This is a genomic window from Cupriavidus sp. L7L (assembly GCF_004353535.1).
GTDB lineage: Bacteria > Pseudomonadota > Gammaproteobacteria > Burkholderiales > Burkholderiaceae > Cupriavidus > Cupriavidus oxalaticus_A.
Genome location: NZ_SMNY01000021.1, coordinates 1 through 56,087 on the forward strand (window position 1 = coordinate 1; position 56,087 = coordinate 56,087).

Sequence of the window (56,087 nt, forward strand, 5' to 3'; positions counted from 1 at the left end):
GGCGGGGAGAGGGGCGGACCTCCCGGCGGGCATCCCACGCGCCGCCGGCAGCGCAAGCCGACAGAAAACAAAAAACCCCGCCGAGGCGGGGTTCTTCCGTTGCGTGGCGCGCACGTGGCGCGCCGCGGGCAACGCTTACAGCGGGGTGATGTTCGCTGCCTGCAGGCCCTTCGGGCCGTTCTTGACTTCGAACTGCACACGCTGGTTTTCCTGCAGCGACTTGAAGCCGTCGGCGCGGATTTCCGAGAAGTGGGCGAAGAGGTCGTCACCACCTGCGTCCGGCTTGATGAAGCCAAAACCCTTGGCGTCGTTGAACCACTTGACGATACCGGTTTGCATGATTTGCTTTCCAGAAAAAGGATATAAAACGTCGCATGACGCGCGCGCCATCCGACAGGGGAACTCAAGGAAAGGACACCATGGACAACCGAAGTACCAGACGGTGGCTAACGAATGAACTGTTGCCTCGTCGCTTGAATCTAGCCGGGTTTATACGGGGGATTGGGGCCAGCGTCAAGTTGGGGCCAGCCCCAACCCCGGCCACGCGCGGGCGGGCCCGGCGCCCGCGCGGGCCCTGTGCGCCCGGTATCCGCTGTGGGATCATCACGCTTTTTGCATATCGCTTATTCGTGTGCGCCGTGGCGTATCGGGCCCATGCTGGACCAGAGTACGCATGCCGCATGATGGCGCGCCACGCGGCCATGCCGCGCAGGGATCCCTGCCGCGGACACGATAACGATACTGGAGACTTAGTCATGTCGATGCCGGAACCCGCTTCCAAGCCGGGTACGCCTTCCGTCAACCCCTCGCGCGGCCAGCCGACGCTGCTCGAGCGCCTGTTCAAGCTGCGCGAGCACCAGACCGATGTCCGCACCGAGGTCCTCGCCGGCATCACCACCTTCCTGACGATGGCGTACATCATCTTCGTCAACCCGTCGATCCTGGGCGACGCCGGAATGCCCAAGGAAGCGGTCTTCGTCGCGACCTGCGTGGCCGCAGCGATCGGCACGCTGATCATGGGGTTCTACGCCAACTACCCGATTGCGATGGCGCCGGGCATGGGCCTGAACGCGTACTTTGCGTACACGGTGGTGAAGGGCATGGGCTTTCCGTGGGAGGCGGCGCTGGGCGCGGTCTTTATCTCGGGCTGCCTGTTCCTGCTGGTGACGCTGTTCCGCGTGCGCGAGATGATCGTCAACGGCATCCCGCATTCCATCCGCGTGGCGATCACCGCGGGCATCGGCTTGTTCCTGGCAATCGTCGCGCTGAAGAATGCCGGCATCGTCGCCGCGAGCCCGGCAACGCTGGTTACCCTCGGCGACCTGCACCAACCCCCGGCGGTGCTGGCCATCGTCGGCTTCTTCGTGATCGTCGCGCTGGACCACCTGCGCGTGAAGGGGGCGATCCTGATCGGCATCCTGCTGACCACGCTGCTGAGCTTTGCTTTTGCCGGCAACACCTTCCACGGCGTGTTTTCGGCACCGCCTTCGCTGAGCCCGACGCTGCTGAAGCTCGATATTTCGGCGGCGCTGTCGATCGGCATCATCAATGTCGTGCTGGTGTTCTTCCTGGTCGAGCTGTTCGATGCCACCGGCACGCTGATGGGCGTGGCCAACCGCGCCGGCCTGCTCAAGGCGGGCCGCATGGACCGGCTGAACAAGGCGCTGATGGCTGACAGCACGGCCATCATGGCCGGCTCGTTCCTCGGCACGTCGTCGACGACTGCGTATATCGAAAGCGCTTCCGGCGTGCAGGCCGGCGGGCGTACGGGGCTGACCGCGGTGACGGTGGCGGTGCTGTTCCTGGCGGCGCTGTTCATCGCGCCGCTGGCGGGCACGGTTCCGGCCTACGCCACCGCGCCGGCGCTGCTGTATGTGTCCTGCCTGATGTTGCGCGAACTGCTGGAGATCGACTGGAACGATGTCACCGAAGTCGTGCCGGCGGTCATGACCGCGCTGGGCATGCCCTTCACATACTCGGTGGCGAATGGCGTGGCGTTCGGCTTCATCAGCTACGCGGCACTCAAGCTGCTGACCGGGCGCGCGCGCAGCGTGCCGGTGATGGTCTGGATCATCGCCGCGGTCTTTGTCTTCAAGTTCTACTACCTGCCGGGCCACTGAGCATTCTTGATTGCACGCCCCCGTTGCCCCTTCGCGGCAAGGTCGCAAGGCCGGAGCATCGGAACGCGCGCAAAGCGTACCCGTTTCTGCGGCCCTTCCGCGGGCGCACGAGCGTTCGCAGCGTACCTGTTTCTGCGGGCTGCGTTTCGACATGCCTTGCCGCGAGCCATACCACCTCGCGCATTGGCCACGCGTGCTAACGAGAGCTCTGCCATCACCCGTTCGGGGTGCGAGAGCGTACCCGTTTCTGCGTACCATGCGGGCGTGGAAACGGCGCGCCGGCGGCACGACAGGCGGGCCGCATCCAGTCCGAAATTTAGTCCAAAATTCGGTCCGAAATTTGGTCGCGAATCTGTCACGAACCAGCCCGCAAGCCGCTTCCGGCGGGCCAGATCGACGGTGTGCAGGCCGGCTCATTCCAAAGTATGAGATTGGGTGTAAGTCACCCACTCAGGGCTGGACAAACCGCCCCAAATGCACTGAACTATAGGCGTGGCAAAGAGGGGCGCGGCAAGGCGCCCCTTCTTGACTCCGGTGCATGCGGCTGGATTGCCGGAGCACACCGAGCGCGCGTTGGCGCAGTCCGCTAGTCCGGGGACAGTTCGGATGAGACCGCCAGGCAAGGCGGCACGGCCACGACCAGGGAGCGTGCGGAAACACGTACGCCACGCAGAGACAAATAATTCCAAGACTGACAAGTGGTATCCGCAGACGTGTAGTGCCGGGGGATGTTGTTCAACGGGGATAATCATGACCGCAGGAGAGATTCGGCGACCCGCCATCGGGCCCGTCAGGGAGTCCATAAGCCGATCCAATAGCCGATCCATCCACCAAGCCTGGGCTGCTCTGGGGGAAGCCGCAGGCGAAACACCCGCACACCGCGCCAGCCGCGACGGCGCTGCTGCCGACGTGGCGGCCCTGCTGGCCGAGGACAGTGCGCTCAGCGACAGCGCCCGTGCCGCAGTGGAAAACCTGCTGCGCCGCCATCGCCTGCTGGAGGACGAACTGGCGCGCCAGCGCGCCATGCTGCAGGAATGGATCCTGAGCCAGCTCACCTACAAGTCGCTCTACTACCAGTACTCCGGACAGACCCCGGAGGCACCGCGCGTAGAGTTGATGCGCGAGAAGGAAGCGGTGCGCCGACGCATCCGCGAACAGCTCCAGGGTGGCAGCGGCTATCTCGCCGCGCCCGAGGAGCCGTCCCGCAGTCTGTCCACCTCGTGATACCGACGTTGCCTGCGGGCGCCAAACCGCAGCCAGTCCAGCGCCAGTCCGCGCCACGGCCACAGGCCCCGGCGCCGGGTGCCGGAACCAAGAACAAGCCAAACGTCCGGGAGATCGTGATGGACCGACTGTGCAAGGCGCCACGCACTGCGCAGATCGTAGTCGTGTCGCGTCATGAAGATTTTGGTTTTGACCCGTCCAGCTTCGGCCCCGGATGGGAACTGCGCCGCGTGCAGCAGATCCGTGACGCCGAACGCGTGGTGCGCGCGAGCCCGCCCAGCGCTGGCGTGATCGACCTGCAGGCGGAATACAGCGATGCCGAACTTGGCCAGCTCGAACTTGCGCTGCAGCATCTGCATGTCGCCTGGGTGGCCATCACCTGCGACGCGATGCTTGCCGACGAGCGCGTGCGCGGGCTGATCCGCGACTATTGCGTGGACTACGTGCGCACGCCGTTCTCGGTGCAGGAGCTGATCTACACGCTCAAGCACGCGCATGGCATGGCGTCGCTGCATGGCGTGCGCGTGCAGGAGACGGCGTCGCGCGGCACCATGATCGGCGAGTGCGCGGCCATGCGCGCCATGTTCCGCTCGCTCGCCAAGGTGGCGCACAACGAGGCGCCGGTATTCATCTCCGGCGAATCCGGCACCGGCAAGGAACTCGCCGCGCAGGCGATTCACGATGCCTCGAGCCGGCGCAAGGGGCCGTTCATCGCCATCAACTGCGGCGCCATCCCTTCGCACCTGGTGCAGTCCGAACTGTTCGGCTACGAGAAGGGCGCGTTCACCGGCGCCAACCAGCGCAAGATCGGCTGGATCGAGCAGGCGCAGGGCGGCACGCTGTTTCTCGACGAGATCGGCGACCTGCCGCTGGAGAGCCAGGTGGCGCTGCTGCGCTTCCTGCAACAGGGCACCATCACGCGCCTGGGCGGGCATCAGTCGATCCCGTTGAACCTGCGCATCATCTCGGCCACGCACGTGGACCTGGTCGCCGCGCAGGGCGACGGACGTTTCCGTTCCGACCTGTTCCACCGGCTGTGCGTGCTGACGCTGAGCATTCCGCCGCTGCGCGAGCGCGGCGAGGACATCCTCCAGCTGGCCAACGCCGTGCTGGCCGAGCATGGGCACGAGGCGCACCGGCGTATCCGCGGCTTCTCGGCATGCGCGACCCAGGCCATGATGCAGTACGCGTGGCCGGGCAACGTGCGCGAGCTGATCAACCGCGTGCGCCGCGCCATCGTGATGACCGACAACCGCAAGATCACGGCCGAGGACCTGCAGCTGCACGGCGGTGCGGAACTGCCGCGCAAGACCCTCGACGCGATCCGCGAGGAGGCCGAGCGCGAGGCGATCCGCAACGTGATGGCCAGCCATGGCTTCCACGTCGTGCCGGCTGCGCGCGAACTCAACGTGTCGCGCGTGACCCTGTACCGGCTGATGCACAAGCACAATATCCGCGTGGAGAGCCAGCCCGCCGCGGGCGAGTAGGCTGGCAAGTGCGCAGCGCAAGCGCCGGTCACCGCTGTCCGCAGCTATCGAACTGCAAACAGTCGAGCCTCGGGCAGCGCGCCACAGGAAAGGGGAACCGCCGACGTCCGCTCGCCGGTTCCGCCTTTCCCCGTGCCCGCTGGCACGTCAGCGCACAACCACGCGAGGCTGGCCGGCCGTGCCTCCTCCAATCGTCCCATCCGGCGGGGCGGCCGCGAGATTCATGCTGATCTTGCCGCGCGGCGTGCGCGGCGGGCCGTTGTCATCCCGTTGCAGCCACGGCGGCGCGTCGCGCCGGTCGGGGTAGTCGCGCGCCTGCCGGCGGCCTTGCGGCGCCGCAGGTGCGGCCGCGCCTGGCGAGGTGTCCTGCTGCATATGCAGTTCGCCCCAGGCCCAGCCGAAGCCACGCACGTACACATCATTGCTGACCGCCGCGTGGCTGTTGGCGCTGGCGTCGTCGGGACGATCGAACCAGGCATAGCTGGCTGCCACGGCAGGGGCCGAGAAGACCGCCAAGGCGGCCAGCACGCCTGCGGCAGGGATTGCGGCTTTCATGGCGTCTCCTCCTTGTGGAAAAAAGTGCCCGCCGGGGGACGGAGCACAAATCCGCGCGGGCACGCTGGCCCGCGTGCCCACTCAATATCGCACCAGCTCCCGGTCAGGCGCGCCGCCTTCCGGCCGGGCGCCTGCCGGCTGCGCGCGTGCAGGACGGACCCCGCGCCCGGCGCGCACCGCCGGGGCACGGCGCGCTGGCCGTGTCCAGCTGTGCCGGCTCGACCCGCGCGCGCGGGTAGGGCAGCAGTGGCGGCGAAAGCAGGTCCGTCACCGTAGGCGGGGGGCCCGCCAACCGGTATGAGCGCCGGCGCGCCGTCATGCGTGAAGGCGGATGACGCATGGCTGGTCTCTCTCCGCAGTAGTGGCTGGTTGATGGCCCGGACGCGCACGGCGTCCCTGCGGATGCTGAGCGACAAGTGTGCCAATGGCCGCAAAGGTATATCCCATGCGGGTTTGCGGCTCGTCCGGTCGTGCCGTGCGCGGCCGGGGCGGCGCCACGGGGCCATTCGGTTTCGCCGTTGCAACGCGTGCGGCGAGCGCCACCGCCGGGCGCGCCCGCGCATGTGCGGGCATGGCCGCCTGACATGCACGCCGGGTGCGGGATAGCGTGCCCCGGCAGCGGCGCATTCTTCGCATTGCACCGGGTTGCATCTTTGAAACTGGAGTTACTTCAGCCTTGCATTGGCGTAACAGCGGGGGACACGGTGGAAGACAAAGAAAGGTTCCGGGGACCTGAGGACCGGGCCTTGAACATTGCCGAGCGCGCTGCCCGCCCGGCGCTGCGGCGACGCGCGGCGCAGTACGCAGAAACGGGTACGCAGCGGGCGTCCCTCATGGCAGGGCGCGGCAAGCGGCTAGCGGCCGCCGTGGTCGTCAGCGGGACTGGCCCGGCGGGGCGGGTGCCGCTGGCAGGGCGGGAGCGGCAGCGGAGGACGAGGCCGTGGCAGTGCCTGAGATGGGTTTGGGGCCGGGCTGGCTGCGCTCGCAGCCGGCAACACCCAGCATCCCGATCACAAGCATGGCGGCCACCGGGCGTGCGGAGAGGGAACGGATCACAGATGCCTCCTTGCGCCGGCGCGCTGGCACGGATGCGCCGGCAGGTGTGCCTGGTCTTACTGTAGCAGGTCGCCCCGGGGGTGCTGCTTGGGCAAGCCGCACAATGCGCAGTATGATGAACGCAAGCTACCCTTGCTGCCGGAGCGTGCCGCGGCCGCTCGCGCCAGGCGTTCCGGCTCCGTCCCTGCGTACCAGGGCTCCCGAACCTGGCAAACCCAAGGCCGTGAACGACAACTCCGAACACCGTCCCGCATCGTCCCCTGGCACCGAATCCCCGCAGCCGCGGCCCCGCCGCCCTCACTGGCTGCCGGACCGCCACACCGGTGGGCGCACGCTGCGCGTGGTCACCGCGGCGGTGGCCTCCTGGTTCGATCACCGCGCCGCCAGCAAGGGCGCGGCGCTGTCCTTCTACATGCTGTTCTCGCTGGCGCCGATCCTGGTGCTGGTGATCTCGATCGCCGGCCTGTTCTTCGGCGCCGAGGCGGCGCGCGGCGAGATCTTCACCCAGATCGAAGGGCTGGTCGGCGAACAGGGCGCCACGGCGATCCAGCAGATCCTGGCCGCCACGCACCGCGCCGGCGGCAGCGGCATGGCCGCACTGATCGCCATGGGCATCCTGTTTGTCGGCGCCACCAGCGCCTTTGCCGAGCTCAAGAGCAGCCTCGACGACATCTGGCATGTGCCGGTGCCCAAGACCGCCGGCTGGCAGACGCTGCTGCGCGCGCGGCTGCTGTCGTTCAGCCTGGTGCTGGTGCTGGCCTTCATGCTGCTGGTGTCGCTGATCGTCAACGCCGCGCTGGCGGTGGTCGAGCGCATCTGGGGCCAGCTGTGGACGCAGTCCTGGTTCGCCCCGGTGGCAGACGTGATCTCGACGGCGTTTTCCTTTGCGGTCGTGACCGCGCTGTTCGCCGTGATCTTCAAGATGCTGCCCAACGCGCGCATCGCCTGGCGCGACGTGACCATGGGCGCCGTCATAACCGCGCTGCTGTTCTCGGTGGGCAAGCGGCTGATCGGCCTCTATCTGGGAAATAGTGCCGTGGCCTCTTCATACGGCGCGGCGGGCTCGGTGGTGGCGCTGATGCTGTGGATCTACTACTCGGCGCAGATCTTCTTCTTCGGCGCCGAGCTGACGCGCCAGTACGCGCTTCAGTTCGGCAGCCTGCGCGGCGTGCCGGGCATGGGAGGGGAGGGGGATGGCAAGGGCGAAGGCAAACCCCCGGCCTGGCCCGTGAACCGGTAAAATAGCGCCCCATTCCTTCCGTAAGTCCCGCAGGGCCCGGCGCAATGCCGCCTGCGGCGGCGCCGGTCCGGGTGCCGGCTGATGCCGCACCCTCTGTTCCCTCTACCTATTCCCAGCCAGATTCCGTGAGCTCGCTCGTATCCGAAATTGCGCGTCGACGCACCTTTGCCATCATCTCCCACCCCGACGCGGGCAAGACGACCCTGACCGAAAAGTTGCTGTGGTTCGGCGGCGCCATCCAGGTCGCGGGCGAGGTGCGCGCGCGCAAGGCCGACCGCCATGCCACCTCCGACTGGATGGAACTGGAAAAGCAGCGCGGCATCTCGGTGACCTCGTCGGTGATGCAGTTCCCGTATGGCCGCGGGCATGCCAGCAACAACGCGGACGGCAACGCGCAGGAGAACATCGTCAACCTGCTCGACACGCCTGGCCACGAGGACTTCTCGGAAGACACCTACCGCACGCTGACGGCGGTCGACTCGGCCGTGATGGTGATCGACTCGGTCAACGGCGTGGAAGCGCAGACCATCAAGCTGCTCAATGTCTGCCGCCTGCGCGATACGCCCATCCTCACCTTCATCAACAAGCTCGACCGCGAGGGCCGCTCGCCGATCGAGCTGCTCGATGAAATCGAGGACGTTCTGCAGATCCAGTGCGCGCCGATGACCTGGCCGATCGGCATGGGCAAGCAGTTCCGCGGCGTGTATCACCTGATCGACGACAAGGTGCAGCTGTTCGACCCGAAAGGCGACAAGGGCACCGCGGCGATCCTGGATGGCCTGGACAACCCGGAACTGGACCGCATCCTCGGCAGCCAGGCCGACGAGCTGCGCGTCGAGATCGAACTGGTGCGCGGCGCGTCGCATACCTTCGACAAGGAAGCGTTCCTCGCCGGCAAGCAGACCCCGGTCTACTTCGGCTCGGCGATCAACAACTTCGGCGTGCAGTCGTTGCTGGACGCACTGTGCGAGCTGTCACCGCCGCCGCTGGCGCGCAACACCGACACGCGCGTGGTCGAGCCGAACGAAGGCAAGTTCACCGGCTTCGTCTTCAAGATCCAGGCCAATATGGACCCGCGCCATCGCGACCGCATCGCCTTCGTGCGCGTCTGCTCGGGCCGCTTCGAGCGCGGCATGAAGCTGCTGCACGTCTCCGCCGGCAAGACCGTCGCGATCAACAACGCCATCACCTTCATGGCGCAGGACCGCAACACGACGGAAGAGGCCTACGCCGGCGACATCATCGGCGTGCCCAACCACGGCACCATCCGCCTGGGCGATGTCTTTACCGAAGGCGAGCCGCTCAAGTTCACCGGCATCCCGTCGTTCGCGCCGGAGTTCTTCCGCCGCGCGCGCCTGAATAACCCGCTCAAGGTCAAGCAGTTGCAGAAGGGCCTGCAGCAGCTGGCGGAAGAGGGCGCGACGCAGATGTTCCGTCCGCTCGCCTCCAACGACCTGGTGCTGGGCGCGGTCGGTATCCTGCAGTTCGACGTGGTGGCGCACCGGCTCGAGCATGAGTACGGCGTCGATGCCATCTTTGAGTCGCACGAGTGCGCCACGGCGCGCTGGCTCAAGGGTTCGCCCGCGGAGATCGAGAAGCTGATCGCCAAGGCCGGGCATAACGTGGCGCTGGACGGCGCCGGCGACCATGTGTACCTGGCGCCGAGCATGGTGAACCTGCGGCTGACGCAGGAGCGGTTCCCGGAGCTGCAGTTCCTGGAGACGCGCGAGATCGTTTGACGATCCCGTCGCTGACAATGCAAAACGGCTCGCCTTGGCGAGCCGTTTTGCATTCGGGGGATTTGCTCCCCTCTTCCGCTTGCGGGGTAGGGGCCGGGGGAGAGGGGAGCAAACACGCCGCCTTACTTGCGCCAGCTTAATACGCCAGCGACGCCTGGATATAGAAAGTCCGCGGCATCCCCACATACTTGCCCGCATTGTTGTCCGTCGAGCGCGTGAAATAGCGCTTGTCTAGCAGGTTCTTCACCCCCACCGCCACCTTCAGGTTCTGCGCCGACTTGCCGAAGTCGTAGCCCAGCCGCATGTTCAGCAGTGCATAGCCAGGGATGTCGCCCAGCGCGCCATTGGCGCTCTCCGCGGTCTGGTACGTGGTCGACGTGCTCGGGTCGCCCGGCGAATGCTGCTTCGACTGCGCGTAGCCGTCGATATTGAACGCCCAGCGGTTGCGCGCATAGCGCATGCCCACGGTGGCCACATGGCGCGAATAGAACGGCAGGTCGCGCCCGGCGAAGTTGCCCTGGTTGTAGGTGGCTTCGGTGAAGGTGTAGGTCGCATACGCCGACAGGCCGGCCAGCGACTTGTCGAGCGCGCCGAAGTCATAGCGCAGCGATGATTCCACGCCGCGGTGTGTGGTGGCGCCGAGGTTGGTCCACGCGTCCGGCGCGCCGCCGGTGCCGCCGCGCAGCTGCAGCTCGTCGTCGAAGTCGATATTGAACAGCGTCAGCTCGCCGCCCCAGCCGTTGCTGTTGAAGTGCGTGCCGATTTCGTACGTCTTCGCCTTCTCCGGCGTCAGGCCGTTGGTGGTCTGCGCGATCTGGAAGTACTGCAGCGGCCCAAACGAGACGCCGGCATTGGCGAACAGCTTCCACTGGTCGCTGACGTGGTACATCACCGCCAGCGAGGGCAGCGGCTCGTTGGACGAGACATCGTTGCGCGCGCCGGTGAAGTTGTCGGTCACGTACGACCGTATGAATTCGTAGCGCAGGCCCGGCGTGATGGTCCAGCTGCCGACGTTGATGGTGTCGTCGATATAGACCGCGTTGGCGGTGGTGCCGCCCGTGCGCGACTGGTACACCGGCGACGGCAGCGTGGTCGGATCGATGGTGCCCGGCGTGTAGAACACCGTGCGCGAGGCCTTCTCGTCGCTGGCTTCGCGCAGGAAGCGGTAGCCGACGCTGACCTCATGGCTCATGTTCTCGCCGCGGAACAGCTGCGAGTAGCGCGGCTCGATCGCGAACGTATGGTAGTTGCGCGGCGCCGAGGTCAGGCGCCGCAGGTTGGCCTGTGCGCCCGTGCCTTGCTGCTCGATATTGCTGCCGCGGAAGCTGTCGGTGTAGTACGTCAGCACCTCGAACTTGCGGTTGTTGTCGTTATGGTTGTACTTCAGGCTGAAGTCGTTGCGGCGGCCGTCGAAATTGTCATAGGGCCGCACCGACTGGAACGGGTCGGCCGCGTACTGCGCCGGGGTCAGGCCGCCGGGCATGCCGGCCCTGCCCTCGTAGTAGTGGAAGGCAGCGCTCAGTTCGTCGGTCTTCGAGATCCGGTAGTTGCCCTTGAGCAGCAGGTCGTCGATATTGACGTGGTCGTTGCTCTCGCGATAGCCGTTGCCGTGGATGCCCGAATACAGCAGCGCGCCGCCCAGCCCGTTGTCGTTGGTGCCGCCGATGAACGCGGTCGGGTTGGTCTTGACGTTGCCGCCGTGGCTGTAGATGTCGGTCGAGACCGAGGCGTCGGCCGCGAAGGTCTGCGGGATCGACCGCGTCGCGAAGTTGATGATGCCGCCCACGTTCTGCGGGCCGTAGCGCACCGAACCGGCGCCGCGCACCACGTCGATGCTTTCCAGGTTGCCCAGCGACAGCGGCGCCATCGACAGCTGCGGCTGGCCATAGGGCGCCACAGCCAGCGGCACGCCGTCCATCAGGATGGTCGAGCGCGGCGACAGGCGCGCAGTCAGGCCGCGCACGCCCACGTTCAGCGACACATCGCTGCCGCCGGTGCCGTTGTTCTCCTGCACCTGCACGCCCGGGACGCGGCGCAGCACTTCGCGCACGTTGTTGGCGCCGGCTTCCTGGAAAGTCACGCGGTCGACGATGGTGCGGGCGCCGGGGTGCTCCAGCACCTTGGCTTCATCGGCGTTGTCGAGCCAGTTGCCGACCACGGTGACGGCATTGAGGGTGGTTTCCGCATTGGCGCTGCCGGCTGCGGGAGCCGTGGCTGCGTTCTGGGCATGGACGGGGAGGGCGAACAACAGGGCGGCGCCGATGGCACCGGCGGTGGGACGGAAAGCGGGCTGCAAGATGAAAATCCTGAAAGGGCAGCGCAGTCCACTGGCGGATGCGCCGAATGGGGCCGGATTATAAGTGCGAGTGATTCTCAGACGCGATTAGTCAGATCAAACGGGGGACGTTTGTCGCATCCATGCATCAGCTTGGATACATTTGCACTGTAAAATATGACAAGAGATCCACTTATCTTGACTGCTGGCGCGCAGGGCATGCACGTGTATGCACTAATTCAGCAGCCACCGTAAAATCGTGGCTTTACTCCGCCGCTTGCCGGGCGCCTTTGCAGCACATTGCTGCGCTTTGCCGCGGCGCCTTCGCAGTCCGATCCCGTCCTTCGCATCCATGTCTTCCCCTGCCACCGTCCCGGCCGCCGAGCCGGATAGCGTCTTTGGCGACGCCGCGTTCCGCCGCTACTGGTTCGCCCGCCTGTGCACCACCATCGGCTACCAGATCTTTACCGTGGCGGTGGGCTGGCAGATGTACGACCTGACGCGCGACCCGCTGATGCTGGGCATGGTCGGGCTGGTGCAGTTCCTGCCCTCGGTGGTGCTGATCCTGATGTCCGGCCACGTTGCCGACCGCTTCGACCGGCGCCGCATCGTGCGCACGTGCCAGTCGATCGAAGCGCTGCTGGCCGCCGGCATGGCGGTGGCCAGCCTTACCGGCTGGATCGACAGCCATCACATCTTTATCTTCGTGGCACTGATCGGCGCCACCCGCGCGTTCGAGAACCCCACGCTGCAGGCGCTGCTGCCCAGCGTGGTGGCGCCGCGCCAGCTGCCGCGCGCAGTGGCGCTGGCCAGTTCCGCCGGGCAGACTGCGATCATCATCGGCCCGGCCATCGGCGGCTTTGCCTATGTGGCGGGCCCCGGCGTGGTGTACGCGCTGAGCGCGACGCTGTTCGTCATCGCCGCGGTGCTGGTCAGCGGCATCACGCTGCGCCAGGCCGCGCAGCGGCTGACCGCGCCGGTCAGCGTGAGCACGGTGTTTGCCGGCTTTGCCTATATCCGCAGCCGGCCGGTGCTGCTGGGTGCGATCTCGCTGGACCTGTTCGCGGTGCTGCTGGGCGGCGCGGTGGCGCTGCTGCCGATCTATGCGCGCGACATCCTGCATACCGGGCCGTGGGGCCTGGGGCTGCTGCGCTCGTCGCCGGCGGTCGGTGCGCTGGTCATGGCGCTGTGGCTGGCGCGCCATCCGCTGAACCGGCGCTCCGGGCGCATCATGTTCGGCGCGGTGGCGCTGTTCGGCGTCGCCACCGTGGTGTTTGGGATGTCGACGTGGCTGCCGCTGTCGATGGCCGCGCTGGTGGTGCTTGGCGCCTCGGACATGATCAGCGTGGTGGTGCGCTCGACGCTGGTCCAGCTCGATACGCCCGACGACATGCGCGGGCGTGTCGGCGCGGTCAACTCGGTATTCATCGGTGCCTCCAACCAGCTGGGCGAGTTCGAATCCGGCGTGACCGCCGCGCTGTTCGGGCCAGTGGGCGCGGTGATCCTTGGGGGCGTCGGCACGTTGCTGGTGGTGGCGGTGTGGATGCGGTTGTTCCCGGCGCTGGCCTCGCGCGACCGGCTGCATGAACTCGCCACCTGACAAGCGCAGATTGTTCGCCGCCCAGATCTGTCCAGGCTGTGGCGGGGCCACGAAGCGTACCCGTTTCTGCGTAGCTACTGCTTAGTCCTTGGCTGGCTGCCGCATGAGCATCCACCGCCCGGCTGACGGTATAGTCCAGCTTTGTGCGGCGGCTTTCCGGACCAACTTTCGTCGCTGAAAGTTGCCCAGGGGCGCCCGCCGACGTCGCCCCGCCAGCTCCTGTCAGCCCCCGTCACATGGCCGCTCCGTCCGATCCGCTCCAGCGCCACGCGGTCTTCGCCGCGCTCACCGGCTCGCGCGCGTCGCTGGAGCGCGCGGCCATGCTGGGCGATGGGCTGGGCGTGGCGCTATGGCGCAACCGGGACGACGATACCGCCTACGCCGATCCCGGCCATCACACGGTTTCGGTCTACCTGGAAGGCGGCCTTGGCACCTACCGGCGCGACCAGCCCGGCAACAAGGGCGCGCCCGGGCGGCTCTGCCTGTTGCCGGCGGACCATGAGTCGCGCTGGCACGTGGGCGGCCCGCAGCGCTTCGTTCACCTGTATTTCAGGCCGGAGATGCTGGCCTGGCACTGCGTGCGCCTGCTCGACCGCGAGCCGCGTTCAGTGGCGCTGCGCGACCTGACCTTTGCCGACGATCCGTTCCTGTACGCATTGAGCCAGCGGCTGGCCGCGCTCGACTGGCACCAGCCCGATGCGCGCATGGCCTGCAATGCGCTGGCGCACGAGGCGGTCAGCCACCTGGTGCTGCAGCATGCCGGGCGCGCCGCGCCGGCGGACTGGCGCGGCGGCCTGTCGGCGCAGGCGAGGCGCACGGTGCGCGACTGGATCGAGGCCCATCCGGCGCACAACCCGACCCTGGGCGAGCTGGCCGCTCTGGCGGGCCTGTCGGAGTTCCACTTCGCGCGCATGTTCCGGGTCTCGTTCGGCATGCCGCCGCATGCCTGGATCCTGCGGGCGCGGCTCGAGCGCGCCCGCCAGCTGCTGGCCGAGCCATGGCCTGGCCTGCATGAAGTAGCCGTGCGTGCCGGGTTTGCCTCGGCCAGCCACCTGAGCCACCGCTTCCGTGCCGCGTTCGGGGTCACGCCCGGCACCTGGCGCGCGGGATCGTCGCGCTCCGCGTGACTCGCCGCCAGCCTTGCCGGGCAAGGGCTGGGGAGACGGGGTACGCACTGCTGGCGGATTGTGCGGGAATGCCCTTTCGGTGTGGCGCGCCATGTCTTTGTCTGTGATCGTCTGACATCGCGCGATCAATATTCACTAATTACATAAAAATTTGCGAGTCCGCCGGTTATCGGCGAGGCGCCGCATTCCCGGTGACAGCACGCAGAAACGGGTACGCAGACGCTGCCGCCGAATACCGCCGAACGTGCGCTACTTGCCCTCGTTGGCAAACAGCGTGCAGGCGCCGCTTTCGGCCGTGCTCACATTGCTGCGGAAGGCCGCGAACAGGTCGCGGCCGACGCCGTGCCGGTTGGCACTGAGGTCCGGATGGGCGGCCTCGCGCGCGCGCCATTCGTCTTCCGGCACCAGCACGTCAAGCACGCCCGCGGGCGCATCCACGCGCATCATGTCGCCGGTGCGCACGCGCGCGATCGTGCCGCCGCGCAACGCCTCGGGACAGACATGGATCGCCGCCGGCACCTTGCCAGATGCGCCCGACATGCGCCCGTCGGTGACCAGCGCGACATGGAAGCCGCGATCCTGCAGCACCGTCAGCGTCGGCGTCAGCTTGTGCAGCTCGGGCATGCCGCATGCGGCCGGGCCCTGCCACGGCAGTACCGCGACAAAGTCGCGCTCCAGCTCGCCGCGCTTGAATGCGTGCAGCAGGTCGTCCTGACGCTCGAACACGATCGCCGGCGCCTGAACGACCTGGTGCTCCAATTTGACCGCCGAGGTCTTGATCACCGCGCGGCCCAGCTTGCCGCCCAGCACCTTGATGCCGCCGTCCGGCAAGAACGGCTGGTCGGCGCTGCGCACGATGCTGTCATCGAGCGGCGCCGCCGGGCCGTCGATCCAGCCCAGCTTGCCGTCGCGCAGCACTGGCTCGCGCGTATAGTCCTCCAGCCCGCGGCCGAAGATGGTGGTCACGTCGTCATGCAGCAGTCCCAGCGACAGCAGCCCGCGGATCACCACCGGCAGCCCGCCGGCCGCCTGGAACTGGTTTACGTCCGCCTTGCCGTTGGGGTACACGCGCGCCAGCAGCGGCACCACCGCGGACAGCTCGTCAAAGTCGTCCCACCCCAGCACGATGCCGCCCACGCGCGCCATCGCAATCAGGTGCAGCGTGTGGTTGGTCGAGCCGCCGGTGGCCAGCAGCCCGACGATGCCGTTGACGAAGGCGCGTTCGTCCAGCACCTCGGCCACCGGCGTGTAGCGCTCGCCGCCATGCACCAGCTTGAGCGCCTGGCGCGCGGACTCGCGCGTGAGCGCCTCGCGCAGAGGCGTGCCGGGGTTGACGAAGGCAGTGCCCGGCAGGTGCAGCCCCATCATTTCCATCAGCATCTGGTTGGAATTGGCGGTGCCGTAGAAGGTGCAGGTGCCGGGGCCGTGATAGGAGCGGGTCTCGGCTTCGAGCAGCGCCTCACGCCCGATCTTGCCTTCGGCATAGAGCTGGCGCGTGCGCGCCTTCTCGTCGTTGCTGATACCGGTGGTCATCGGCCCGCCCGGCACGAACACCGCGGGCAGGTGGCCGAACGACAGCGCGCCCATCACCAGGCCGGGCACGATCTTGTCGCACACGCCCAGGTACAGCGCGGCATCGAACATCTGGTGCGACAGCGCCACGGCCGAAGCCAGCGCGATCACGTCGCGCGAGAACAGCGACAGGTCCATGCCGTCCTGGCCCTGCGTCACGCCATCGCACATCGCCGGCGTGCCGCCCGCGAACTGCGCGGTGCCGCCGGACTCCAGCGCGGCTTCCTTGATCCATTGGGGATAGGCCGCCAGCGGCTGGTGCGCCGACAGCATGTCGTTGTAGGCGGAGACGATCGCCAGGTTGGGCCGCTCGTCGGCCTTCAGCCGGATCTTGGCTTCGTCAGGCATCGCGGCCACCGCGTGGGCCAGGTTGGTACAGGAGAGCTGGGCGCGTTCCACTTTCTGCCCGGCCATGGCGCGGGTGCGGTCCAGGTACGCCTGGCGGGTGGCGGCGCTGCGGGAGACGATGCGGGCGGTGACCCGCTCGAGCACTGGATGACGTGGCATGGGGTTCTCCTGCGGGGGAGCTTTCAGCCTAGCGCACTTTGCCGGGCGCTGCACGCCGGAGGCCCGCCCGCGGCCCGGGCGCGCCACGCAGAAATGGGTACGCTTGCCTCGCCAAGCCGTAGCGACTCACGTAAACTTGCCGCAACACGGCCCGCCAGCGCGCGATGGCCGCCACAACTCGAATCCTCCCGAATCCTCAAGGAGCACAGGGTGAGCATGCCTGATTTCGACATGGTGCTGTTCGGCGGCACCGGCGACCTGGCGCGGCGCAAGCTGCTGCCTTCCCTGTTCGACGCGCACCACGCCGGCCTGCTGCATCCGGCTGCACGTATCCTCGCCACCGGCAGCCAGCCGTTGTCGACCGGCGACTACCTCGCGTCGCTGGAGCAGACCGTGCGGCCCGCATTGGCCCATGCGCCGCCGGAGTCATGGGAGAAGTTCTGCGCCCGCATCACCTACGTGCAGGCCGACGCACGCGTGCCCGCGCATTTCGATGCGCTTGCCGACAAGGTGCTGTCGCGCAGGCCGGAAGTGGTGGTGTGCTATCTCGCCACCGCGCCGCACCTGTTCGTGTCGATCTGCGAGCAGCTCGCCCGCACCGGGCTCAATACGCGCACGGCGCCAAACGTACGCATCGTGCTGGAAAAACCGCTGGGCCATGACCTCGACTCGAACGAGGCGATCAATTCGGCGGTAGCCAACTACTTCGCCGAAGAGCAGATCTACCGTATCGACCATTACCTCGGCAAGGAGTCGGTGCAGAATCTGATGGCGATCCGCTTTGGCAATGCCCTGTTCGAGCCGCTGTGGCGGCGCGAGTGGGTCCGGGACGTGCAGATCACCATCGCCGAAGAGCTCGGCGTGGAAACGCGCGGCGATTTCTACGACCAGACCGGCGCGCTGCGCGACATGGTGCAGAACCACCTGCTGCAGCTGCTGTGCATGGTGGCGATGGAGCCGCCCGCCAGCCTTTCGGAGGACGCCATCCGCGACGAGAAGATCAAGATCCTGAAGGCGCTCAAGCCGATCACGCCGCAGGACGTCGCCGAGAAAACCGTGCGCGGCCAGTACCGCGCCGGCGCCATCGGCGGCAAGCCGGTGCCGGGCTACACCGATGAGGCCGGCATCGCCGCGGACAGCCGCACCGAGACCTTTGTCGCGATCAAGGCGGAGATCGCCAACTGGCGCTGGGAAGGCGTGCCGTTCTACCTGCGCACCGGCAAGCGCATGCAGGCACGCGTGGCCGAGATCGTGATCCACTTCCGCGACGTGCCGCACGCGATCTTTCCGCGCCCGCTGACGCTGTCGCCGCAGAACCGGCTGGTGATCCAGCTGCAGCCCGAAGAAAGCATCCGGCTGTATTGCCTGGTCAAGCAGCCCGGCGACACGCTCGAGCTGACGCCGACCTCGCTCGACCTCGACTTCGCCAACTCGTTCAAGGTGCGCCGCGCCGGCGCCTACGAGCGGCTGCTGCTGGACGTGATCCGCGGCCGGCTGGGTCTGTTCGTGCGCCGCGACGAGCAGGTGCAGGCGTGGCGCTGGGTCGAGCCCATCATCGATACATGGGAAGCCAGCACGGTACCGCCCAAGCCCTACACCGCCGGCACCTGGGGCCCGGCCGCGTCGTCGGCGCTGATGTCGCGCGACGGCGGCTTGTGGCACGAAGAAGCCTGAACCAGAGGGAACCACATGCGCATGTTTGAACACCCCACCCCGATGGACCAGGCCGAGGCCCTGGCCATCTCGATCAGCAATGCGCTCGAACTCGCCATCCGCGTCAACGGCTGGGCGGTGCTGGCGGTGTCCGGCGGACGCTCGCCGGTGCCGATGTTCGAGCGGCTGCGCTACCGTCCGCTGCGCTGGGAAGCGGTGACGGTGACGCTGGTCGACGAACGCGTGGTGCCGCCCGACCACCCCGACAGCAATGCCGCGCTGGTGCGCGCGCACCTGCTGCGCGAGGCCGCGGGCAGCGCCGCCTTTATCCCGCTGGTAGCCGATGCGCAGGACGTGGCCGACCCAACCGCGGCGGTGGCGCGCGCGAATCGCGCGTTCCGCCAGCCTGACGTGGTGGTGCTCGGCATGGGCGAGGATGGGCATACCGCGTCGCTGTTCCCGGACGCGCCCGAACTCCAGGACGCGCTGAGCGATCCGCAGCCGGCCTACCTGCTGACGCATCCGGGCACCGCGCCGCATGCGCGGATCACGCTGAACCTGGCCGCGCTGCTGGCGGCCGAACGCGCCTTCCTGTCCGTCACTGGCGAAGCCAAGGCAAAGGTGCTCGAACGCGTGCTGCAGGGGCCGACGCCGGCGCTGCCGGTGAGCCTGGTGGCGTCGCGCCACCGGCATGGATTCGATGTGTTCAAGGCCTGAATTCTGACTGAAGGGGACGTGACCGACGCCATGGCTGACACCGCCTCCACTCCCGCGACCGCCAGCGCCAGCGCCAGCGCCACCTTCCCGCGCCTGCTCGGCGATGTCGGCGGCACCAACGTGCGCTTCGCGATCGAGTCCGCGCCGATGCAGATCGGGCCGGTGACCGCGCTCAAGGTCGCCGACTTTCCCTCGCTCGAAGCCGCAATGCGCCAGTTCCTGGATGGTCTGGCGGCCACCGGGCAGCGCTTGCCGCGCCATGCGGCGGTCGGGCTGGCCAATCCGGTCACCGGCGATCAGGTCAAGCTGACCAACCACAACTGGTCGTTCTCGATCGAGGGCATGCGCCGCGCGCTCGGCCTGCAGACTCTGGTGGCGCTGAACGACTTCACCGCGCTGGCGCTGGCCTTGCCGCACCTGCCGGCGGACGGCCTGGCGCGGGTGCGCAGCGGCACCGTGGTGCCGACCGCGCCGCTGGCGCTGGTGGGGCCGGGCACTGGGCTGGGCGTGTCGGGGCTGGTCCCCGCTCCGGGCGGGCAGATGGTGGCGCTGGCCGGCGAGGGTGGCCATATGGAACTGATGCCGGCCACCGACGATGAATGGGTGGCGTGGCGCGCGGTGCATCGCCAGCTCGGCCGGGTCTCCGCGGAACGGCTTTTATCGGGTGCCGGGCTGTCGCAGATCCATGCCGCGCTGGCCGCAGAAACGGGTACGCTTTTGCTCGCGCCGCTTCAGCCGGAGCAGGTCACCGACGGCGCGTTCCAGCGCAACGACCCGCTATGCCAGCGCACCATGACGGTGTTCTTCGGGCTGCTGGGCTCGGTCGTGGCGGATATCGCGCTGGTGCTGGGCGCCCGCGGCGGCGTCTATCTGGGCGGCGGCATCCTGCCGCGCTTCGTGCCGGCGCTGCAGGCCTCCACCTTCGCCGAGCGCTTTGTCGCCAAGGGCCGCATGCGCGGCTGGCTCGAAGACGTGCCGGTCCATGTCGTCACCGCGCGCCACCCCGCGCTGCCGGGGTTGGCGCGCGCGCTGGCCGAGCGCCTGGACCGCGAAGCGGGGAACGCCTAGCCATGCGCGTGCTGCTGGTGGAAGACGACGCCATGATCGGCGACAGCGTCAGGCAGGCGCTGCGGCAGGAGGGCTTCACCGTCGACTGGGTACGCGACGGCGACGCCGGCCTGGCCGCGGCCACGTCGTCGCAGGACGGCGAGGCCTGCTACGACCTGGTGCTGCTCGACCTCGGCCTGCCGCGCCGCTCGGGGCTGGACGTGCTGCGCACGCTGCGCACGCGCGGCGTGCCAACGCCGGTGCTGATCCTCACCGCGCGCGATGCGGTCGCCGACCGCGTCGCCGGCCTCAATGCCGGCGCCGACGACTACCTGGTCAAGCCCTTCGACCTGCAGGAACTGGCCGCGCGCATGCACGCGCTCGCGCGCCGCGCCGCGGGACGGGCCGAGCCGCTGGTGACCTATGGCGAGATCGTGCTCAATCCGTCCACGCGCGAAGTCACGCAACGCGGCGAGCCGGTGCGGCTGTCGGCGCGCGAGTTCGCGCTGCTGTCGGCGCTGATATCGCGGCCGGGCAAGGTCTGGTCGGTGCCGCAGCTGCAGGAGCGCCTGTACGGCTGGGACGACGAGGTCGGCAGCAATACCGTCGAGGTCTATATCCACGCGCTGCGCAAGAAATTCGGCACCGCGCTGATCCGCAATATCCGCGGCGTGGGCTACGTGGTGCCGCGCCTGGACGGCGAGGGAGAGCCCGGCTGATGCGCTCCATCCAGCGAACGCTGCTGTGGTGGCTGGCAGCGGGACTGCTCGCCGGCATTGCCATCGCCACCGCGCTGATTTACGGCCAGGCGCGCCAGGAAGCGAACGCCCTGTTCGACTACCAGATGAAGCAGATGGCCGCGGCGCTGCCGAGCCAGTTTGCCAACCCCGTGGTGCCGCCCTTCATCGGCTCGCCCGGCGACCTGTCGCATGCCGACGAGGATGTCGTCATCCATATCTGGGACGGCTCCGGGCGCAGCCTGTACCTGTCGCACTCGCACCCGGCGCTGCCCGCGCGCGCCGAGCTGGGCTTCTCCAATGTGACCACGCAGCAGGGCGAATGGCGGCTGTACAGCATGCAGCTCGGGCCCACCGTGGTGCAGATCGCGCAGCCGATGAGCGCGCGCCGCACGCTGGCCGCGCGCATGGCGCTGCGTACCGTGGCGCCGCTGCTGTTGCTGCTGCCGCTGCTGGGCTGGCTGGTGTGGATGGCGGTGGGGCGCGGGCTGCGGCCGCTGCGCGAGATTGCTGCCGAAGTGCGCGCGCGCGACGCCACCACGCTCGCGCCGCTGGCGCTGCGGCAGATGCCGGACGAGATCGCGCCGCTCAGCGCCGCGCTGAACCAGCTGCTGGCGCGGCTCTCGCACGCCATCGACACGCAGCGCGCCTTCGTGGCCGACGCCGCGCACGCGCTGCGCACGCCGTTGGCCGCGCTGCAGCTGCAGGCCCAGCTGGTCGAGCGTGCCGACAGCGGCGCTGCGCGCGACGAGGCGCTCGCAAAGCTGCGCCAGGGGCTGGAGCGGCTGACCCATCTCGTCACGCAGCTGCTCACTCTGGCGCGGCAGGAGCCCGGCGCTGCCACGCCGCCGCACGAGCCGGTCGCGCTGCGCGCGCTGGCCACCGGCGTGGTGGCGGAGCTGGCCCAGGCTGCGCTGGATCGCGATATCGACCTGGGCGTGGATGGCGATGCCGACGCCGACGCGGCGCCTGCCATCGTGCATGGCGATGCCGATGCCTTGCGCATCCTGCTGACCAACCTGCTGGACAACGCGCTGGCCTATATCCCGGCCGGCAGCCGCGTCGACGTGCAGGTCGCGCGCGGCAGCGACGGGCGTTCGGTCGAGCTGGTGGTCAGCGACAACGGCCCCGGCATTCCGGCCGGGGAGCGCGAACGCGTGTTCGACCGCTTCTACCGCGTGCCGGAGGCGCCGACCGGCGGCAGCGGGCTGGGCCTGGCGATCGTGGCGGAGATCGCGCAGTCGCACGGGGCGCGCGTGGCGCTGGAAGACGCGCGGCCGGGGCTGCGTGTCAGGGTTGTATTTCCAGCGGCCTGAGCCCCGGCCAAAGTCACGCAGAAATGGGTACGCTTTGCAGGTGCGACGCAATGCCATGCGGCGCGCCGCTGCAGGTTTGCGATCGCAATTCAGCCCCGCGAGCCATGCACAGGAGTCATTGCCAGTGGCCAGAAACGGGCACGCAGAAACGGGTACGCTCCCTCGCCGCGCGTATCATCGAAGTCCTCTCCTGCTCACATACAAAAGGCTCGCATGCGCGCAATCGGCAACTTCCTCTGGTTCATCCTCGGCGGCGTGGTGATGGGCCTGGCCTGGTGGCTGGCCGGGCTGCTCTGTTTTATCTCGATCGTCGGCATCCCGTGGGGCAAGGCCTGCTTCGTGATCGGCGGCTTCACCTTCTTCCCGTTCGGCAAGCAGGCCATCAGCCGGCGCGAGCTGACCGGGCGCGACGATGTCGGCACCGGCGCGCTGGGGCTGGTGGGCAATGTGCTGTGGTTTGTGTTTGCCGGCGTGTGGCTGGCGATCGGCCACGTGATGGCGGCGGTCGCCAACTTCGTCACCATCATCGGCATCCCGTTCGCGATCCAGCACCTGAAGCTGGCCGGCATCGCGCTGGCGCCGATCGGCCAGACCGTGGTCACCAACGAAGTAGCCGACGCCGCGCGCCGCGACGGTGCGCGCGCGCACGTGGACGGCTTGCGTCGCTAGGCGTCGTCGCTGGTCTTTGCGGCTAGTCCTCGTCGCTGTCCGCCGCGCCGTCCTGCCGGGCAGCGTGCGCGACCAGCCGGTCGAGCAGGCTGCCCAGCAGCACCTGCTCATCCTCGCTCAGGCAGCCGAAGATCTCGTCATTGCGCCGCGCAATCATGGCGATCGCCTGCCGGTACAGCGGCTTGCCCTGCGCGGTTAGCGACAGCACCACGCCACGGCCATCGGCGGCGCTGGTTTCCTTGCTGACCAGCCCCCGTTCCACCAGCGCTTGCGCAGAGCGGCTCGCCTGGCCCTTGGTCAGGTTGGCGCGGTGCGCCAGCGCGTTGACCGACAGCGGCGCGAACGCGCCGATCGCGGCCAGGCAACGGCCTTCGCTCAGCAGCAGGCCGCACTGCTCCAGGTAGGCGGCGGCGCTGTCCTTGTCGCTGAGCTTGTTGACCTGGTGCAGGCGGTAGGTCAGGAACTGGTCCAGGCGTGGCAGTGGTTTCATGGCGATGTCCGGTCGGCGTCGGCATTGTAGTGCCTACGCCTGGCTGCGTGCCTCCGCCTCGTCGATCAATGCCAGCACCGGTGCCAGCGAATCCTGCCGGCTCATCAGCCCCAGGCACATCATCGCCAGCAGCAGCGGCGATCGTGCTTCGCCAACGCGGCCCATGGCCTCGCACAGGCGGGTATAGGCGAGGTCGAGGTCATCAGCTTGCATGGCGGGCTCCGGCGGGTTGGGATTGCGGGGTTTGCATCAGGGGGGCGAGGGTTGCGCCGACCTCGTCCCATGCGGGCGCGCGCCAGCGCGACAGCACGTACCCGTCGGGGCGGATCGCGTAGAGCGTACCCGGCCGGGCACCGTAACGCGCCTGCGCCTGGCCGGCGACATCGGCAAGTGCGCCCTGCGCGGGGCCGGCGTTACCGTTGACGATCACGCGGGCCTGCAGTGTATGCGGATAGGCCTGCACCAGCGCGGCCAGCGGGGCAGGCAGCGTTGGCGAATCACCGAAGTACAGCAGCGTGAAGCGCTGCCCGAAGCATTGCGTCAGGTGGCCGATGCCTTCCGCGCTGGCGACGCGCGCCTCCGGAGCGGGCAACCCGGGCGCGGCGCCGGGGCAGTCGGCGCCGAAGTCGCTGGCGCCGTTCAGCGGCGAACCGGCATAGGCGATCGGTGCCGACTGGCGCGGGTTGATCAGCGACCGCACCGGGCTGCCGCCCTGCGCCAGCCGCAGCGTGGCCTCGCGCATCAGGTGGAAGGCAAAGTCGGGGGGCGCCATGAATTCGGTGCTCTTGGCGCCGTAGGCGATGTTCTGCCGGGTGGCGTGGACGCGTTCGGCCGAATAGGAGTCGAGCAGGCTGTCCGCGGCCTGGCCGCGCACGACCGCTGCCAGCTTCCACGCCAGGTTGCCGGCATCATCCAGCCCGGAGTTGAGCCCGCGCACGCCGAAGATCGGCACCAGGTGCGCGGCGTCGCCGGCGAACAGCACGCGGCCGTGGCGATAGTCCTGCAGCGTCAGGCACTTGGCGTTGTAGATCGAGATCCACAGCGGCTGCCAGGGCTCGGTCTCGCCGATCATGTCGAGGTGGCTCTGCACGCGCGGCAGCACGTTCTCCGGCTTGACCGCTTCCTCGGCATCCTCGTCGTCGCGGATCTGGTAGTCGATGCGCCAGACATCGTCGGGCTGGCGGTGCATCAGGATGGTCGAGCCCGGATTCGACGGCGGGTCGAACCAGGCCAGCCGCTCCACCTCGCGCCGGGTCTTCTGCACGATGTCGACGATGACATAGCGGCCTTCGTACTGGGTGCCTTCCATGCGCAGGCCCAGTTGCTCGCGCACCGTGCTGCGCCCGCCGTCGCAGGCGACCAGCCATTGCGCGTCGACCTGCACCACGCCGTCGGCGCTCTCGATTTCCGCGACCACGCCGCCGTCATGCGGACGCACCGTGCGCACGCGCGCGCCGAAGCGCACCTCGGCCGGCGTGGCGCCCCGCAGCGCGGCCTCGTGCGCGAATGCTTCGAGGTAGTACTGCTGGATATTGACCATCGGCGCAAAGCGCTCGTCCGGCTCGCTCGGCATGCGGAAATGCAGCACCTCGGCGTCGCGGTAGTAGCTGCGGCCGCCTACCCAGGGCAGGCCGGTTTCGACCGTTTGCCGGTCGGCGCCGACCCAGCCCAGGATCTCGAGCGAGCGGCGCGACATGCAGATGGCGCGGCTGCCGGCGCAGTAGCCGTCGTCGGCCTCCACTACCAGCGAGGCGACGCCGTAGCGCGCCAGCAGTGCCGCCAGCGCCAGCCCGACCGGGCCGCCGCCGGCGATCAGCACGGGTACGTGTCGGGGCCAGGGGCGCGGCGTCGCGGGAGGCGGTACCGGTGGCACGGCCGCGCGTGGTGCGGTGGAGTCGGTCATGGCTGGTCTCGCTTGATGTAATTGGTTTCGTACGCAACTATACCCCAGATGGTTGCGCACGAAACCAGTGTTTACCCGGCTGGCTCGGCGGCGCCGCCCTGTAAAGAGAGACAAGTCGCACGTCGCCTACCCGGTACCGTGGCCTATGCTTCGCAGAACGCACCCCGCTACTGCTGCCTGCCAACCTTCGCCATGCCAACCCTGCCCACCGACGCCGTGCACCGCGCCAGCTGGCTGCCCGCTGCCGGCAGCTGGCGCTACCACGCGCTGCTGGGCGCGGCCGGCATGCTGGTGCTCGGTCCACTTGGCGGCATTGCCGCCGCCTACATGAATTTCTCGCTGGGCTTCTTTGTCGGTGGCCAGGTGCTGGCCGGCATACTCGGCTCGGTGGTGACGGCCAGCTACGGCGCCCCGGGCCGGCATGGCGCCAACTACATCCAGACCGCGGCCGCGTCGGTGGCTGGCATGGGCGGCATGGCGGTGGTGCTACAGGCGATGACCTGGCTCGGCCTGGCACAGCCGCCGCTGTGGCAGCTGGTGCTCTACATGCTGTGCATCGGCATGTACGGCGTGGGCATCGGCATGCTGTACACGCCGTTGCTGGTGGACCGGATGCAGCTGACGTTCCCGTCGGGACTGGCGGTTGCCAATATCCTGCGCGCGCTGACCGACCCGGTGCTGCTGCGGCGCTCGGTGGCGCGGCTGGGCGGCGGCATGGCGCTGGGGCTGGCCAGCGGCCTGGGCGCGGCGCGCGTGTCGTGGCTGGCGGCGCTGGACCTGTCGGCGGCGACATTCGGCGCGGGCATGATCGTCGGGGCGCGCATCGGCATAGCCGCGCTGGTGGGCGGCCTTGCCGGCTGGGCGCTGACGCCGTGGTTCGTGTCGGTGGGATGGCTCGCGCCTGGCGAACCATATCGCAAGGCCACCTTCCTGGTGGCGCTGGGGATGATCATGGGGGCGGCCGCGCTGGATGTCGCGCTGCTGCTGGCGCAGGCGTGGCGGCAGTGGCGTAGCCGGGCCCCGCGAAAGGCGCAGGCGCGGCGTGGACCCGGCATGGCCTGGGTGGCCGCGTGGGCGCTGCTGTGGGGCACTGCCACGGTCGCGGCGGGCGTCGCGTGGTTCGGCCAGCCGCCGGTCTTCCAGCTGATGGCGGTGCTGCTGGTGCTGGTGTTCGCGCTGGTCAACGGCATCTCGGTCGGCATGGTCGACCAGAACCCGATCTCGTCCGCCTTCGTGCTGACGGTGATCCTGATGGCCGCGGCCGGCTTGCGCGCGCCGCATGTCGGCCTGATCGCGGCGACGGTGCTGCTGGTGGCGACCGCCGAAGCCAGCGACATGCAGCAGGACCGCTCCACCGGCTGGCGCCTGGGCAGCGACCGCATGGTGCAGTTCGGCTACCAGGTCGCCGGCATCGTGGTAGGCGCGCTTGTGGCCGTGGCGATGGCGCGGCTGTTCATGCAGGCGTATCCGGTGCTGGCGCTTGACCAGACACAACTGCCGGCGGACCAGCAGCCGGCGCGCTGGGCCTCGGCCATGACCTACAAGATCGTCGGCGTGCTGCACGGGCTGGCGCAGCCGCGCGCCGCCCAGCATGCCGCGGTCGCGCTCGGGCTGGCCCTGGGGCTGGCTACGGCGGTGCTGCGCAAGGTCATCCTGGGCGGCCCGGCGTGGCAGCGCTTCGCGCAGTCTGGCCGGCGGGGCAGGGTGGCGGACTTTTTGCTGGATGCGGTGCTGTTGCCGTCACCCTATGCATCGTCCTTCGGCGGCTTCGTCAACCTGGCGGCGGCCGGCTGGATGGCCGCGGGCGGCGTGGCGGCAAGCGTCGGCGGCGCTTTGGCCGGGCGCAGGCCTGGGGCGAGGCGTGAGCGGCAGGCGCTGCCCGAGGACATGAGCACCGCATCGCTGCTGGGTGGCGGCCTGATCGCCGGCGACGCGCTGGCGGCACTGGCCCTCGGCCTGGCCGGGCTGCTCGCAGTGACGTGGCACTGACACCGACAGATTGTCAAATTTCGTTGACGCTTCTGTCCAATCTCCAGTGGATTGTCAAATCTCGCCGCCGGCGTACCATGTCGGCCAGACCGACGTATTGCCTGACCCGGAGAATCCTCATGGCCCTTGACCAAGAATCCTTTGCCCTGCTGCGCGCCTCGGTGCAGCGCTTCATCGACGAACGCCTGAAGCCCGCCGAGGACACGCTGGAAGAGACCGACGACGTCCCCGCCGATATCGTCGCGGACATGAAGGAGATGGGCCTGTTCGGCATCTCCATTCCCGAAAACTACGGCGGCATCGGCCTGTCGATGTCGCAGGAATGCGATGTGGTGTACGACCTCGGCCACACCGCGTTTGCCTTCCGCTCGGTGTTCGGCACCAACGTCGGCATCGGCTCGCAGGGCATCCTGATGGATGGCACCGAGGAGCAGAAGCAGTCTTACCTGCCGCGTATCGCCAGCGGCGACCTGATCATCTCGTTTGCGCTGACCGAACCGAATGCCGGCTCCGACGCAGCCTCGCTGCAGACCAGGGCGGAGCTTGACGGCGACCACTACGTCATCAACGGCACCAAGCGCTTTATCACCAACGCACCGCGCGCCGGCGCCTTCACGCTGATGGCGCGCACCGGCGGTGCGGGTGCCTCGGGCATTTCGTCCTTCATCGTGCCGGCCGACACCCCGGGCATCTCGCTGGGCAAGCCGGACAAGAAGATGGGCCAGCGCGGCACCAAGACCTGCGACGTGGTGCTGGAGAACGTGCGCGTGCCCGCCGCCAACATCATCGGCGGCGTGCCGGGCGTGGGCTTCAAGACCGCCATGAAGGTGCTCGACCGCGGCCGCCTGCATATCTCGGCACTGGCCTGCGGCATGGCGCATCGCCTGATCACCGACGCGGTGGCATATGCCAAGGAGCGCAAGCAGTTCGGCAAGCCCATCGGCGACTTCCAGCTGATCCAGGCGATGCTGGCCGACAGCCAGGCCGAGCTCTACGCCGGCCTGTCGATGGTGCGTGACTGCGCGCAGCGCTACGACGCCAAGCCCGCCGGCAAGAGCGATCCGGAAGTCAGCATGCTGGCCTCCTGCACCAAGATGTTCTGTACCGAGATGGTGGGCCGCGTGGCCGACCGCGCGGTGCAGATCCACGGCGGCGCCGGCTATATCGCCGAGTACAAGGCTGAGCGCTTCTACCGCGACGTGCGCCTGCTGCGCCTGTATGAAGGCACCACGCAGATCCAGCAGCTGATCATCGCCAAGCAGCTGCTGCGCGACTGACCATGCAAACGCCCGGCGCGGCAGGAGTCGACATGGACGATTGGCAGGATCGCGGGCCGGCAGGCCATGACGTTGACACGCCGCACCGCCTGCGCGCGGTGGTGGCGTCCTATCGCACTGCGCTACAGGCGTACACGCTGGCGGTATCGCCCGCGGAGCTGATGGCGCTGGGCGCGGTGCCGGCCAATATGGCGCAGGACAGCGACCCGCGCGCGCACGCGCACCTGGCGCGCTTGCGCGGCAAGGTGCAGGCCAGCGGCATTGCGCTGCCCGGCGCGATCGTGCTGGCGGTAAGCGGCGGCAGCCTGCATTGCGAATGCGATCACCTGTACACGCTGCAGCTGCAGCCATGCCGCGGCGACCGCCTGATCGTGATGGAAGGCTACGAGCGCCTGCTGGCGCTGGCGCATGGCGAACGCCGCCAATGCAAGACGCTGGTGTCGGCAGTCATGTGGCGCACGGCGCTGGACAGCGCCGCGCAGGTGTCGCCGGCCGATGCCGGCGAGCTTGCCGAAGCCGATGATGCGGCCGAGTCAATCGCCGCTGCCGCCACGCAATCGTGCGCGGCGCGATGGGCCAACGCGACGCGGGTCTGGCACTGATCGCGCCGCGTGCAATATAGAAGGTCAAAGGCCGCCGGCATGGCGGCCTTTGCTTTTGGTTGCAGCGCTTATTGCTCGCTTATTGCTCGCTTCTTGGCTGCGGCCACACTCCATCGACATCGCGTAGCAGGTGCCCCGCGAGAATATAGTCCCCGAGCCGCGTGGCCTTGGCCTCGAGGTCGAGCAGTTCATGGTCCGCCAGCGTGCCGAGATCGAACTGGCAATAGAGATTGCGTTGGCGGAACGTGCCCTTGGGTTTGGCAAGCCCTTCGATCAGGGCTTCGCGGGAGCGGACGGCGATGCTTTCCTGTCCGCGATACTGCACCTTGATACCGCGCTTTTCTCCGAGCCTGCCGAGTTCGACCGCATCCTGCCAGCCTGTCTCGTAGTCCAGCTCCAGCGCCAGCACGTTTTCCGAGGCCAGAAGCCGGAGCGCTTCTGCCTTGCTGCCAGCTCGCACGATTGACATCCACACCTCTTGTATCGACTTATACTGTACGAATATACAGTCAACCCGGGGTCGCGGCAAGAGCCTGCACCGCGGCGGTGCCTACATGCCCGGCCTTGCCCGCCCGGCCTTGCGCGCCCCGGCCGTTAGCCTTGCCGCCCGGGCAGCTGCTGCCTGGCCGGTCCTGCGCTTCCCGCCAGTGCAGCCGAACTTTGTTTCCCCGGTATGTCAGGGCTGCGCGGCCGATGTGGCGCCGGCGGCTTCAGTGTTCGCCCCGCCGCCTGCCTGGCTGCCGCTGGCCGCCTCGCGTGCCTGAGTCGGCTGCGCCGCAGGCGCGCCGCTGAAGTCGCCCGCATAGACGCGCGACATGCCACCCGCCTGCATATAGCGCCGGATCGCGGCGTTGACCGATTCCGTCGTGGCCGCGCGCAGCCGCGCCTCGAGTTCCGCGGTGAAGGCCATGGTGCGGCCCAGGTAGAGCTGGTTGGCAAGCGCACCCGCCAGCGCCGCGTCATTGCTGCGGCTGACCGTGCCCTGCTGCAGCAGGCCGCTGACCGCTTCTGCCAGTTCCGGTGCGGTGATGCCGTCACGTGTGAAGCGCTCGAGCTCGTCGGCGACCGCGCGCTGCAAGCGCGCGAGGTTCTGCGGCGCGTATTGCGCCTGCACGCCGAAGCGGCCGGCGCGGTCGAGCGCGCCCACCTGTACCCAGCTGCTGGCGCCATAGCTCAACCCTTCCTGCTGGCGCAGGCGGTCGGCCAGCCGGCTGCGCAGGCTGGCACCACCCAGCACGCGGTTTGCGATCATCATCAGCGCATAGTCCGGCGAGTCGCTGGTCAGGTCGATCGGCGCCGCGGCCACGTAGACGGCATTGGCCTTGCCCGGCGCGGGCAGCGTGAATTCGGCCGGCGCTATCGGCACGAACGGCCGGTCGACGCGTTCAAACGGCTGCGCCGCGGTCCAGTCGCCGAACAGCTGCGCGACCTGCGCCGCCGCGGCCGGCGCATCGAAGTCGCCTACCAGGCTCAGTTGCGCATTGCCCGCGCCGTAGAAACGCGCGTGGAAATCGCGCACCTGCGCCAGCGTGGCCGCGCGCAGGTCGGCGATGTTCTCGGCAAAGCTGCGCGCGTGGCGCGGATCGCCCATGGGATACGGATCGCCGTGACGGCCCAGTGCGTTCGACGCCATCACGCCCGGCTGGCTCTGGATGCTTTCGATATCCGCGATGCTGGTCTTGCGCAGCGTCTCGAACTCCGCTTCGGGAAAGTCCGGCGCGCGCAGGATCTCGCGCAGCAGTGCCAGCAGTTCGGGCAGCTGCGTCCGGCGTGTCTCGAAGCTGACGGTCACGCGCTCCGAACTGCCGCCGATGCCGACGCGCGCGCGCAGCGCCTCGATGCGATCGGCGATCTGCTCGCGGTTCATGCCGGCGGCGCCGCGCCGAAGCATTGACGCGGTCATCGCCCCCACCGTGGTCAGCCCTTGCAGGCTCTGCACGTCGCCCATGCGCAGCACCAGCACGCCATGCACCACCTCGCCGCGCGCGGGCTTGGGCAACAGGGCTAGCTGCATGCCGTTGGCCAGCGTCTGGCGCGTGGTATGTGCGTCGATATTGGCGGGGCTGGGGTCGAACGGCGCGACCGCGGCCAGCGCCGGCTTGCCCTGGTAGCCGTTGACCATCGCGGCGACATCAGGCTTGCCGGGCACCTGCGCGCGGGCTGGCTGCGCGGACGGTACGAACAGGCCCACGGTGCGGTTTGACGACTGCAGGTAGTTCTGTGCCACGCGCTGCACGTCCGCCAGCGTGGTGGTCTCGATGCGATCGCGGTTCAGGAAGAACAGCCGCCAGTCGCCTTTTGCAATGGCCTCCGACAGGGCGATGCCAAGCGCGCCGGGGTCGCTCATGTAGTGGTCGTAGGCATTGCGCATGCGCACGCGTGCGCGTTCCAGCTCGGCTTCGGTCACGGGGGCCTCGGCAAAGCCTTCGACCTGCGTGATCAGGCCCGCGCGCGCGGCTGCCAGCGACTGGTCCCTGGACGTCTCCGCCATGAACAGCAGCGTGCCGGGGTCCTTCATCGCATAGAACGCGCTGCCGATCGAAGCGGCCTGGCCGCGCTCGACCAGCGCCTTGTACAGGCGCCCGCCGGGCGTGTCGCCGAGGATGATCGTCAGCAGCGACAGCGCCGTGGTGTCGGGATGTGCGCCGGGGCTGACGTGGTACTGCGCGGCCACCAGGCTGTTGTCGCCGGGCCGCATGATCAGCAGTTCGCGCGCGCCTTCCTGCGCCGGCTCGACCGTATGCTCGGGCGGCAGCACGCGCGTGGGGCGCGGGATCGGGCCGAAGTAGCGCTCGATGCGTGCCAGCGTGGCGGCGGGATCGAACTTGCCCGCCACCACCAGCACCGCGTTGTCCGGCTGGTAGTAGCGCCGGTAGAACGCGCGCAGGTTGTCGATGCTGACGTTCTCGACGTCGCTGCGCGCGCCGATCGGTGCCTTGCCGTAGTTGTGCCAGCGGTATGCGGCGGACATGGTCTGCTGCATCAGCATGCGCGACGGGCTGTTCTCGCCCATTTCCATCTCGTTGCGCACCACAGTCATCTCGCTGTCGAGGTCGGCCTTGGACAGCACGCTGTTCACCATGCGGTCCGCTTCCATGCGCAGCGCCCAGTCGAGGTTTTCGTCGCTGGCGGCAAAGGTGCCGAAATAATTGGTACGGTCCTGCGTGGTGGTGCCGTTGACGCTCATGCCGCGCCGCGCGAACTCGGTCGGAATGGCCTTGCCCGGCAGCGAAGGCGTGCCCTTGAACAGCAGGTGCTCGAGCAGGTGGGCCATGCCGGTCTCGCCATAGTTCTCGTGGCGGCTGCCCACGAGGTAGGTGATATTGACCGTGGTGGTGGGCTTGGCCGCGTCCGGGGCCATGACGATGCGCAGGCCGTTGGGCAGGCGGTATTCGGTGATGCCCTCCACGGTGGCGACCTGCTGCGCCTGCGCAGGCGATGCCGCCGGCACCGGCTGCACGGGTTGCGCCGGCGCGGGCAGCGGGGCCAGCAAGGCAAGCATCGACAGGTGCAGGGCAAAACGGCGCATGGCATCTCCGGTGTGGGCTGGCTGCCGGGTAATGAGCTGAAGGGGGGCGCGGCAGTGGCGCAAAGCGCAATTCTAGCCGCCGCCCATACCCGGAACTGTGCCGCAGCCCACCTCTGCATGCCAGAGGGAAATGTCCGAATCCAGCCGGTGCCCCGGCGGCCGAAGCGGTAGCATGCCTGCATGAACCTTGATCCCGACACCTGCTACAAGGCCGTGGCATCGCATGACCGCCGCTTCGACGGGCGCTTCTTCGTAGGCGTCTCCTCGACCGGTGTGTACTGCCGGCCGGTGTGCGCAGTACGCACCCCCAAGCGCGAGAACTGCACCTTCTACGAAAGTGCCGCCGCCGCCGAGAAGCACGGCTTCCGGCCCTGCCTGCGCTGCCGCCCGGAACTGGCGCCCGGGCACGGGCTTGCCGATATCTCGGGCCGGCTCGCGCAGGCCGCCGCCACGCTGATCGACGAAGGCTTCATGGCCGAAGGCAGCGTCACCACGCTGGCCGCGCGCATCGGCGTGACCGAGCGGCATTTGCGGCGCCTGTTCGATGCGCAGTTCGGTGTCTCGGTGCTCGAGTACGCGCAGACCCAGCGGCTGCTGCTGGCCAAGCGCCTGCTGGCCGACACCGCGCTGCCGGTGACCGAGGTGGCGCTGGCGGCCGGCTTCGGCAGCGTGCGCCGCTTCAACGATGTGCTGAAGACGCGCTACGGCCTGACACCGCTCGCGCTGCGCCGGCGCGCTGCCGACGGCGTGGCCGACCGGCTCGTGTTCGAGCTTGGCTACCGGCCGCCGCTGGCGTGGGAGGCGCTGCTGCGCTTCCTGGCCGCGCGCGCGGTGGATGGCATCGAAGAGATCCGCGACGGCGCCTATGCGCGCACGCTGCGCGTGGAAGCGGGCGGCACCGTCTATGGCGGTTGGGTCCGCATCGAGCATGTGCCGCGCCGCATGGTGTTGCGCGTGACCTTGTCGGCGTCGCTGGCGCGCGCGATCCCGCAGGCGCTGGGCAAGGTGCGGCGCCTGTGCGACCTGGGCTGCCGCCCCGATGTGGTCGACCGCCATCTCGGCGAGCTCGCGCAGGCCGTGCCTGGCATGCGGTTGCCGGGCAGCGTCGACGGGTTTGAGATTGCCGTGCGTGCGGTGGTGGGTCAGGTCATTTCGGTGGCGCACGCGCGCCGCATCCTGGCCGCACTGGCGCAGCGCGCGGATTCGGCGGCAACGCTGCCCGATGCCCTGCCGGGCAGTCTGCGCTACCTGTTCCCGAGCGCCGCCGCCATCGCCGCCATGCCGCCGCAGGAGCTGCGCGACGCCGGCGTGCCGGCGGGCAAGGCGCACACGTTGCAGGCGCTGGCGCAGCGCGTGGCCGACGGCACACTCGCGCTTGACGCGCACGCGCCGCCTGAAGCGACCGTCGCGGCGCTGCGCGCCATCGACGGCATCGGCGACTGGACCGCGCAGTACGTCGCCATGCGCGCGCTGGGCTGGCCCGATGCCTTCCCTGGCACCGACTATGCGCTGCGCAAGGTGCTGGGCGTCGGCACCGTCAGTGCAATGCACGCGCGCACTGCGCAATGGGCGCCGTGGCGCGCCTATGCGGCGGTCCACCTGTGGCATCGCTATGAGACCATGAAGGACGCGCCCGCCGCGTCCGAACCGGAGACCATGACATGAGCAGCTATCGCCAGATCGACAGCCCGCTGGGCACCATGCTGCTGCGCGCGGAAGGGAAGCACCTGACCGGCGTCTTCTTCGCGGGGCAGAAGTACTATCCCGCCAACGTGGCAGCAAGCAGTGGCGAAGCATCGCCGCAGGAGGCGGCCGTGCTCGAACGCGCCGCGCTGGAGCTGGCCGAATACTTCGCCGGCAAGCGCGACGCCTTTACCGTGCCGGTGCGCTTCGCGGGCAGCCCGTTCCAGCAGCGCGTCTGGCACGCGCTGCTGGCCATTCCATGCGGCGCAACGGCGTCCTACGGCGAACTGGCCGGCGCCCTCGGCCTGCCGCCGACGCACGCGCGCGCGGTCGGCGGCGCGGTGGGGCGCAACCCGCTGTCGGTGATCGTGCCCTGCCATCGCGTGCTCGGCACCGCCGGCGCGCTGACGGGCTACGCCGGCGGCATCGAGCGCAAGCGCGCGCTGCTGCGGCGCGAGGGTGTCGGCCCGGCGGGCGCTTGAGCCGGCGCCATGCCGCGCCTGTTTTTCGCCGTGGAAGTGCCGCCGGCGCGGGCGGAGCGGTTGCTGTCGACCCTGCCGGAGGCGACTGGCCTGCGCCCGGTGCCGGCCACGCAGGTTCACCTGACCCTGCATTTCCTCGGCGAATGCGGCGTGCCCGAGGCGCAGCTGAACGCCGCGCTCGACGGACTCGCAGCGCCCGCCTTCACGCTGCAGGCTGCAGGCACCGGCCGCTTCCGGACCGGCCAGGGCTCGGTGCTGTGGGCCGGCCTTGCGCCGGGTCCCGGGCTTGACGCACTGCGCGCGCTGCATGCCGCGGTGGGGCAGGCGCTGGCGCAGGCCGCCGGCATCGAGCCGGAGCGCCGCCGCTACCACCCACACCTGACGCTGGCACGCTGCCGCCCGACGGTACCCGAGGCCATGTTGCGCGCCTGGCTCGACGCGCAACGCATGCTCGCCAGCGATCCCTGGCCGGTGCAGCGGCTGGTGCTGTTCGAAAGCCGGCTGGGACCGCGGGGCGCGGAGCACCTCGTGCTGCAGGCGTGGCCGCTGGCCCGGCCTGCTGCTACGCCAGGTTGCTGAGCCCCAGCGCGGCCCCGAGCCCGCACAGCGCCGACCCGATGGCGCCGTCCAGCAGACGTTGGCGGCGCAGCATCGCCGCCCGCAACGCCGGCGCGGCGAATACACCGGCCACCAGGCTGAACCACGCCAGGTGCGCCAGCGACATGAACGCACCGTAGCCGAACTGCACCGGCACCGGGGTGTGCGCGTCGACCACCTGCGTATAGGTGCTGACCACGAACAGCGTGCATTTCGGGTTCAGCGCATTGGTCAGGAAGCCCATGCGCAAGGCCGCGGCCGGCCGCAGTGCCGGGGCGCCGTGCAGGTCGACCGCGAGCGGCGCGCGCCGGCGCAGCGTCTGCAGGCCGATCCACACCAGGTAGGCCGCGCCCAGCGCCTTCACCACCGTCAGCACGCTGTGCGCATGCGCCATCAGCAGCGCCACGCCGAACATCGTGTACAGCACATGGACCTGCACCCCCATTGCGATGCCAAGGGCGCTGAGCAGCCCGGCGCGGCGGCCGTACAGGTAGCTGTTGCGGGTCACCATGGCGAAATCCGGGCCGGGGCTGACCACGGCGAGCACGGTCACGGCGGCGACCGCCAGCGGTTCGACGACTGGAAGGGCAACTGGAATCATTTTGTGTGAGGTTACGTTGTGGTTGAGAGCCGATCGCCGCCGCCGGACTGGGCCGGCACGGCAAAGCGTACCCAATTCTGCGTGCCACAAACGAGACCCACAACCGATATATACTCGCGCAAATACGTGAGAAAAACTGACTGAAAATCCCGATGCACTGGCTGGGCTGGATCCGCTTTTTCGAGGCTGCCGCACGCCACGAGAGCTTCGTGCGCGCGGCCGAAGAACTGCACCTGACCCACGGCGCGGTCAGCCGGCAGATCCGCCAGCTGGAAGACACGCTCGGCGTGGCACTGTTCGAGCGGCGCAACCGCGGCGTCTTCCTGACCGATGCGGGGCGCACGCTGTTCGCCGCCGCTTCACAGTCAATGGAGATGCTGGCCGGCGCCGCGGCGCGCATCCGCACCCAGCCGCCTGGCCGGGCGCTGGTGCTGTCGTGCGAGCCGACCGTGGCAATGCGCTGGCTGATCCCGCGCCTGCCGCGCTTTGCCGCGCGCCACCCTGACATCCCGCTGCACCTGATGGCGGCGGGCGGCCCGATCGATTTCGCGCGCAGCGGCGCCGACCTGGCGCTGCGGCGCAATGACTTCGCCTTCGAGCCGCGCTGGCACGCGCGCGAGGTGGCGCAGGAATGGGTCGGGCCGGTGTGCCGCCCGCTGCTGGCCCAGGGTGCCGCCGCTGTTCCGGCACGGCTGCATACGCGCACCCGGCCCGATGCCTGGCAACGCTGGCTGGCTGCCGCCGGCCCTGACGCGCAGGCTGTCCGCTTCGAGGGCGATGCCTGGTACGAGCACTTCTACCTGAGCCTGCAGGCCGCGGCGGCGGGCCTCGGCTGGGCCATGGCTTCGCGGCTGATGGCCGCCGACGAGATCGCCGACGGGCGCCTGGCTGCCCCGTTCGGCTTCACGCCGGACGGGTCGGCTTACCATCTGTTGTCGCCGGCGCCGTTCGAGCACGACACGCGCCGGCTGCTGCTGCTCGCGTGGCTGCGCGACGAGGCGCAGGCAATGCTGGCGCCGGCCGCATCCCCGGCGGGCCCGCCATTGGAGCCGAAGGACGCCTGAAAGCGGCGCAGGCGCTACCCCCCGTAAGTCTGTGCTCAAGTTCTGCCACAGTTTTGCCGAAGGTGTCGCCATGAGTCTTGCCGGACGCGGGGGCACGCGCTTAACATGCGGCGCGCGGCCGGCAGGCCGACTGGCTGCCGCGCCCCCACTACACCCCCAGCCGGCGGCATCCCGCCATACCAGACGTTGCGTGAATCCATGAATCAGCACGAAGCCACCGGGGCCGGCACCGGAACCGAGACCGACACTGCCGCCGCCGACACGCCGGCGGACGATCGTTACCGCCTCACGCACAACTCCCAGATCGGCACCGTGCTGCGCGACCTGTCGTGGCAGAAGTGCATGCTGAGCGTGCGCACCCGTACCGGGCACCAGTTCGTCACCTCGATCCTGCAGGTCGATCCGGTCAACCGGACCTTCGTGTTCGACTGGTGCAATGCCGACGCCGAGCGGCAGTCGCTGATGACCTCGGAAGAGAATGCATTCTCGGGTTTGCTGCGCGGCGTGCCGGTGAACTTTATGGTGGGGCAGCCGGCCGCGACCCGCTTCGAGCAAGGCCCGGCCTTTGTCGTCGAATTTCCGGAGAAGCTCTATCACTTCCAGCGCCGCCGCCATTTCCGCGCGCGCACGCTGGTGACCAAGGGCTACCGCTGCGAAATCCGGGGCGCCGACAATGCGCTGCTGTGCCTGGACATTGCCGACCTGTCGCTGTCCGGCGTCGGGCTGCGCTCCAAGAGCGTCACCGAGGAACAGTTGCCGGTCGGTACCACCGTGGCCAAGTGCCGTCTCGACTTCCGCGAGCTGGGCAAGGTGGAGCTCGACCTGCAGGTGGTTGGCCACTGGCTGGTCGGCCATGACGGCAACGCCATCCACCACTTCGGCTGCGCCTTTATCAATCCGGACGGCCGTATGGAGAACTTCCTGCAGCGGCTGGTATTCGCGCTGGAGCTGGCGCACCGGGGCTGAACATCCCGGCGCGCGAGGCGCGGCCCGTCAGGAGCCGATCAGCCGCCCGATGGCCGCCGCGGCTTCGCGCATCGGCGGCAGCAGCCGCGTGATCATCTCGCTTTCCGGTACGCGCGCGGCGCGCACGCTCACGCTCAGGCCAGCCAGCACGATGCCGGAGGCCGAGCGCACCGGCACGGAAATCGCGCGCAGGCCCGGCTCCAGCTCCTCGTCGACGATCACGTAGTCGACTTCGCGTGCCCGCGCGAAGCATGCCTCCAGCTCCTGCCGCGACACCTTGGTCTGCAGCGTGCGCGGACGCAGCTCGGCATGCTCGAAAAAGCCGTCGAGCACCGAGGCCGGCTGGTGCGCCAGCAGCAGCCGGCCGTTGGAGGTGCAGTAGGCCGGCAGGCGGCTGCCCATGCCCAGCGAGTAGTTCAGGACCCGCTGCACTTCGGAGCGGACCAGGTAGAGGATGTCGGTGCCGTCGAGGATGGCCAGCGCGCAGGTCTCGTGGATGCGCGCGCTCAGGTTGTCCAGGATCGGCTGCGCCAGCGACACCAGCGAGGTCGAAGAGAAATACGCATGCCCCAGGTGCAGCACCCGCGGGCGCAGCGCGAACTGGCCGTCCTGCTGGCTGACATAGCCAAGCTGCTCCAGCGTATAGAGGCAGCGCCGCACCGAGGCGCGCGACAGCTGCGTGCGCTGCGCCACCTGCGAGATGGTCAGCGGACGCTTGCGTTCCGAGAAGGCCTCCAGCACGGTCAGCCCGCGCGCCAGCGACAGCATGAAATTGGGATCGCCGGCAAAGCTGCTCAGCAAATCGGCCTGCGGCCGGGCGACGCGGACGGTGTCGGCCTGTGCATGGCCGAGACCGATGGGGCGGAGGACTTCCATTGGGCTGTGCTTGTCCGGGTTCGTTGTTCGATAATCGCGCAATCTTAAACCGGCTTGGCGCAACGGGCCAGCATTGCGTGCATCCAACTGTGTCCCGGTGGCCACGATGCGCGTTTAGTGATCGATGCGATACCTCCCGAGCAGGTGGCGTTGCACCAGCACCGTCAGGAAGCCCGCCGCCATGAAGGTCAGCGTGGCCACCAGCGAGCGCACCGGACCACGCGACAGGCCGCTGTGAAATGGGTGAAACCGATCTGCATGGAAACCTCCGCGAGTGCGGCCGGCAGCGCGGCCCGAGGCGGGGATAGGAGGTGGGCAACCATGCTCGCGGCCGTTGCCCGAATGCGGCGACCGCCCATAAAAAAGTCGCCGCTGGGGCAGCGGCGACCGGGGAAGGGTCGTCATTCAAGAGGGGGTCTTGCTGACGGGAAAAGTATAGACCTTTGAATTAAGACATTACATACAACTTCGGTGGGGTACGCTCGCATCACACGCGCGGCCCACGTTGCGGTGGACCCGCGTCTCAGAACGGCTTGCCGAGGAAGAGGTAGAAGCTGTATGTCCCGGCCGCGGCCCGGCCATAGGCGAAATACAGTGGCCCGAGCGGGCTGTCCAGCGCCAGGAACAGCGATCCCGACTTGAGCAGCCCGGTCGGGCTTCCCGGCACCAGCGGCGCACCCATGCGGCCTGCCTCCAGCGAGAAGCCGGCGTAGATGCCCTGCAGCAGCGTCTGCCGCGCCAGTTTGTTGTAGTAGACCAGCCGCGCAAACTGCAGGTTGCCGCCCAGCAGTTGCCCGGTCGCATAGCCGGATTGCTGCAGGAAGCCGCCCCACTGGAACAGGTCATAGCGCGGCAGCGGGTTGCCGACATTGGTGCCGGCCTTGAGCCCGAGCGACACGGTATGGTTTCCGATCGAATGGGCATACAACAGGTCGCCCTGCGCCTTGATATAGGAATCGTCGGCACCGAGTCCCGGTTGCGAGGCATAGACCCGCAACGAGCCAGCATAGCCGAAGCGCGGGAAGTCGACGCTGTCGAGCTGGTCGAAGAAGAGCCGGCCGGTAATGGCGCCGCGCTTGATCCTGCCGGGGCCCGGCGACAGCGCCTCCGGGCCGGTGCTCAGCGTGGCGTCCAGCGTGCCGGTCTGCACGCCCAGCCGCAGCTCACCGTACTTGGTGAACTGGCTGCCCACGTCCAGCGCTACGTCAAGGCGGCGCAGGTCATAGGTGGCCAGGCGGGTGCTGCCCTGGAACACGTTGACCGGGCGGCGCTCCAGCTCGATGCGCGGGGCGATGAAGAAGTACTGGCGCGTGTTCAGCGGCTGGTAGAACTCGCTCGTCAGCGAAGTAGTCTGGCCCGCCTGCAGATCGGTGCGCCATTCGGCGCCAAGCGAGTTCAGCCAGGTGCGCCGGTAGCTGCCGATCAGGTTGAAGAACGCATCGCCGCGGAAGTCCGTGCTGAGCCCGAGGCCAAAGCGCAGGTAGTCCGGCCCGTACGATTTCTCGACCGCATTGACCACCAGGATGCGCTTGCCCGGCTCTTCCATGATGCCGTAGTTGACGTGCTCGAAGTCGCCGGTGCCGAACAGCCGCCGCATGTCCTGGTCGAGCGTGGCCTGGTCAAGCGGCTCGCCCGGCTTGGTCTCCATCACCGCCGTCGCAAACTCGGGATTGACGCGGTGCAGCGGCGCCAGCTCGATCGCATCCACCGGCCGCGTGTCGGGCGGCGACACCGCCTGCTGCGCCGCGCGCAGCTGCGCATACTGCGCCGGCGGCAGTGCCAGCGGCGCGAGGCGCTCGGCCACCTTGCGCGCCGCGGCTTCGCCGATGGGGATGGTGGCGGTCAGGTGGTCGAAGTCGGTCGCGGAAAAATCGCCGAGCGCGGGCTCGATCAGCACGTCGGCGGGGCCCAGCGAGGCCAGCGAGGCGCGCACGTTCTGCTCGGTCAGGATGTTGAGCATCTGGCTTGTCACGCCGATGACCGAGGTCAGCTCCTCGCGCTTCATCAGCGGCGTGCCGAGGTTGACGGCGATGATGACATCGGCGCCCATCGCGCGCGCCACGCCGACCGGCAGGTTGTCGGTGAGCCCGCCGTCGACCAGCAGCCTTCCCTGGTATTCCGCCGGCGCCACCGCGCCCGGCACCGACATGCTGGCGCGCATCACGTTGGCCAGCTCGCCGGCGTTGAACACGACCGGCGTGCCGGCGACGAGGTCGGTGGCGACGGCGCGGTAGGGGATCGGCAGCTTGTCGAAGTCGCGGTAGCCGGGCGTGCGCGCCAGCTGGCGCAGTACCGTCTCAAGCTGCACGCCCGAGACCGCGCCCTTGGGCAGCAGCAGCCCTCTCGTTTGCACGCCGATCTCGGGCGTGAACAGGTTGGTGAAATCGTCCTGCTTGCGGCGCACGGTCAGGTCCTTGCGCGGCGGGCGTTCCTTGAACAGCTTTTCGGTGCTCAGCCCGCTGACCAGCCGCTCCATCTCGGCGGGCGACATGCCGGTGGCATAGGCGCCGCCCACCAGCGAGCCCATGCTGGTGCCGGCGATGCAGTCCACCGGCACGCGCAGATCCTCCAGCACCTTGAGCACACCGATATGCGCGGCGCCGCGCGCACCGCCGCCGGACAGCACCAGGCAGATGCGCGGACGCGCGCCGCGGGCCGGCGCGGCGCTCACGGCGGGCGTGTCGATCGCGGCGGGTGCCGGGGGCATGATCGCTGGTGCCGGCGCGAGTGCGGAGTCAGGCGTTGCGTCCGGCGCTGCGTCCGGCGCGGCCCGGGCGCCAACGGCAAGGCAAGCCGCCAGCGCGAGCGCTGCCAGCCGCAGGATCCGCAACCCCCAGGGTGTGGCTGCCTTCATGTCGTCGTCCGTTCAGCAGGCAGCCGCAATGCGGCGCCGGTTGCCCGGTCTGTGCGCGGCCGGGATGGGCGTCGGCTTATCTTCGGGCAAAACGCGGCGCACGGGCCGCCTGGAGTGCGCGCCGCAAAACAATTCATCATGCCGCTCGGAAGCGTGCAGATCGGCATCCGCTGCCGGGAGCGCACTGCACAGGCCGCTTGCAGTGACTAAGATGAACGCAGACCAGGGCGGGCGCAGCCCGCATAGAGGGGGAATCGCCATGACCGCACTGGTGGAGTGGACCCGCGAACATACCTGCCGGCTGTTCCCGATGTCGGCCGAATACCATCGCGCCGGGGGCAGCGAGGTGCAGGTGAGCTGGCAGGCCGAGCCGCCCGGCTCGCCCGGCCGCTGCCGCATCAGCGCGTCGCTGGCATTCGACCAGGACGTGATCGACGCCGTCTACCTGGCCGACCCGGCCGAGCTGGCCCGCATCGGCGCGCGACTGGCAGACGTGGTGGCGCGCTGGCTTGCCGACGACGACATCGCCTGCCTGTCCGGCACCGCGCTGGTGATCCCGGTCGGAAGCGTGCTGCTGAACCACTGAGCGCCACTGGCCCGGCGCTGCAACCACGTGGCGGGTGGCGGGGTGGTGGGCGGCGTGGTTGGCGCCGGCGGCATATACTGGCGGCTGATCCGCCATTTCCGCCCGCAGCGGCGTGCAGTCCGTGTCCCAAGTGTCTCCCGTCAACCCTGTCGCCAACCCCGCGGACGACCCGCGCCCCGTGCCGCCCGAACGGCCCGGCGACGACGAATGCTGCGGCTCCGGTTGCGATCCGTGCATCTTCGATTTCTACTACCAGGAGCTGGACCGCTATCGCGAGGAACTGCGCGCGTGGGAGGCGCGCCACGCGGCGCGGCACGCGGAGGATCCGGCCAGTTGAACGCGCTGCTCGACTTCGTGCGGCGCCATCCGCGCCTGTTCGTGCTGACCGGCGCCGGCATCAGCACGGATTCCGGCATCCCCGGCTATCGCGACGCGCGCGGCCAGTGGCAGCGTTCGCAACCGATCACGCTGCAGGCCTTCCTAGGCTCGCACGCCGGGCGCCAGCGCTACTGGGCGCGCAGCATGCTTGGCTGGCCGGTGGCGTGGCAGGCGCGGCCCAACGGCGCGCACCATGCGCTCGCCCGGCTGGGCGAGCATGGCCGCCTGGGCGCGTTGGTCACGCAGAATGTCGACGGCCTGCACCAGCGCGCCGGCAGCCGCGACGTGATCGAGCTGCACGGCAGCCTGGCCAGCGCCATTTGCCTGGACTGCGGCGCACGCCATGACCGCGCCGGCCTGCAGGACTGGCTGCTGGACCAGAACGCCGCGCTGCGCGACGTGATCGCCGAGCCCGCCGCCGATGGCGACGTGCATTTCGAATCGCCGCTGTTCGCGCAGTTCCGCGTGCCCGAGTGCGGGCGCTGCGGCGGCATCCTCAAGCCTGACGTGGTCTTCTTCGGCGAGTCGGTCCCGCGCGTGCGCGTCGATGCCGCGCGCGCGGCGCTCGAGGCCGCCGACGCGGTGCTGGTGGTGGGCTCGTCGCTGATGGTGTATTCGGGCTACCGCTTCTGTGTCTGGGCCGGGCAGATGGGCAAGCAGGTGGCGGCGCTCAACCTGGGCACCACGCGCGCGGACGATATGCTGGCGCTGAAGGTCGAAGCCGGCTGCGCGCCCACGTTGCAGGCGCTGGTGGCGCAGCTCGAATCGGACACTGCGCGCTGAACCCCGGCGCGACCCGGCACACCACCCGTTGACGCGGCCGCCTTGCAGGCATAGCATCGCCAGATCTTCGAATCCTTTCCCGATTTCGTCATGAACGCAGACCGCCAACGCCCCGTCATCGCCGCGCCACCGTGCGACGCGATGCCGCGCGTGCGTTGCCAGCCTGCGTTCGTCGCTGTCGCACCGCCGCCGTTCTCCGGCGGCGCGCATCCGCCCCCGCCGCCACGCGGCTGACGGGCGCGTATCGCGGCCCGCATCACAGCTCCCCGGTTTTCACGCCTGCGCGTGCCTGACGGCACGGCAGCCGCGCGCCTGTGCGCCGCTGCCGGCTGCCGCAGTTGCTATGCGCGCTTGCGCGCCGGGGTCTGCCAGGCTTTCGACAGATGACATCCATGACCACCGAAAAAGACTGCGCGGCGCAACTGTGCGCCGCGACCCACGCCCGGCATGCGGTATCCGCCGCGTTCTGGGCCACACCCCTGTTCGTGCTGCTGTGGAGCAGCGGCGCTATCGCGGCGCGCCTCGGGCTGGACCATGCCACGCCCTTTGCCTTGCTGACGCTGCGCTTCGCCATCACGCTGGCGGTGCTTGGCGCCATCGGCCTGGCACGCGGCCACCTGCTGCCGCCGCGCGGCGAACGGCTGCATGTGGCGCTGACCGGCCTGCTGCTGATTGGCGGCTACGCCGTGTTCTACTTCCTTGCGCTCGACCATGGCATGACGCCTGGTGTGCTGGCCACCGTGCTGGGCGCGCAACCGATGCTGACCCTGCTGCTGACCGAGCGACGCTACAGCACCACCCGCATCGCGGGCCTGGCGCTCGCGCTCGCCGGGTTGGCACTGGTGGTCGCCGACAGCCTGCTGCTGGCACGGCTTTCTGTGGCGGGCGTGTCGTGCGGGCTGGCAGCGCTGGCCTGCATGACCGTCGGCGCCATCCTGCAGAAGCGCATCGCGCGCGCGCCGGCGCAGGTGTTGCCGCTGCAGTATGGCGCCAGCCTCGCGGCATGCCTGCTGTGCCTGCCGTTCCAGCCCTTTGCCTTCGAGGTATCGCTGGCGTTCGCGCTGCCGCTGCTGTGGCTGACGCTCGGCATCTCGATCGGCGCCACGCTGTTGTTCTACCGCCTGATCCGCGCGCGCAACCTGGTCAATGTGACCAGCCTGTTCTACCTGGTGCCTGCGGGCACCGCGGTGCTGGACTACCTGCTGCTGGGCAACCGGATGGCGCCGCTGGCGCTCGCCGGGATGGCGGCGGTGCTGGCGGGACTGGCGCTGGTGTTCCGCGGCGCGCGCGAAACGGCGCGGCGTTAGCGGTTCTTCACTTCAACCCGCACTTCTTCCTTGCCGACCGTGATGGTCCCCGGCTCGACCTCCTTGCCGCCGAAGTGCAGTTCCTCGGGCTTGAAGGTATAGACCGGATAGTCCTTCAGCAACTGCTGCGCAACGACCGCGCCGATGGCGTTGAGTTGCTCGCGGTACTGGGCCATGCCGGCAACTTCCACCTGTTGCACCGTGGGGTTGTCGAGCAGCACGGCCCGCTTGCCGGAGTCGTAGCGCACGCCGCTGTTGAGCGCCAGCTTGCCGTCGACCGGCGGCGAGGGCAGCAGCGCGTTGGTCAGGCGGGCCTCGACATGGGTGATGAGCCGGTTGCTGGCCTCGTCTAGCACCAGCCGGGGGTGGCTAAGCTGTACGGTCACCACTTCCGCGTAACGCAGCGTGGCGGGAAAACGCTGCTCCAGCGCGGCCTGCAGTTCCTGGCGGGTGAGCGTGTATTCGCCGGTCCAGACGTTGTAGCCGGCCAGCGCGGGCGTAGCCGCGGCGAAGACGGCCGCGGCGGCAAGGAGCAGGGAGGGGCGCAGGCGCATGTGGCGGATGGTGCGCGCCTTGACGGCGCGGCGTGGATGGAGTCAGCCAGTCAGACCGCGCACGCGGGATGGCGTTCCGTCACATAGCCCCGGCGCGCATGCGCGCAGGTCAGTAATGCGGCGGGATTTCCTGCAGGGGATCGGACTCTGCCGCCGTCGACGTGGCGCTGCGCAATTGCTGGTACAGGGCGCGGAACTGCTCCTGCAGCAGGTCGATCTGCTGCTGCTGGCGCGCCACCGTGGTGTTGAGCGTTTCGAGCAGGTCTTCCTGGAAGGCGAGCTTGATTTCGAGTTCGGTGATGCGTTCGTCCATGGCGCGTGGCTGTCGTGGGTTCGCCGGTTTCTCCGGCTGGCGGCGCGCATTGTAATCCCGTATGCCGATGCCGCCGGCGAAACCGCACGCGCCGCGCTTACTTCTGCTCGGTGATCAGCATCCACATGACGCCAAAGCGGTCGCTCACCATGCCAAATTGCTCGGCGAAGAAAGTCTTGTCCAGCGGCATCACCACCTGGCCACCTTCCTTCAGGCCGTTGAAGGCATTTTCCACCCCGGCCTTGTCGGCAAAGCTGATTGTCAGCCCGAAGCCCTCGAACTTGGGCTGGTTCGAGCAGCGGCCGTCGGAAGCCATGATCACGCTGTCGCCGATCTGGAATTCCATGTGCATGACTTTGTCTTCCGTTCCCGGAGGCGCCTGGCAGCCGGGGTCGGCCTTTTGCGGCTCGGGATTCTCCTTGAACGTCATCCGCATATTGACCTTGGCGCCAAGGGTCTTCTTGTAGAACTCGACAGCTTCATCGCAACGGCCTTCAAAAAAGAGATAGGGCTGGACTTGCATGACAACTCCTGTAAAGAGAGCCGCCCGGGCGGGGCAGGCAGGAAGAACCTAGCCGGCGTACGGACGATAGCCTCGGGGATCCGGCAACGGGCGCAACGATTTGTGTACGCCGTCCACAATACCTTAGCAAACCAAGTGGCTGGTGTCCACATCAATGCGGGATCGGCCTCGGCTGGGGCGTGCATGCCGGGCTGTAGAATGCCCGCGAACCGTCACTATCCGGCTCTCGCCTGAACACCTTAGACATCCGGAGCTGCCTTGCGTTACGAATTGACCGACCTGCGCCTGTTCCAGGCGATCGCCGATGCACAAAGTCTTTCCGGCGGCGCTTCGGCCACGCATATCACGGCGTCGGCGGCCAGCTACCGGCTGAAGAACCTCGAGCATGCGATGGGCACGCCGCTGTTTGTGCGCACCGCGCGCGGCATGGAGCTGACGCCGGCCGGCGAGACATTGCTGGTCCATGTGCGCGAGCTGCTGCTCGGCGTCGAGCGCATGCACGGCGAGGTGGGCCGTTTCTCGGCGGGACTGAAGGGCAATATCCGGCTGCTGGCCAACAGCAGCTCGCTCAATGGCTTCATCATCCCGAGCGTGAGCCGCTTCCTGCTGGCCAACCCGGACGTGAACATCGACCTCGAAGAACGCGCCAGCCAGTCGATCCTGACCGCGGTCGCGGCGCACGAAGCCGACGTCGGCATTCTCGCCGGCGACTTCGAGACCACCGGCGTGCGCTCGGTGCGCTATGCGCGCGACGAACTGATCCTGGCGGTCGCGGCGGAGCATCCGCTGGCGCGCGAGCCGGAGGTTCGCTTCGGCGCGGCACTGGCTTTCGACTTTGTGTGCATGAGCCGCACCAGCAGCAACTTCCTGTTCCTGCGCGACATGGCGCAGCGCGCGGGCAAGAGCCCTAACGTGCGCCTGCATGCGCACAGCTTCGACGCGGTGCTGTCGCTGGCCGAGGCGGGGGTCGGGGTGGCACTCGTGCCGCGCAGCGTGGCGGCACAAGCGCTGCGCGATGCGCGCGTGGCGGGGGTGCGGCTGGCCGAGCCCTGGGCACTGCGCGAACTCAACCTGATCGTGCGCGCCGACGGCAAGCTGCCGTCATTTGCCGAGGCGTTCGCGCAGTTCCTGCTCAACGATCCGCGCGTGGTGGCCACGCGCGAGGGCGGCGCCGTGGCCGGCACGGCGCCGTAATAGCGCAACCAGGGCGCGCAGGTCAGCGCTTCCGGTTCAGGAACGTGGCCATATGCTGCTGCGGCTCGCCGGTGTCGAACGCGCTGCCGAATTCCGCCACGCTGTTGTTGATCGAAACATCGACCGGCGCATCTTCCCATTCGCGCAATAAACGCTTCTGCTGACGCACGGCAACGGGACCGAAGCGCGCCAGCAGCGCGGCCACCCGCTCGACCTCCTGGTCCAGCGCATCCAGCGGCACCACGCGGCTGACCAGCCCCCACTGCAGCGCGTCTTCGGCGTTGGCGATCTCGCCCGTGAGCAGCAGCCATGACGCGCGCGCATTGCCGATCAGGCGCGGCATCAGCGCCGCGTGGATCACCGACGGGATGCCGACCTTGACCTCGGGCATGCCGAGCTGCGCATTGTCGGCGGCGATGCGGATGTCGCACGCCAGCGCCAGCTCCAGCCCGCCGCCCAGGCACCAGCCCGGCATGCGCGCGATTACCGGCGCCGGGCAATGGCGCACCGCGTCGCACAGGCGGCGCAGGCCGCTGATGAATGCCTGCGCGCTGGCGCGGTCCAGCGCGGCCATTTCCTTGATATCGGCGCCGCCGATAAAGCCCTTGTCGCCGCTGCCGCGCAGCACCACCACGCGCACCGCGTCGTTGGCGGCCAGCGCCTCGATCGCGCGCGTGACCGAGGCGATCACCGGCGTGCCGAGGATGTTGAGGGAACCCGCGTCGCGGATGGTGACGGTGGCAATGCCGCGCGCGTCGACGTCGACGCCGGCGTATTGTTCCTGGATGGTTTCGCTCATGTCGTTCCTTGCTGGTGGCTGGCTTACTGGAGCCTGGTGAACCGGATATCGTCGACGACCTTCTTCCAGTACGCATTCTGCCCGCGCACCAGGTCGGAGAAGGCCTGGCGCGAGGTGGGCGCGGGGATCGCGCCCTGCTTCTCGATCGCGGCGATCACGTCGGGTTCGGCCAGCACCTTGCGCACGGCCTGGTTCAGCTTGTCGAGGATGGGGGCGGGCGTGCCGGCCGGCGCGCCGAGCCCGAACCACGACGGGTTGTTCATCGCCGGCAGGCCGGCTTCGGCATAGGTCGGCACGTTGGGCAGCACCTTCAGGCGCTGCTTCGCCGCAACCGCCAGCGGCTTCAGCCGGCCACCCTGGATCAGCGCGGACGACGAGGGGATGTTGTCGAACACGACCTGGATCTGGCCCGCGACCGCATCGTTGAGCGCCGGGCCCAGGCCCTTGTAGGGCACATGCAGCATGCGCGTGCCGGTGGCGTTCATGAACAGCTCGCCGTTCATGTGGCTCAGGCCGCCGTTGCCCGACGAGCCAAACGAGTACTTGCCGGGATTGGCTTTCAGCAGCCTGATGAACGCCTGCAGGTCGGTGGCCGGAAACGACGGGTTGACCACCAGCACGTTCGGCACGTCGGCGAGGTTGCTGATCGGTGCGAAGTCCTTCACCGGGTCATACGCGGTCTTGACGTAGACGTTGGGATTGACCGCGTGCGAGCTTTCCACCTCCATCACCAGCGTGTAGCCGTCGGCAGGCTGCTTGGCGGCATAGGCGCTGCCCACCGCGCCGCCGGCGCCCGGGCGGTTCTCGACCACTACCGGCTGGCCCAGCACCGGGCCCAGATGGGTGCCGACGATGCGGGCGATGATGTCGGTGGTGCCGCCCGCGGCGTAGGGCACGACCAGCTTGATCGGCCGGTCGGGGTAGGCGCTGGCCTGCGCGGCGCCGGCAGTGGCGAGCGCTGCGAACAGGGCAACGGTGGAAAGGACTGGCTTCATCGGTTGTCTCCGGAGCAGGGTTTGTGTGTCTTGCAGGGCAATCAATTCGCGGCGCTCTGCTCGCCCAGCAGCGGCGGCGGCATGAGCGGGCCGTCGTGGCCCGCCAGCATCGGGTTGCGCACCATCGGCACGCGGCCCATGACGGGATGCTCCGCTACCCGCAGCAGGCCGCGGTGCTGCACCTGCGGGTGGGCGAAGACTTCGTCCATGGTGTGGATCGGGCCCCAGGGCACGCCGTTGGCGTCGAACGCCTCGGTCCATTCGATGCGCGTGCGCGTGGGGAAAAGCTCGGCCAGCAGCGCGCGCAGCGCCGGCAGGTGCTCGATGCGCGCCGAATTGGTGGCGTAGCGCGGGTCTTGCGCCAGCTCGGGCATGCCCGCCACCGCGCAGAAGCGCGCGAACTGGCCGTCATTGCCGATCGCCAGGATCAGGTGGCCGTCGGCGCAGCGGAACACTTCATACGGCGCGCAGTTGGGATGCGCATTACCGCTGCGCTGCGGGTTCTGGCCAGAGACCAGGTAGTTGGCGGCCTGGTTGGCATTCATCGCCACGGCCACGTCGAGCAGCGCGATATCGAGATGCGCGCCCGCACCGGTCGACTGCCGCTGGTACAGCGCGGCCAGCACCGCCGAGGTCGCATACATGCCGGTGCTCAGGTCCACCACCGCCACGCCGGTGCGCAGCGGCCCCGCGCCCGGGGCGCCGTCGGGCTGGCCGGTATAGCTCATCAAGCCGCCCATGCCCTGGAACACGTAGTCATAGCCGGGCTTGTCGGCCATCGGTCCGTCCTGGCCGAAGCCGGTGATCGACAGGTAGACCAGGCGTGGGTTGATCGCCTTTAGGGCTTCGTAGTCGAGGCCGTAGCGGCGCAGCGTGCCGACCTTGTAGTTCTCGACCAGCACGTCGGCCTCGCGCGCCAGCTCGCGCACCTGCGCGGCGCCTTCCGGCGTGCTGTAGTCGATTGCCACCGAGCGCTTGCCACGGTTGCAGCAGATGAAGTACCCCGACAGGCGCGGACCGCCTTCGGTGCCGGCCGGCGCGTCGAGGTAGGGCGGGCCCCAGCCGCGGGTGTCGTCGCCGCGCCGGGGATGTTCGACCTTGGTCACCTCGGCGCCCAGGTCGGCCAGGTTCTGGGTGCACCAGGGACCGGCGAGGATGCGCGACAGGTCCAGGACCCGGATCCCTTGCAGGGCGCGATGCAGCATGACGACTCCGCTCTCAAAACGACGATGCGGCGCAGTATAGGGAGGGGTCCCGGGAGCTAACCAGTCGAGAGTTTTGAAGGGCGCGTTCGCGGCTTTTCAACGCTCCGCCGGGGTGCGGCCCGCGACCCGGCATTGGCCTGCGTTTGGCGCGTGGGCGCTGCCGTGTCACAATTCGCGTTTGGCACTGACTCGGCCCGTGACTCGGCCGGCCGCGTCGCCGTGCTTCCGCGCGCGCTGGCACCCTTCCGGGCGACGCGGCGGGAGCCCGCCCAAGAGCCGACAAATTCACTTAGATTTCTGGCGATGACTACCATCCTGCAGCACATTCCTACCGGCGAGCGCGTCGGTATCGCCTTCTCCGGCGGCCTTGACACCAGCGCGGCACTCCTCTGGATGCGCCAGAAGGGCGCCGTCCCCTACGCCTACACCGCCAACCTGGGCCAGCCCGACGAGCCCGACTACGACGATATCCCGCGCCGCGCCAAGGCCTACGGCGCCGAGGAAGCCCGCCTGGTCGACTGCCGCACGCAGCTGGTGGCCGAGGGCATCGCCGCCCTGCAGTGCGGTGCGTTCCACATTTCCACCGCCGGCATCACCTACTTCAACACCACCCCGATCGGCCGCGCCGTCACCGGCACCATGCTGGTTGCCGCGATGAAGGAAGATGGCGTCAACATCTGGGGCGATGGCAGCACGTTCAAGGGCAATGACATCGAGCGCTTCTACCGCTACGGCCTGCTGACCAACCCCGGCCTGCAGATCTACAAGCCGTGGCTGGACCAGCAGTTCATCGACGAACTGGGCGGCCGCGCCGAGATGTCCGAGTTCATGCGCCAGAACGGCTTCGACTACAAGATGTCGGCCGAAAAGGCGTACTCGACCGACTCCAACATGCTGGGCGCCACCCACGAGGCCAAGGACCTTGAGCACCTGGATTCGGGCATCCGCATCGTCCAGCCGATCATGGGCGTGCAGTTCTGGCGCGATGACGTCGACGTCAAGCGCGAGGAAGTCACCGTGCGCTTCGAGGAAGGCCAGCCGGTCGCGCTGAACGGCCAGACCTTCGCCAACAGCGTCGACCTGTTCATGGAAGCCAACCGCATCGGCGGCCGCCATGGCCTGGGCATGAGCGACCAGATCGAAAACCGCATCATCGAAGCCAAGAGCCGCGGCATCTACGAAGCCCCGGGCCTGGCGCTGCTGTTCATCGCCTACGAGCGCCTGATCACCGGCATCCACAACGAAGACACCATCGAGCAATACCGCGACAACGGCCGCCGCCTGGGCCGCCTGCTGTACCAGGGCCGCTGGTTCGACCCGCAAGCCATCATGCTGCGCGAAACCGCCCAGCGCTGGGTGGCCGGCGCCATCACCGGCGAAGTCACCATCGAACTGCGCCGCGGCAATGACTACTCGATCCTGAACACCACCTCGCCCAACCTGACCTACAAGCCGGAACGGCTGACGATGGAAAAGGGCGAGTCGATGTTCACGCCGCTGGACCGGATCGGCCAGCTGACCATGCGCACGCTGGATATCGTCGATACGCGCGAGAAGCTGCAGACGTATGCCAAGACCGGCCTGCTGTCGACGCAGGTGAGCGCTTCGCTGCCGAAGCTGGAAGACTGAGTGGGGTCGCGCCGGTTGGCGCGATTTGCCAGGTAAGCAAAACCGGCGCCTTTGGGTGCCGGTTTTTTTTCGCCGTCTCCGGCAACACCGGCTGGACGGCTCAGTGCGTGATGTGTAAAGCTGCGCGGGTGAACATCAGCTTGCCAGAGCGTTGGTCCAGCAAATCGATGATGCTGCCAAAAGCCGGCATATGAGCCGATCGGCATTTCTCGCGCTGGCGGCACAGCACGAGATGGAACAAGGCTGATCGGCGGCTGACGCGATTCCCCATTGCGGCAGCGTACACTGTGGCCTCGAGACCACCGGAGCCACCCCCCCATGCCCTCCCTGCGTACCCTCTACCCCGAAATCGAGCCCTACCACTGCGGCACGCTCGATGTCGGCGACGGCCACGTCCTCTCTTACGAGCGCGTCGGCACGCCGGGAGCCAAGCCGGCGGTGTTCCTGCACGGCGGCCCCGGTGGCGGGATCTCGGCCGACCATCGGCGGCTGTTCGACCCGGCGCGCTATGACGTGCTGCTGTTCGACCAGCGCGGCTGCGGACGATCGACGCCGCATGCCGGGCTGGAGCACAACACCACGTGGCACCTGGTCGACGATATCGAGCGGCTGCGCGAACTTGCCGGCGTGGAGCGCTGGCTGGTCTTCGGCGGCTCCTGGGGCTCGACGCTCGCGCTGGCCTATGCGCAGAAGCATCCGCAACGCGTCAGCGAACTGGTGCTGCGCGGCATCTACACGGTGTCGCAGGCAGAGCTGGACTGGTACTACCAGTATGGCGTGTCCGAGATGTTCCCCGAGAAATGGGAGCGCTTCCAGGCGCCGGTGCCCGAAGCGGAGCGCGGCAACATGATGGCGGCCTATCGCAAGCTGCTGACCGGCGACGACAAGGACAAGCAGGTCGAAGCCGCGCGTGCCTGGAGCGTGTGGGAAGGCGAGACCATCACGCTGCTGCCGGATGCCGGCAACAGCGCCAAGCATGACGACAGCCACTTCGCGCTTGCCTTTGCGCGGCTGGAGAACCATTACTTCACGCACCGCTGCTGGCTGGAGGATGGCCAGCTGCTGCGCGATGCGTACAGGCTGGCAGATATTCCCGGGGTCATCGTGCATGGCCGCTATGACATGCCGTGCCCGGTACGCTATGCGCATGCCCTGCACAAGGCCTGGCCGAAGGCCGATTTTCACCTGATCGAAGGGGCGGGCCATGCGTGGACGGAACCGGGGATCATGGACCAGCTGATCGCCGCCACGGACCGCTTCGCCGCGGCGTAGCGCTGGCGCGCCGACAGGAGACCACGATGCAGCTCTACGCACGCGCCGTCGACGAGGCGCGGCCCTATCGCTCGCTCTTTCCGCCGGGCGCGCCGGACCGGGACTGAAAGCAGCCGGCGATCGCCGGCGGCAAGCGACAGGATGCCATTCGCCCCTCCGGCCGCCGCTCAGCGCAAGCGGCCATGTGTCGCGAGCAAGGTCAGAGGACGCGCCAGCAGTGTACTGGCCAGCGCCATCAGCAGCAGCCCCGAGAATGCCGTCGTGCTGATGACGCGCGCGTCCAGCAGCACGGTCAGCACCACCACCTCGACCAGTCCCTTGGTCTGCAGCAGCGCGCCCAGCGCGAGCGACTTGCGCCAGCCCATGCCCGCGCGCAGCGCCGGCAGCGCAACGCCGGCCATCTTGCCGGCAATGGCGACGACCAGCGACAGTGCGGCGATCCACAGCGTCATCGGTTCCTGCAGCGAAATCTCGGTACGCAGCCCGGCGGCAAGGAAGAAGAACGGCAACAGCACCACCACCGTCATCGGTTCCAGCTGCTGGCGCACGCGCTGTGCCGCCTGCGACGGCCAGGCCAGCCCGGCGACGAAGCCGCCCATCACGTGATGCAGCCCGGCCAGCTCGCCCAGGAATGCCGACGCCAGCACCAGGAAGAAGGCGACCGCCAGCAGCAGTTCCGTCTCCTGCGCGCGGCGCAGCAGCCAGGCGAGCGCGGGGCGCACCACGCCGAACATGAAGGCGAGGTAGGCGCCGGCGCGCACTCCGGTCACCAGCGCGCTGGCGCCTTGCTGGCTGCCCTGCTGCAGCAGCACCAGCGTCAGGAACAGCCACACCCACGCGTCATTGACCGCCGCGCAGCGCAGCGCGAGCTGGCCCAGCGGCGTGCCGGTCAGCCGCATCTCGCGCAGCAGCGCGCCTAGCACGGGCAGCGCGGTGACCGCGGTGCAGATCCCCATCGCGCAGGCGAACCAGTAGGGATCGGCATGCTCGCCCGCCACCGGCCAGCCGGCGCGGATCATCCACCATCCCGTCACGCCGCCGAGCACGAACGGCGCCGCGATGCTGCCCAGCGAGATGCGCAGGGTGTCATGCCAGTGCGTCGTCGCCGCGTCTTCGCGCAAATGCAGGCCGGTCAGGAAGCAGAACAGCGTCACGGCGAGCCATTGCAGGCCGGACAGCATCGGCAGGTGATCGGGGCCGAACAGCGCCGACCAGCCCTGGGGCGCCAGCTGGCCGAACACCGACGGCCCGAGCAGGATGCCGGCCAGCACCTGCACCGCCACCAGCGGAAAGGCGGCCTGCAGGCCCGCGCCGCGCCACAGCAGGTAGGGAAGCGCCACCACCAGCATGGCCTGCAGGAAGAAGATGCTTACCGCGTTCATCGGATCTCCCCGGCCATGCCTTACCCGAACATCCCGCCGTTGACCGAAATCACCTGCCGCGTGATATAGCCGGCATCGGGCGACAGCAGGAAGGCGACGGTGGCGGCAACCTCGTCCGGCGTGCCCATGCGCCGCGCCGGGATCAGGCGCAGCGCTTCCTCGCGCACGTGCGCCTCGACCATGTCGGTGTCGATCAGGCCGGGCGCGACGCAGTTGACCGTGATGGCGCGCTTGGCCAGTTCGATGGCGAGCGCCTTGGTGGCGCCGATGATGCCCGCCTTGGCGGCGCTGTAGTTGGCCTGCCCGCGGTTGCCGACCAGTCCGGAGACCGACGACAGCGTGACGATGCGGCCAGGCTGGCGGCGCTGCACCATCGGCATCACCACCGGGTTGAGCACGTTGTAGAAGGCATCGAGGTTGGTGTGCACCACCTCGTCCCATTCGGCGCCGGTCATGGCCGGGAAGGCCGCGTCGCGGGCCAGCCCGGCATTGCAGACCACGCCGTAGTAGCAGCCGTGCGTGGCGATGTCGGCCAGCAGCGTGGCCGCTGCCTCGTCGCGGCGGCTGACGTCGAAGCACAGCACGCGCGACCTGCTGCCATGGGCGCGCACCGCGTCGGCCACGGCTTCGGCCTCGTCGCGGCGTGCGCGGCAATGGACCACCACGTCATAGCCATCGCGCGCCAGGCGCAGCGCGATGGCGCGGCCGATGCCACGCGACGATCCGGTGACCAGTACGGTCGGATTGGTCATGCTTGTTGTCCTTGCAGAATTGCCATGCCGGCTCGGCGGCGGTCAGACGTTGCAGAATTCTTCCAGCACCGCCATGCGGCGGCGCGGATCGGCGACGAACGGGTTGTTGCGGTCCCAGGCATAGCCGGCCAGCACCGCGCTGATCATGCTGCGGATCTCCGGCGTGGCATTGGGGTAGAAAATCAGCTTCTGGAAGCGGCCTTCATACCATGCTTCGACAAAGACGCGGAAGCAATCCACGCCCGCTCGCAGCGGCTGCGCGAAATCCTTCTCCCAGTCCACCGCTTCGCCGCCGAGCTGGCGCACCAGGCACTCCACGGCCAGGCTGGCCGACTTGAAGGCAATGGTGACGCCGGAGGAAAACACCGGATCGAGGAATTCGCCGGCATTGCCGAGCAGCGCGTAGCCATTGCCCCACAGCGAACTGACGTTGGCCGAATAGCCCGCGATCTGCCGCGCCGGGGTGTCCCAGCAGGCATCGGCAAGCAGGCTCGCCAGCCCGGGCTCCTCGGCCACCAGCGCGCGCAGCCGCTCGGTCTCGGTGCCGGTGTAGTTGTCCAGGAACGCCTTCTCCGCCACCACGCCGAGCGAGCAGCGGCCGTCCGAGAACGGGATGGTCCAGTACCAGACATCCGGGTGCTGCGGATGCACGCTGATCAGGATCTTGTTGCGGTCGAAGCCCCCCGGCACGATCCGGTCCTCGACATGGGTGAAGAGCGCGCTGCGCACCGGGAAGCCCGACGGCGACTCCAGCTTGAGCAGGCGCGGCAGGATGCGGCCGAAGCCCGAGGCATCGAGCAGGAATTTCGCGCGCACCCGGTACCGGCTGCCGTCCGGCGCGCGCACCGTCACCTCGGGCTG

At 68.7% G+C, this 56,087-nt stretch carries 49 protein-coding genes and 3 pseudogenes (1 of these 52 running past the window's edge); 30 read left to right on the top strand and 22 right to left on the bottom strand.

Translation table 11 applies throughout. The features are described from left to right. Positions 1 to 135: 135 nt before the first annotated feature. Positions 136 to 339, bottom strand: a complete 204-nt coding sequence (locus E1J61_RS18895) for a cold-shock protein (protein ID WP_010811149.1) — start codon at positions 337 to 339, stop codon at positions 136 to 138. A gap of 416 nt (positions 340 to 755) precedes the next feature. Here E1J61_RS18895 and E1J61_RS18900 point away from each other — a divergent pair, with 416 nt between their 5' ends. From E1J61_RS18900 to E1J61_RS18910, 3 genes are all read left to right on the top strand, one after another. Then, positions 756 to 2,120, top strand: coding sequence for an NCS2 family permease (locus E1J61_RS18900; protein ID WP_133095565.1), 1,365 nt, complete (start codon positions 756 to 758; stop codon positions 2,118 to 2,120). Positions 2,121 to 3,029: 909 nt separating this feature from the next. Next, positions 3,030 to 3,344 carry a hypothetical protein gene (locus E1J61_RS18905; protein WP_371704422.1) on the top strand — a complete coding sequence of 105 codons (315 nt, stop codon included), beginning with the start codon at positions 3,030 to 3,032 and terminating at the stop codon, positions 3,342 to 3,344. 119 nt (positions 3,345 to 3,463) lie between these two features. Continuing rightward, entirely contained in the window at positions 3,464 to 4,831 is a 1,368-nt protein-coding gene (locus E1J61_RS18910; protein ID WP_133095567.1) for a sigma-54 dependent transcriptional regulator, read from the top strand. A 147-nt stretch (positions 4,832 to 4,978) separates the two neighbouring features. Here the strand turns inward: E1J61_RS18910 and E1J61_RS18915 are convergent, their stop codons facing one another. Further along, entirely contained in the window at positions 4,979 to 5,386 is a 408-nt protein-coding gene (locus tag E1J61_RS18915) for a hypothetical protein (RefSeq protein ID WP_133095568.1), read from the bottom strand. 1,159 nt (positions 5,387 to 6,545) lie between these two features. Here E1J61_RS18915 and E1J61_RS18930 point away from each other — a divergent pair. Both E1J61_RS18930 and E1J61_RS18935 read left to right on the top strand, forming a co-directional pair. After that, positions 6,546 to 7,682 (top strand): YhjD/YihY/BrkB family envelope integrity protein, encoded by a 1,137-nt coding sequence (locus tag E1J61_RS18930; RefSeq protein ID WP_371704425.1) that lies wholly within the window; start codon positions 6,546 to 6,548, stop codon positions 7,680 to 7,682. A gap of 125 nt (positions 7,683 to 7,807) precedes the next feature. Beyond that, the gene (locus tag E1J61_RS18935; RefSeq protein ID WP_133095570.1) at positions 7,808 to 9,421 is read left to right on the top strand and encodes a peptide chain release factor 3; all 1,614 of its coding nucleotides are present in this window, start codon (positions 7,808 to 7,810) and stop codon (positions 9,419 to 9,421) included. A gap of 136 nt (positions 9,422 to 9,557) precedes the next feature. Here the strand turns inward: E1J61_RS18935 and E1J61_RS18940 are convergent, their stop codons facing one another. After that, a complete protein-coding gene (locus E1J61_RS18940; protein WP_133095571.1) occupies positions 9,558 to 11,717 on the bottom strand; it encodes a TonB-dependent siderophore receptor in 2,160 nt (719 codons plus the stop codon). A gap of 331 nt (positions 11,718 to 12,048) precedes the next feature. Between E1J61_RS18940 and E1J61_RS18945 the strand changes: the two genes are divergently transcribed. Both E1J61_RS18945 and E1J61_RS18950 read left to right on the top strand, forming a co-directional pair. After that, the gene (locus tag E1J61_RS18945; RefSeq protein WP_133095572.1) at positions 12,049 to 13,296 is read left to right on the top strand and encodes an MFS transporter; all 1,248 of its coding nucleotides are present in this window, start codon (positions 12,049 to 12,051) and stop codon (positions 13,294 to 13,296) included. 236 nt (positions 13,297 to 13,532) lie between these two features. Further along, positions 13,533 to 14,423, top strand: a complete 891-nt coding sequence (locus E1J61_RS18950; protein WP_133095573.1) for a helix-turn-helix domain-containing protein — start codon at positions 13,533 to 13,535, stop codon at positions 14,421 to 14,423. Positions 14,424 to 14,672: 249 nt separating this feature from the next. On the opposite strand, the gene edd is transcribed toward E1J61_RS18950, so the two are convergent. Next, on the bottom strand, positions 14,673 to 16,502 hold the full coding sequence (gene edd, locus E1J61_RS18955; protein WP_133095574.1) for a phosphogluconate dehydratase: 1,830 nt from the start codon (positions 16,500 to 16,502) through the stop codon (positions 14,673 to 14,675). Between the two features lie 216 nt (positions 16,503 to 16,718). Here edd and zwf point away from each other — a divergent pair, with 216 nt between their 5' ends. The 6 genes from zwf (at position 16,719) to E1J61_RS18985 (ending at position 22,641) form a co-directional block, all read left to right on the top strand. Continuing rightward, positions 16,719 to 18,176, top strand: a complete 1,458-nt coding sequence (gene zwf / locus E1J61_RS18960) for a glucose-6-phosphate dehydrogenase (protein ID WP_133095575.1) — start codon at positions 16,719 to 16,721, stop codon at positions 18,174 to 18,176. A gap of 15 nt (positions 18,177 to 18,191) precedes the next feature. Beyond that, positions 18,192 to 18,872, top strand: coding sequence for a 6-phosphogluconolactonase (gene pgl / locus E1J61_RS18965; protein WP_133095576.1), 681 nt, complete (start codon positions 18,192 to 18,194; stop codon positions 18,870 to 18,872). 30 nt (positions 18,873 to 18,902) lie between these two features. Further along, complete coding sequence (gene glk / locus E1J61_RS18970) at positions 18,903 to 19,940, top strand: glucokinase (RefSeq protein ID WP_133095577.1); 1,038 nt, start codon at positions 18,903 to 18,905, stop codon at positions 19,938 to 19,940. A 2-nt stretch (positions 19,941 to 19,942) separates the two neighbouring features. Next, entirely contained in the window at positions 19,943 to 20,638 is a 696-nt protein-coding gene (locus E1J61_RS18975) for a response regulator transcription factor (protein WP_133095578.1), read from the top strand. Continuing rightward, positions 20,638 to 21,972 (top strand): HAMP domain-containing sensor histidine kinase, encoded by a 1,335-nt coding sequence (locus E1J61_RS18980; RefSeq protein WP_133095579.1) that lies wholly within the window; start codon positions 20,638 to 20,640, stop codon positions 21,970 to 21,972. Before E1J61_RS18975 ends, E1J61_RS18980 begins: the two co-directional genes overlap by 1 nt. A gap of 213 nt (positions 21,973 to 22,185) precedes the next feature. Next, entirely contained in the window at positions 22,186 to 22,641 is a 456-nt protein-coding gene (locus E1J61_RS18985) for a YccF domain-containing protein (protein WP_133095580.1), read from the top strand. Positions 22,642 to 22,663: 22 nt separating this feature from the next. On the opposite strand, the gene E1J61_RS18990 is transcribed toward E1J61_RS18985, so the two are convergent. From E1J61_RS18990 to E1J61_RS19000, 3 genes are read right to left on the bottom strand one after another with little or no spacing between them, the layout of a single operon-like run. Then, positions 22,664 to 23,131, bottom strand: coding sequence for a MarR family winged helix-turn-helix transcriptional regulator (locus E1J61_RS18990; protein WP_133095581.1), 468 nt, complete (start codon positions 23,129 to 23,131; stop codon positions 22,664 to 22,666). 33 nt (positions 23,132 to 23,164) lie between these two features. Next, positions 23,165 to 23,344, bottom strand: coding sequence for a hypothetical protein (locus E1J61_RS18995; RefSeq protein WP_133095582.1), 180 nt, complete (start codon positions 23,342 to 23,344; stop codon positions 23,165 to 23,167). Then, positions 23,334 to 25,034, bottom strand: a complete 1,701-nt coding sequence (locus E1J61_RS19000) for an FAD-dependent oxidoreductase (protein WP_133095583.1) — start codon at positions 25,032 to 25,034, stop codon at positions 23,334 to 23,336. The genes E1J61_RS18995 and E1J61_RS19000 overlap by 11 nt, the downstream gene beginning before the upstream one ends. A 192-nt stretch (positions 25,035 to 25,226) precedes the next feature. Between E1J61_RS19000 and E1J61_RS19005 the strand changes: the two genes are divergently transcribed. The 3 genes from E1J61_RS19005 (at position 25,227) to E1J61_RS19015 (ending at position 28,902) form a co-directional block, all read left to right on the top strand. Continuing rightward, positions 25,227 to 27,023, top strand: a complete 1,797-nt coding sequence (locus E1J61_RS19005; protein ID WP_133095584.1) for an OPT/YSL family transporter — start codon at positions 25,227 to 25,229, stop codon at positions 27,021 to 27,023. A 119-nt stretch (positions 27,024 to 27,142) separates the two neighbouring features. Further along, entirely contained in the window at positions 27,143 to 28,300 is a 1,158-nt protein-coding gene (locus tag E1J61_RS19010) for an acyl-CoA dehydrogenase family protein (protein ID WP_133095585.1), read from the top strand. 32 nt (positions 28,301 to 28,332) lie between these two features. Further along, complete coding sequence (locus E1J61_RS19015; RefSeq protein WP_133095586.1) at positions 28,333 to 28,902, top strand: hypothetical protein; 570 nt, start codon at positions 28,333 to 28,335, stop codon at positions 28,900 to 28,902. A gap of 79 nt (positions 28,903 to 28,981) precedes the next feature. Here the strand turns inward: E1J61_RS19015 and E1J61_RS19020 are convergent, their stop codons facing one another. Then, positions 28,982 to 29,371, bottom strand: coding sequence for a PHA-granule associated protein 4 (locus E1J61_RS19020; protein ID WP_133095587.1), 390 nt, complete (start codon positions 29,369 to 29,371; stop codon positions 28,982 to 28,984). Between the two features lie 207 nt (positions 29,372 to 29,578). Continuing rightward, complete coding sequence (locus tag E1J61_RS19025) at positions 29,579 to 32,431, bottom strand: pitrilysin family protein (protein ID WP_133095588.1); 2,853 nt, start codon at positions 32,429 to 32,431, stop codon at positions 29,579 to 29,581. A gap of 180 nt (positions 32,432 to 32,611) precedes the next feature. On the opposite strand from E1J61_RS19025, the gene E1J61_RS19030 reads away from it, so the two are divergent. From E1J61_RS19030 to thpR, 3 genes are read left to right on the top strand one after another with little or no spacing between them, the layout of a single operon-like run. Next, positions 32,612 to 34,096 (top strand): AlkA N-terminal domain-containing protein, encoded by a 1,485-nt coding sequence (locus E1J61_RS19030; RefSeq protein WP_133095589.1) that lies wholly within the window; start codon positions 32,612 to 32,614, stop codon positions 34,094 to 34,096. Then, the gene (locus E1J61_RS19035) at positions 34,093 to 34,596 is read left to right on the top strand and encodes a methylated-DNA--[protein]-cysteine S-methyltransferase (RefSeq protein WP_133095590.1); all 504 of its coding nucleotides are present in this window, start codon (positions 34,093 to 34,095) and stop codon (positions 34,594 to 34,596) included. The genes E1J61_RS19030 and E1J61_RS19035 overlap by 4 nt, the downstream gene beginning before the upstream one ends. Positions 34,597 to 34,605: 9 nt before the next feature. Further along, positions 34,606 to 35,175: an RNA 2',3'-cyclic phosphodiesterase gene (gene thpR / locus E1J61_RS19040; RefSeq protein WP_133095591.1), complete on the top strand. Its 570-nt coding sequence runs from the start codon at positions 34,606 to 34,608 to the stop codon at positions 35,173 to 35,175. Here thpR and E1J61_RS19045 read toward each other — a convergent pair. Then, on the bottom strand, positions 35,159 to 35,794 hold the full coding sequence (locus tag E1J61_RS19045) for a LysE family transporter (protein WP_133095592.1): 636 nt from the start codon (positions 35,792 to 35,794) through the stop codon (positions 35,159 to 35,161). The two genes, thpR and E1J61_RS19045, sit on opposite strands and share 17 nt — an antisense overlap. Positions 35,795 to 35,946: 152 nt before the next feature. Here E1J61_RS19045 and E1J61_RS19050 point away from each other — a divergent pair, with 152 nt between their 5' ends. Further along, positions 35,947 to 36,858 (top strand): LysR substrate-binding domain-containing protein, encoded by a 912-nt coding sequence (locus E1J61_RS19050; RefSeq protein WP_133095593.1) that lies wholly within the window; start codon positions 35,947 to 35,949, stop codon positions 36,856 to 36,858. 198 nt (positions 36,859 to 37,056) lie between these two features. Then, positions 37,057 to 37,824 (top strand): flagellar brake protein, encoded by a 768-nt coding sequence (locus tag E1J61_RS19055; protein WP_133095594.1) that lies wholly within the window; start codon positions 37,057 to 37,059, stop codon positions 37,822 to 37,824. A 27-nt stretch (positions 37,825 to 37,851) separates the two neighbouring features. On the opposite strand, the gene E1J61_RS19060 is transcribed toward E1J61_RS19055, so the two are convergent. The 3 genes and pseudogenes from E1J61_RS19060 to E1J61_RS19070 form a co-directional block, all read right to left on the bottom strand. Then, positions 37,852 to 38,700 carry an IclR family transcriptional regulator C-terminal domain-containing protein gene (locus tag E1J61_RS19060; protein ID WP_133095595.1) on the bottom strand — a complete coding sequence of 283 codons (849 nt, stop codon included), beginning with the start codon at positions 38,698 to 38,700 and terminating at the stop codon, positions 37,852 to 37,854. A gap of 114 nt (positions 38,701 to 38,814) precedes the next feature. Further along, positions 38,815 to 38,931: pseudogene (locus E1J61_RS38875) on the bottom strand (YeeE/YedE family protein); the annotation flags it as partial. A gap of 292 nt (positions 38,932 to 39,223) precedes the next feature. Then, positions 39,224 to 41,554: a patatin-like phospholipase family protein gene (locus E1J61_RS19070; protein WP_133095597.1), complete on the bottom strand. Its 2,331-nt coding sequence runs from the start codon at positions 41,552 to 41,554 to the stop codon at positions 39,224 to 39,226. Between the two features lie 259 nt (positions 41,555 to 41,813). Between E1J61_RS19070 and E1J61_RS19075 the strand changes: the two genes are divergently transcribed. From E1J61_RS19075 to E1J61_RS19090, 4 genes are all read left to right on the top strand, one after another. Then, entirely contained in the window at positions 41,814 to 42,140 is a 327-nt protein-coding gene (locus tag E1J61_RS19075) for a hypothetical protein (protein ID WP_133095672.1), read from the top strand. A 121-nt stretch (positions 42,141 to 42,261) separates the two neighbouring features. Then, positions 42,262 to 42,477 carry an oxidoreductase-like domain-containing protein gene (locus tag E1J61_RS19080; protein ID WP_371704433.1) on the top strand — a complete coding sequence of 72 codons (216 nt, stop codon included), beginning with the start codon at positions 42,262 to 42,264 and terminating at the stop codon, positions 42,475 to 42,477. Then, positions 42,474 to 43,301, top strand: a complete 828-nt coding sequence (locus E1J61_RS19085) for an NAD-dependent protein deacetylase (RefSeq protein ID WP_133095598.1) — start codon at positions 42,474 to 42,476, stop codon at positions 43,299 to 43,301. The genes E1J61_RS19080 and E1J61_RS19085 overlap by 4 nt, the downstream gene beginning before the upstream one ends. Before the next feature lie 392 nt (positions 43,302 to 43,693). Continuing rightward, positions 43,694 to 44,608: a DMT family transporter gene (locus tag E1J61_RS19090; RefSeq protein WP_133095599.1), complete on the top strand. Its 915-nt coding sequence runs from the start codon at positions 43,694 to 43,696 to the stop codon at positions 44,606 to 44,608. On the opposite strand, the gene E1J61_RS19095 is transcribed toward E1J61_RS19090, so the two are convergent. The 3 genes from E1J61_RS19095 to E1J61_RS19105 all read right to left on the bottom strand — a co-directional run bounded on the left by E1J61_RS19095 (position 44,605) and on the right by E1J61_RS19105 (position 45,998). Further along, complete coding sequence (locus E1J61_RS19095) at positions 44,605 to 45,162, bottom strand: DUF1439 domain-containing protein (protein ID WP_133095600.1); 558 nt, start codon at positions 45,160 to 45,162, stop codon at positions 44,605 to 44,607. The genes E1J61_RS19090 and E1J61_RS19095 overlap by 4 nt on opposite strands. Positions 45,163 to 45,271: 109 nt before the next feature. Continuing rightward, entirely contained in the window at positions 45,272 to 45,475 is a 204-nt protein-coding gene (locus tag E1J61_RS19100; protein ID WP_133095601.1) for a SlyX family protein, read from the bottom strand. A gap of 97 nt (positions 45,476 to 45,572) precedes the next feature. Continuing rightward, positions 45,573 to 45,998, bottom strand: coding sequence for a VOC family protein (locus E1J61_RS19105; RefSeq protein ID WP_133095602.1), 426 nt, complete (start codon positions 45,996 to 45,998; stop codon positions 45,573 to 45,575). Between the two features lie 258 nt (positions 45,999 to 46,256). Between E1J61_RS19105 and E1J61_RS19110 the strand changes: the two genes are divergently transcribed. Beyond that, positions 46,257 to 47,192: a LysR family transcriptional regulator gene (locus tag E1J61_RS19110; RefSeq protein ID WP_133095603.1), complete on the top strand. Its 936-nt coding sequence runs from the start codon at positions 46,257 to 46,259 to the stop codon at positions 47,190 to 47,192. Between the two features lie 22 nt (positions 47,193 to 47,214). Here the strand turns inward: E1J61_RS19110 and E1J61_RS19115 are convergent, their stop codons facing one another. Genes E1J61_RS19115 through E1J61_RS19125 form a run of 3 tightly spaced genes read right to left on the bottom strand, consistent with a single transcriptional unit; the run spans position 47,215 to position 50,191 of the window. Then, a complete protein-coding gene (locus E1J61_RS19115; protein ID WP_133095604.1) occupies positions 47,215 to 47,991 on the bottom strand; it encodes an enoyl-CoA hydratase in 777 nt (258 codons plus the stop codon). 23 nt (positions 47,992 to 48,014) lie between these two features. After that, positions 48,015 to 48,986: a tripartite tricarboxylate transporter substrate binding protein gene (locus E1J61_RS19120; RefSeq protein ID WP_133095605.1), complete on the bottom strand. Its 972-nt coding sequence runs from the start codon at positions 48,984 to 48,986 to the stop codon at positions 48,015 to 48,017. 41 nt (positions 48,987 to 49,027) lie between these two features. Further along, a complete protein-coding gene (locus E1J61_RS19125) occupies positions 49,028 to 50,191 on the bottom strand; it encodes a CaiB/BaiF CoA-transferase family protein (protein WP_133095606.1) in 1,164 nt (387 codons plus the stop codon). A 303-nt stretch (positions 50,192 to 50,494) separates the two neighbouring features. Between E1J61_RS19125 and argG the strand changes: the two genes are divergently transcribed. The 4 genes and pseudogenes from argG to E1J61_RS19145 all read left to right on the top strand — a co-directional run. Continuing rightward, positions 50,495 to 51,820, top strand: a complete 1,326-nt coding sequence (argG, locus tag E1J61_RS19130; protein WP_133095607.1) for an argininosuccinate synthase — start codon at positions 50,495 to 50,497, stop codon at positions 51,818 to 51,820. A 116-nt stretch (positions 51,821 to 51,936) separates the two neighbouring features. Further along, positions 51,937 to 52,067: pseudogene (locus E1J61_RS38330) on the top strand (type II toxin-antitoxin system HicB family antitoxin); the annotation flags it as partial. Positions 52,068 to 52,138: 71 nt separating this feature from the next. Beyond that, on the top strand, positions 52,139 to 53,092 hold the full coding sequence (gene pip, locus E1J61_RS19140) for a prolyl aminopeptidase (RefSeq protein WP_133095608.1): 954 nt from the start codon (positions 52,139 to 52,141) through the stop codon (positions 53,090 to 53,092). Between the two features lie 35 nt (positions 53,093 to 53,127). Beyond that, positions 53,128 to 53,199 (top strand): annotated as a pseudogene (locus tag E1J61_RS19145) (glutathione S-transferase family protein); the annotation flags it as partial. Between the two features lie 60 nt (positions 53,200 to 53,259). Here the strand turns inward: E1J61_RS19145 and E1J61_RS19150 are convergent. The 3 genes in view from E1J61_RS19150 to E1J61_RS19160 are tightly spaced (at most 42 nt apart) and all read right to left on the bottom strand, a layout consistent with a single transcriptional unit that may run on beyond the window. Further along, the gene (locus E1J61_RS19150; RefSeq protein WP_133095609.1) at positions 53,260 to 54,474 is read right to left on the bottom strand and encodes a cation:proton antiporter; all 1,215 of its coding nucleotides are present in this window, start codon (positions 54,472 to 54,474) and stop codon (positions 53,260 to 53,262) included. A gap of 20 nt (positions 54,475 to 54,494) precedes the next feature. Next, positions 54,495 to 55,226 (bottom strand): 3-oxoacyl-ACP reductase FabG, encoded by a 732-nt coding sequence (gene fabG / locus E1J61_RS19155; protein ID WP_133095610.1) that lies wholly within the window; start codon positions 55,224 to 55,226, stop codon positions 54,495 to 54,497. 42 nt (positions 55,227 to 55,268) lie between these two features. Then, positions 55,269 to 56,087: the 3' portion of an NAD(P)/FAD-dependent oxidoreductase gene (locus tag E1J61_RS19160; protein ID WP_133095611.1), read on the bottom strand. It continues 411 nt past the right edge of the window; the window shows 819 of its 1,230 coding nt (coding positions 412-1,230); its start codon lies beyond the right edge, outside the window; it ends in the stop codon at positions 55,269 to 55,271.

Excerpts from the sequence above, each read along its gene's own strand:
- E1J61_RS18930 (WP_371704425.1), top strand. The coding sequence starts at position 6,546 with ATGCGCAGTATGATGAACGCAAGCTACCCTTGCTGCCGGAGCGTGCCG.
- E1J61_RS18975 (WP_133095578.1), top strand. The coding sequence starts at position 19,943 with ATGCGCGTGCTGCTGGTGGAAGACGACGCCATGATCGGCGACAGCGTC.
- E1J61_RS19050 (WP_133095593.1), top strand. The coding sequence starts at position 35,947 with ATGCACTGGCTGGGCTGGATCCGCTTTTTCGAGGCTGCCGCACGCCAC.
- E1J61_RS18915 (WP_133095568.1), bottom strand. The coding sequence starts at position 5,386 with ATGAAAGCCGCAATCCCTGCCGCAGGCGTGCTGGCCGCCTTGGCGGTC.
- E1J61_RS19035 (WP_133095590.1), top strand. The coding sequence starts at position 34,093 with ATGAGCAGCTATCGCCAGATCGACAGCCCGCTGGGCACCATGCTGCTG.
- E1J61_RS19120 (WP_133095605.1), bottom strand. The coding sequence starts at position 48,986 with ATGAAGCCAGTCCTTTCCACCGTTGCCCTGTTCGCAGCGCTCGCCACT.
- E1J61_RS19000 (WP_133095583.1), bottom strand. The coding sequence starts at position 25,034 with ATGACCGACTCCACCGCACCACGCGCGGCCGTGCCACCGGTACCGCCT.
- argG (WP_133095607.1), top strand. The coding sequence starts at position 50,495 with ATGACTACCATCCTGCAGCACATTCCTACCGGCGAGCGCGTCGGTATC.
- E1J61_RS18980 (WP_133095579.1), top strand. The coding sequence starts at position 20,638 with ATGCGCTCCATCCAGCGAACGCTGCTGTGGTGGCTGGCAGCGGGACTG.
- E1J61_RS18985 (WP_133095580.1), top strand. The coding sequence starts at position 22,186 with ATGCGCGCAATCGGCAACTTCCTCTGGTTCATCCTCGGCGGCGTGGTG.
- E1J61_RS19020 (WP_133095587.1), bottom strand. The coding sequence starts at position 29,371 with ATGTCAATCGTGCGAGCTGGCAGCAAGGCAGAAGCGCTCCGGCTTCTG.
- E1J61_RS19005 (WP_133095584.1), top strand. The coding sequence starts at position 25,227 with ATGCCAACCCTGCCCACCGACGCCGTGCACCGCGCCAGCTGGCTGCCC.
- E1J61_RS19125 (WP_133095606.1), bottom strand. The coding sequence starts at position 50,191 with ATGCTGCATCGCGCCCTGCAAGGGATCCGGGTCCTGGACCTGTCGCGC.
- E1J61_RS19100 (WP_133095601.1), bottom strand. The coding sequence starts at position 45,475 with ATGGACGAACGCATCACCGAACTCGAAATCAAGCTCGCCTTCCAGGAA.
- zwf (WP_133095575.1), top strand. The coding sequence starts at position 16,719 with ATGCCTGATTTCGACATGGTGCTGTTCGGCGGCACCGGCGACCTGGCG.
- E1J61_RS19025 (WP_133095588.1), bottom strand. The coding sequence starts at position 32,431 with ATGCGCCGTTTTGCCCTGCACCTGTCGATGCTTGCCTTGCTGGCCCCG.
- E1J61_RS18900 (WP_133095565.1), top strand. The coding sequence starts at position 756 with ATGTCGATGCCGGAACCCGCTTCCAAGCCGGGTACGCCTTCCGTCAAC.
- E1J61_RS19115 (WP_133095604.1), bottom strand. The coding sequence starts at position 47,991 with ATGAGCGAAACCATCCAGGAACAATACGCCGGCGTCGACGTCGACGCG.
- E1J61_RS19105 (WP_133095602.1), bottom strand. The coding sequence starts at position 45,998 with ATGCAAGTCCAGCCCTATCTCTTTTTTGAAGGCCGTTGCGATGAAGCT.
- fabG (WP_133095610.1), bottom strand. The coding sequence starts at position 55,226 with ATGACCAATCCGACCGTACTGGTCACCGGATCGTCGCGTGGCATCGGC.
- E1J61_RS19075 (WP_133095672.1), top strand. The coding sequence starts at position 41,814 with ATGACCGCACTGGTGGAGTGGACCCGCGAACATACCTGCCGGCTGTTC.
- E1J61_RS18990 (WP_133095581.1), bottom strand. The coding sequence starts at position 23,131 with ATGAAACCACTGCCACGCCTGGACCAGTTCCTGACCTACCGCCTGCAC.
- edd (WP_133095574.1), bottom strand. The coding sequence starts at position 16,502 with ATGCCACGTCATCCAGTGCTCGAGCGGGTCACCGCCCGCATCGTCTCC.
- E1J61_RS19015 (WP_133095586.1), top strand. The coding sequence starts at position 28,333 with ATGGACGATTGGCAGGATCGCGGGCCGGCAGGCCATGACGTTGACACG.
- E1J61_RS18995 (WP_133095582.1), bottom strand. The coding sequence starts at position 23,344 with ATGCAAGCTGATGACCTCGACCTCGCCTATACCCGCCTGTGCGAGGCC.
- E1J61_RS18945 (WP_133095572.1), top strand. The coding sequence starts at position 12,049 with ATGTCTTCCCCTGCCACCGTCCCGGCCGCCGAGCCGGATAGCGTCTTT.
- E1J61_RS19010 (WP_133095585.1), top strand. The coding sequence starts at position 27,143 with ATGGCCCTTGACCAAGAATCCTTTGCCCTGCTGCGCGCCTCGGTGCAG.
- pgl (WP_133095576.1), top strand. The coding sequence starts at position 18,192 with ATGCGCATGTTTGAACACCCCACCCCGATGGACCAGGCCGAGGCCCTG.
- E1J61_RS18895 (WP_010811149.1), bottom strand. The coding sequence starts at position 339 with ATGCAAACCGGTATCGTCAAGTGGTTCAACGACGCCAAGGGTTTTGGC.
- E1J61_RS19090 (WP_133095599.1), top strand. The coding sequence starts at position 43,694 with ATGACCACCGAAAAAGACTGCGCGGCGCAACTGTGCGCCGCGACCCAC.
- E1J61_RS19150 (WP_133095609.1), bottom strand. The coding sequence starts at position 54,474 with ATGAACGCGGTAAGCATCTTCTTCCTGCAGGCCATGCTGGTGGTGGCG.
- E1J61_RS19045 (WP_133095592.1), bottom strand. The coding sequence starts at position 35,794 with ATGATTCCAGTTGCCCTTCCAGTCGTCGAACCGCTGGCGGTCGCCGCC.
- E1J61_RS19070 (WP_133095597.1), bottom strand. The coding sequence starts at position 41,554 with ATGAAGGCAGCCACACCCTGGGGGTTGCGGATCCTGCGGCTGGCAGCG.
- E1J61_RS19030 (WP_133095589.1), top strand. The coding sequence starts at position 32,612 with ATGAACCTTGATCCCGACACCTGCTACAAGGCCGTGGCATCGCATGAC.
- thpR (WP_133095591.1), top strand. The coding sequence starts at position 34,606 with ATGCCGCGCCTGTTTTTCGCCGTGGAAGTGCCGCCGGCGCGGGCGGAG.
- E1J61_RS18950 (WP_133095573.1), top strand. The coding sequence starts at position 13,533 with ATGGCCGCTCCGTCCGATCCGCTCCAGCGCCACGCGGTCTTCGCCGCG.
- E1J61_RS19055 (WP_133095594.1), top strand. The coding sequence starts at position 37,057 with ATGAATCAGCACGAAGCCACCGGGGCCGGCACCGGAACCGAGACCGAC.
- pip (WP_133095608.1), top strand. The coding sequence starts at position 52,139 with ATGCCCTCCCTGCGTACCCTCTACCCCGAAATCGAGCCCTACCACTGC.
- E1J61_RS18910 (WP_133095567.1), top strand. The coding sequence starts at position 3,464 with ATGGACCGACTGTGCAAGGCGCCACGCACTGCGCAGATCGTAGTCGTG.
- glk (WP_133095577.1), top strand. The coding sequence starts at position 18,903 with ATGGCTGACACCGCCTCCACTCCCGCGACCGCCAGCGCCAGCGCCAGC.
- E1J61_RS19060 (WP_133095595.1), bottom strand. The coding sequence starts at position 38,700 with ATGGAAGTCCTCCGCCCCATCGGTCTCGGCCATGCACAGGCCGACACC.
- E1J61_RS19095 (WP_133095600.1), bottom strand. The coding sequence starts at position 45,162 with ATGCGCCTGCGCCCCTCCCTGCTCCTTGCCGCCGCGGCCGTCTTCGCC.